The organism is Algibacter pectinivorans, assembly GCF_900112595.1.
Taxonomy (GTDB): Bacteria; Bacteroidota; Bacteroidia; order Flavobacteriales; family Flavobacteriaceae; genus Algibacter_B; species Algibacter_B pectinivorans.
This window is the reverse complement of sequence record NZ_FOMI01000001.1, coordinates 57,672-115,342: the sequence shown is the minus strand read 5'-3', so window position 1 is coordinate 115,342 and position 57,671 is coordinate 57,672. Positions and strand designations below refer to the sequence as shown.

The following is a 57,671-nucleotide window of genomic DNA, read 5'->3' as shown; positions in this document are numbered from 1 at the left end:
AATGCAACTTCCACTGCTTATATGATTAGCTACAGTAACGGTATCCCCAGTCCTAGAAAACTTAATGGCGTTAGCTAGCAGATTTTGGATAACGATTTCGAACATGCTCCTGTCGGCATAGACAAAGTCTCTCAATGAGTTGTTAATAAGCTCTATTCCTTTACCTTCAACACGTTGTTCTACTAAATTTATTTTAGCGTCAAACACTTCTTGTATATCAAATAAACTCGGTTTTGGTTCTAAAGACTGCATTTGAGATTTAGACCAATTAAGTAAATTAAAAAGTAATAAAGAAGCGTTATTAGCATTTTCGCTTAATTCAGGAATTAAAGCATCAAATTCTTTTTTTGATAATGTACCTTCCTGCAATAAGTTTATAAAACCATTTATTGAGGAAAGTGAGTCTTTTAAATCATGAGATACAATAGAAAAAAGACGGTCTTTTACATTATTAATATTTTCTAGATGTTTAGTTTGTTCCAAAAAATCAGCATTTTTAATATCTAACTTAATATTTCTTTCCTCTAGCTCTTGTGTGTATTTAACTAATCTGTTTTGCTTTAAATATATTAAAATTAATAAAGTAGAAATAACTAAAAGCCCGCCAACTAAAGCGTAAACTATAAGTTTATATCTGCTTAGAGTTTTTTCGAAATTTAATGATAAGGCATTATCTACTTGATTAGAAGGTGTTGATTTTTTTTCTTCCAATTCAAAACTGTTAAGGTTTTTTTCTTCAATCTCTGCCGAGTCTTGCTCTTGGTTAAAATAGTTTACTCTAGCTTCATTTTTTATTAAACTATTGTGTAATTTGTAATATGCACTTTGCCACTTAAAAGCACTGTTAAAATGCTTTTTTGTAGAATCTAAAGCAGTCATTAATCGGTAATAATTTAATAGCCCATTACTATTATTTAAACTTTTAGCAATAGAGCCAGCCTGTGCTAATTGCTTTTCAGCAGTTTTTAAATTTCCTTTCTTTAAATTTATATTTCCTAAATTGTTTAATGTAATTAGTAAACCATTTTTGTTTATTATTTTGCTATTAATTTTCAAACTTTTGGTTAAGTGTATTTCGGCGCTATCTAAATTACTTAATTTTAAATATTCTCTACCAAGTTTAGGAAGAATAGAACCCAAAACAGAATCATTCGCCGAAAATTCATGTTTAAGTATATTTTTATAGCAATTAATGGCTTTATAATGCCTGTTTTCCAAAGCGTATAAATCTGCTAATTCATTTTGAGTATTTAAAACAGATTCATCCTCATTTAATTTTGTCTGTATTTCTAATGCTTTTTCATAATATGTTATAGCATAGTCCGTTAAATTAATACCGTTATAAGCCTGGGCTAAATTTTTATAAGCACTACTTAAATCTTTATCAAGACCTCTTTTTTCAAACTCTCTAATGGCCGATAACGAAAATTGTACACCCTTTTTAAAACGCCCCTTTTTAATTTCTAACAACCCTATACTGTTATTAACTTTAGCAACACTTAATGTATCCTTTAAGGAAGCAAACAAGGTCTTAGATTTATTATACCCGCTAATAGCGTTTAAATAATCATTGTGTTGGGCATAAATCAAAGACTTATAGTATACTATTGCTGCAATTGCCTTTTTGTAATTTATTTTATTGGAAAGTTTTTCGCTTTTTAATATATACTCCTTGGCTCGTTCATAGTCTTTTATGTCGTAAAGCGCTTTTATAAGCTTTAGAGAAGTTTCAATTTTTAAGGAATCTTTGTTTTGAAAAGCTAAATCCAAGGTCAGCTTATCTATATCATTAGTTTGAGCAAAACTAGCGCATATAGATAGCATAATAATAAATGTAATTAGTCTCCTCATTTTAGCATTGACTACAACGCACATAAAGCAGTAAAATAATCTTATTTTGAGGGAGATAAGAGAGCTTTAATTAGTTGTAATTAGTTGTTTTATTAAACACTTAATCCAAATAAATTGGAAATAATAGCATTACTTAACAAAAATTGAAAAAAGGAGTTTCAAAATCTAATTTCTGCGTTTTACTACCAAAAAATTAGACGAAATGAGACTCGAAAAACAGTGTAAAAATCGACGAATAGATAAACGGTATATATTACAGATAATATTACAATTTGTCAACCAATTACTATAAAAAACGATCATATTCCAATTTATTTTCACATTGTAAAATTGGCGCTAAATTTCGCAGATTAATAAAATAAAGTAACCTGTTTACTCGTTGCATGTAAATTGAGTTTTGATAAACAAATTTCTACAATAAATAAATCATTTAACTTTAGTAAAAAATTCTATCTTTGCAGCCTTAAAAACGTGCAGTATGAGTCTTCAGGATACCTTATTAAATTATGTAAAACAAGCTGTTAAAGCAGAATTTAATATCAATTTAGAAACCGTAGAGTTTCAAGCCACTAGAAAAGAGTTTGCAGGAGATATTACGGTGGTTATATTCCCAATGCTTCGTTTTATTAAGGGGAATCCGGTTCAAATAGGAGAAACTATAGGTAGTTACTTGGTTAATAATGTTACCGAGGTAAAGGCGTTTAACGTGGTAAAAGGCTTTTTAAATGTCGAAATTAGCGATGCCTATTACCTTAACTTTTTCAATGGCATTAAAAACGATAGTGCATTTGGTTTTGTATCACCAAAGGCCGATGAAAAAGCGGTTATGGTCGAGTATTCGTCACCAAACACCAATAAACCATTGCATTTAGGTCATGTTCGTAATAACCTGTTAGGCTATAGCGTTGCCGAAATTTTAAAAGCTTCAGGTAAAAAAGTATATAAAACACAAATTATAAACGATAGAGGTATTCATATTTGTAAAAGTATGTTGGCCTGGGAAAAATTCGGAAACGGAGAAACACCAGAGTCTACCGGATTAAAAGGCGATAAATTAGTAGGTAACTATTACGTAAAGTTCGACCAAGAATATAAAAAGGAAATTCAAAATTTAATAGCGGCTGGAAGTACCGAGGAAGACGCCAAAAAAAATGCACCTTTACTAATAGAAGCACAAAACATGCTTTTAAAATGGGAAGCCGGCGATAAAGATACCGTGGCACTTTGGACCAAAATGAACGGTTGGGTATACGATGGTTTTGCAGAAAGCTACAAAAATTTAGGTGTAGATTTCGATACGCTGTATTACGAAAGTAACACATACCTATTAGGAAAAGAGTTTGTTGCCGAAGGCTTAAAATCTGGCGTTTTCGTAAAAGAAGAAGACGGGTCTGTGTGGTGTGATTTAACCGAAGACGGATTAGACAAAAAAATAGTACTACGTGCCGATGGTACTGCCGTTTACATGACTCAAGATATTGGTACAGCCATACAACGTATAAAAGATTTTCCAGATGTAGGCGGTATGGTTTACACGGTTGGTAACGAGCAAGATTACCACTTTCAAGTCTTATTTTTAATCCTAAAAAAATTAGGTTTCGATTGGGCTAAAAACCTGTACCACTTAAGTTATGGTATGGTCGATTTACCAAGCGGAAAAATGAAAAGTAGAGAAGGTACTGTTGTAGATGCTGACGATTTAATAGACGATATGGCATCAACAGCCGAGGAAATCTCCGAAGAACTTGGTAAACTAGATGGCTATTCAACTCAAGAAAAAAAGGAACTTTATAAAACCATTGGTTTAGGCGCCTTAAAATACTACATCTTAAAAGTAGATCCTAAAAAACGAATCCTGTTCGATCCAAAAGAATCTATCGATTTTCAAGGCAACACAGGACCATTCATCCAATACACCTACGCGCGTATTCAATCCATTTTGCGCAAGGGGAATCTTAATCCAGATGTAACAATTAACGCTACTCAAACAGCACTTCATCCAAAGGAAAAAGAGCTAATCAAGCAAATACAGCTGTTCCCAGAGGTAATTCAAAATGCTGCAAACAACCACAGTCCAGCGCTAATAGCAAATTACACCTACGATTTGGTTAAAGAATTCAACTCCTTTTACCAAAACGTTTCCATTTTAGGCGCAGATAACGACACCGAAAAAACACTAAGAGTGCAACTATCTCAAGTCGTTGCCAACACCATTAAAAACAGTTTTAGCCTATTAGGTGTGCACGTTCCAGAGCGCATGTAAAAGCTTTAAAAGCGGTTTATAGTCTTAAAAATCTATTTAGGCGTTCCCTTTCAGGTCGGGCTTTCCGTTCCCAATCTTTTTGCTCGTGCCTCACAAAAAGGATTTCCACTACAATCCCTAACGCGGGTTGGTCCGCCAACTACGTTTTTTTTGCTAATTACCCTTCAACTTGTTTAAGTAAAAGCTAAATACAAGCCTGTAAAAACAAAATATTTAGTTATTTTTGCAACTTAAATTTTAATTATAGCGCAGTCTACATACTTGTGGCTGCCTACAGAAGACTTAAAATACTATGTTTAATAATTTAAGCGATAAATTAGATAAAGCCTTACACGTATTAAAAGGGCACGGAAGCATTACCGAAGTTAATGTAGCCGAAACTTTAAAGGAAGTAAGACGCGCCTTATTAGATGCCGATGTTAACTTTAAAATAGCTAAACAGTTTACACAAACTGTTAAAGAAAAGGCATTAGGGCAAAACGTATTAACAACGTTACAGCCAGGGCAATTAATGGTTAAAATTGTTAAGGACGAGCTAACCCAACTTATGGGTGGCGATGCCGAAGGTATAAACCTATCCGGTAAACCAAGTATTATTTTAATGTCTGGTTTACAAGGTTCTGGTAAAACAACCTTTTCTGGTAAATTAGCCAATTACTTAAAAACTAAAAAAACCAAAAAACCGTTATTGGTGGCCTGCGATGTTTATCGTCCAGCGGCAATCGATCAATTACATGTAGTAGGAGAGCAAATAGGTGTAGAGGTTTTTAGCGATAAAGGAAATAACGATCCTGTTGCTATTTCGCAAGCGGCAATAGCCCATGCAAAAGCAAACGGACATAATGTGGTTATTATCGATACCGCAGGTCGTTTAGCTGTCGATGAGGCAATGATGACCGAAATATCTAACATCCATAAAGCCATAGAGCCTCAAGAAACTTTGTTTGTTGTAGATTCTATGACAGGGCAAGATGCCGTTAACACAGCAAAAGCTTTTAACGATGTTTTAAACTTCGATGGTGTAATTCTTACCAAATTAGATGGTGATACGCGAGGTGGTGCAGCCATTTCAATTAAATCTGTAGTTAATAAACCAATTAAGTTTATTGGTACAGGCGAGAAAATGGAAGCTATCGATGTATTCTACCCATCGCGTATGGCAGACCGTATCTTGGGTATGGGAGATGTGGTGTCTTTAGTAGAAAGAGCACAAGAGCAATTTGACGAAGACGAAGCTAGAAAACTTCAAAAGAAAATAGCCAAAAACCAATTCGGGTTCGATGATTTCTTAAAACAGATTCAGCAAATCAAGAAAATGGGAAACATGAAAGACCTTATGGGTATGATTCCTGGTGCTGGTAAAATGTTAAAAGATGTTGATATTGATGATGATGCTTTTAAAGGTATCGAGGCTATTATCCATTCCATGACACCAAAAGAAAGAACTAACCCTTCAGTACTTAACGCCAGCAGAAAAAAGCGTGTAGCAAAAGGATCTGGAACTTCAGTACAAGAAGTAAATCAACTTTTAAAGCAGTTTAACCAAATGAGCAAAATGATGAAGATGATGCAAGGTGGTGGCGGTAAAAAGATGATGCAGATGATGAAGAACATGAGGTAATATTTTAGTTTATAGTCTCATTCACAGTAAAATAGAAAAGAAATAAACTTTGAGCCTTATCGTCTTTGCGAAAAAAAATATTCGTGAATTCGTGGCAAAAACGAATTAAGCATGACAATTTTAGACGGTAAAAAAGTAAGTAACGATATTAAAGACGAAATCGCAGACCATGTTCAGGCTATGGTTGCTAAAGGAGAAAAAGTACCGCATCTTGCGGCAATTCTTGTAGGATCAGACGGTGCTAGTATGACCTATGTAAATGCAAAGGTAAAAGCGTGCCAACGTATAGGTTTTAACTCTACACTTATTGAGTTGCCAGATTACACTTCAGAAGAAGAGTTACTAGAAAAAATTAATGAACTAAATACTAGTAAAGATATTGATGGGTTTATTGTGCAATTGCCTTTACCAGATCAAATCGATGAGCAAAAAGTATTAATGGCTATCGATCCAGATAAGGATGTCGATGGGTTTCACCCAACAAATGTTGGTAGAATGGCTTTAGATTTGCCAACCTTTTTACCGGCAACACCGTATGGTATTATGGAGTTGCTAGAGCGTTATCAAATAGAAACCTCTGGTAAAAATGTAGTGGTATTAGGAAGAAGCCATATTGTTGGTCGCCCAATGAGTATTTTAATGAGCCAAAAACGTAAGGCAGGAGATGCTACTGTAACAGTAGTTCATAGCCGTTCAAAAAACTTAGAGGAAATTACTAAAGCAGCAGATATTATTGTTGCTGCCATTGGTATATCGGAGTTTTTAACAGGCGATATGGTTAAGGAAGATGTTGTAATTATCGATGTTGGAATTACACGTGTGCCAGATGCAACTAAAAAGAATGGTTACCGATTAGCGGGCGATGTGCATTTTGAAAGCGTAAGTCAAAAAGCAAGTTACATTACACCTGTTCCTGGTGGTGTAGGTCCAATGACGATTGCTATGCTATTAAAGAATACCTTATTGGCTAGAGAACGACATATTAAGTAGCATAAAATATTATTTAATTAAATTGTATTATGAGTTTTATAATTTATAATGCAATTTTTTTGTTTAATAGAGTTACCATTGGAAGTCTTTAAATTATCTTACCAATAGTTTTAACTGTTTTATTTGCTATTGTTTTTATGCCATTTGCAAAGCCTCGACTTTGCAAATGGCAATAAAATAAAGCGCTATATATTTTAGCCTGTTTTATAAGCCTTGTAGGTGTCATGTTTCATGTGCATAAAATAAGTCTAGGAGATTATGATACTATTAGCTTGTCAACCGATTTGCCTTGTATTTATGTACTTTAATTGGGCTTTTAATACCTGTGTTTTCTTATTATAGCAGCTATTTAGTATTCAGAATTCTCTTGTTTTGGGTTATTGGTGGCACATTACAAAGTGTGTTAACTCCAGATATCGCTTTTGGTTATCTTAGTTTTGAATACTTCTAGTACTGGATTGACCATTTAGGGCTTTTAATGGTTTTTAGGCCTCTTTTGTGTTTAATATGCGCCTGTTAATAATGCTTTTAAATAGGTTGTAGGCCTATTGGTTTATGTACTACTAATGCGTGCTGTAAACAAACTGCTAAATGCTAACTATTTTACCTGAATGCAAAACTAGAATTAGCTTCAGTGTTTGAGTATTTTGGCGAATGACCATAGTATATTCCAGTAGTACAATTCTTTTTTTAAATTTACTTATTTTTAAGAATAGTATTTAGTGGTCATATAAGAAAATTAATAAAAGAACGTTAACTTTGTACCGTGATAAGCGAAATAAGAAATAACGCATTTACAAAAATCCTATGGGGTTTAATGGGTCTTTATTTGTTAAACATAAGTGTTGACACTAAAGACCCCAAACCTAGCCATATTCCTGAAGATTTATCATTTAACGACCAAGAAAGTATTATAGAAATAATTCTTGAGAAAGTTCTGGGTTTCGAAGATGCTATCGAAGAATATGACGATCCTGATACAGAAGAGCATAATAAAAAAAGAAATGTTAAAATTGATTTAACAACGCCTTCTATACTTGTTAGTAATTTAAATTCTTTAGAATTTAAAAATGCACCTGGAAAGTTTCCAGACTATAAAACCTATTTAACAAGCGGGTTTGATAAACTCGACCTTCCTCCCCCCAAGATATAATTTGTTTTACAACTTAATAAGTTCCTATCGCAAAATTTGTGATGGGGTAATTTTTAATGCTTAAAAACAAATTAAAATGAAAATAAAAACAATATGGATGTCTTTAATTTTATTGGCATCTTCAACATTTTTAGTAGCACAAACTACAAATACTCAAAAAGATAGCATCTATATTCAGCAAGTAGAAAATCATAAAGAACCAGACAAAGTTTTACACGCAGAACCTCTGTATATAGACTTAATACGTGATTTAGGAGCTAAAAAAGGAGAAAAAGAATGGAACTTAGGTTTAGGATTAACAGATAATTTAGAATTTGATGCATACGAAGCCTTAATTGAATATGAGTGGGCACCTATTGATAGATTGGGTCTAGAAGTAGAATTACCTTTTACATTGTATTCACCTCAAAGTGGAATAAATAGAGGTTCAATTCCTTCCAATAGGCTAAATAGCATAAAAATAGCAACGCAATGGTCGTTTTTTGTAAGTGTACCCATGGCAACATCTATGGCGCTAGGTTACATTAATGAGTTTGAACTTTCAGACTTTAGGAGTTTTGGAAGCCCCTTAATAAAAGGAAATGTTTATAATCCGTTTTTTGTAATTGCAAAACGTTGGGGTAATAACTTTCATTCATTGATTTATACAGGACCAATGATTGAGCAGAGTTTTATTTCCAATAAGTTCCATACCACTTACGATATTAATACTAGTTTTCATTATATGATATCGGGTACACGAAATTTTATAGGTGTTGAATTTAATAAGACTATTGATCGAGGTAACTTTGATATGACAATGCGACCTCAAATGAGAGTGGTAGTTGCAGATAACCTATTAGTAGGTATTGTAGCAGGAATTCCCGTAAGCAGAGAAAATGAAAGATTTAGTTCTTTTTTAAGGCTAATATGGGAGCCTAATCATAAACATAAATAAAAAAGTGTAATTATCTAAAATTGATATTTAATGCGGTTTAGATGAAAGTCTAAGCCGCTTATTTTGTTCGTTTAACGCTATTGTTTTGTGTAAAGTTTATTCATTTAATTTTCATATCGTTGCTTAAAAATTGTAAGAATAAAAGTTTGAGCAACTATATTTTTACTTAAAAAGAAATAGCTAGCGCTTACGGCTTCTCATTGCTTTAGCACTATTGTTTTGTTTAAATGTTTTGGTGCTTTCTTCTAAAAGTAAATTTAAGTTTTTAAACTCTTCTTTAGTTAATTCGCGATATTCTCCAACGGGCATGTCTAGTTTTATATTCATAATTCTAACACGTTTTAAAGTTTGTACGTCATAATTTAAATAATCGCACATGCGTCTAATTTGTCTATTTAACCCTTGTGTTAAAATAATCTTGAATTTATAAGTGCTCAGTTTTTCAACTTTACATGTGTTGGTTGTTTTATTTAATTCTGCCAATGGAATACCTCCAGACATACGTTCAATAAATGTTTGCGAAATGGGTTTATCAACCGTAACAATATATTCTTTTTCGTGGTTATTACTAGCTCTTAGAATTTTGTTTACTATATCGCCATCATCGGTTAATAGAATTAAACCTTCACTAGGTTTATCTAATCGTCCAATGGGGAAAATACGTTTTGGGTAGTTTAAATAATCAATGATGTTATCTTTTTCTACGCTGGTATCTGTTGTACAAACAATGCCCACGGGTTTATTAAAAGCTAAATAAACAAAAGACTCTTTGGTGTTAATTATTTCTTTACCATCAACCGCAACAACATCTTCGGGTGCAATTTTGGTTCCCATTTCTGGCACAACACCATTAATGGTAACACGACCTGCTTCAATGAGTTTGTCTGCTTCTCTTCTAGAACAGTAACCAACTTCACTTAAATATTTATTTATACGTTTTAATACAACTTCTGCCATGGCTCAAAAATACAACAAAGTTAGTCGTTTAAAAAGTCTAAAATGTTTTGATATACGGGTTTAGATTTTAAACCATGCCCAAAGCCTGTAGTGGCTATAAAATTAGCGTTGGCATAGTTTTCTTTAAATTTTATACCATCGTTAAACGGAATAATTCTATCCTTCTCATCATGAATAATAAGGCCTTTAGCGGAAATTTCTTTTATAAAAACCGAAGGCGTAAAATATTCAGGGAGATTATTGTAATGTTTTAGTATGTGTTGATCTATAGCTTTTATAACGCGTTTGCTATATCCCATCATGTCTGCATAACGACTTAATACACCAGTAAAGTTTGCAGGCGCGCCCAAAAGAACAAGTTTTTCTATGGATTTTAATTGGTACTTATGCTGAAAAAACACGGTAGCCATACCACCAACGGAATGCCCTATAATGGTTTGTATATTAAATTTTTTTACAACTACATTTATGCAATCGGCATACAAAATAGCGTTAAAGGTTTTTCCGCTTGAAGCGCCATGTCCTGGAGCATCTAATGCTATAATGTTGTAGTTTAAAACTCTTAATTCCTCAATTAAATCTTTCCATCTAAAGGTGTTGCTTTCCCAACCGTGAGCAAGCAAGATGGTGTCTTTTTCGCCTTTCCAATGGTAGGTAGTAATTGTAATGTTTTCGAAACTAATTTCTTCTTGGCTAGCATCTTTTAGGTATTCTAATTCCTTAGGTTTTATTTTTCCTTTTTTTGGTGTAGAAAATAGTAATATGGCCAATTTAGCGGCATATTTAGGAGCGATAATGCCAATAACATTAATAAAAAAACCAATACATTTCGGGATGAGGTTTTTCATTTAGCTATCTTCTCTGTTTACTAAATCTATAGAAAAAGCCGGTGTACATATGGCAATGTATTCGCAAACCTCGGTAAAAGGGTTGGAGTATTGCACTCTAGTGTTTCTTTCAATTTTAATAGATTGTCCTGCTTCTAATACAATTTGCTCATCTTCTATGATAAATTGCTTTTTGCCGCGAATTATAATTGTAAATTCATCAAATTCGGGCGTTTGAAAAGGTTCACTCCAACCTGCGGGAGCTTTCATGTGTGCAATACTTATTTCGGAATTACCATCGGTAGTTTTTCCAAAATGTTCTTTTATAATTTTGCCATCTGTAGTGGGTACAACAAAAGGACTTGTTTGAATGGTATAGCGCTTTTTAGACATATTTTATGTTGATATTTAAAATCGAAAAATGGTAATTAGAAAGTTTTAATACATTAAGATTTAATGTTGGTCTTGTAAAGGCTTTTTCTTTATCATTCCGCCTTTTAAATCTTTTACAACACCCATAATTACAAAGGCGTTTTCGTCAATTTTATCAATTTCTGTTTGAAGTTTTGCAAGTTCCAAACGGGTAACAATAGTATAAATAATATCCTTGTCGTAACTTTCTCCTTTTGTACCATAACCACCTTTTCCTGCGTAAATAGTACAAGCTCTTCTCAGGTTTTGGGTTAGCATGATTCTTAATTTTTCGTGCTGCTCTGATATTATAGTAACACCCACATATTCTTCAACACCATCAACCACAAAATCTACGGTTTTCGCAGCCGATAAATAGGTTAAAATAGCGTAAAGTGCTATTTCCATAGATAATACATAAGCACCTACAGAGAAAATTACAATATTAATAAGCAGTAATACATCGCCTATAGTAAGCGAAAGTTTTCGTCCTAAATAAATCGCTAGAACTTCGGTGCCATCTATTACACTGCCACCTCTCATAGATAGTCCTATTCCTAAGCCTAAAAAGAAACCACCAAATACTGCAATAAGCAGCTTGTCTTCAGTTATAGTTGGGTAGTTTACAAAGTGTACCACAATAGCTAATAAAGCAATGGCAACAATGCTTTTTAAGGCGAATTTGTTACCTATGGTTTTCGAAGCCAAAAAGATAAATGGTGAGTTTACAATAATTAGCAATATGCCTAATTGGATAGAGGTTACGTTTCTAAGCAATAACGAAATACCGGTAGCACCACCATCAATAAAGTTATTAGGTAGTAAGAAGCCTTTTAAACCAAAACCAGCCGAAAAAACACCTATAATAATAAAAACGAATTCTTTTACGGCATGAGAAATTTCTACCTCAAACGATTTTACTAAAGGGTCAATTTGTTTTTTAGTTACCGTTGCCCCAACGTGCTTTTTTTCAAGTCGTTTACGTGCAACATCAACTAGAATTTTGGATATAAGTGGATTCATTTATATTAATGGTTCCAGTTTATAAAAAAGTATTTTACTTTGGCATTATCTGGAATATGAGTAGGTTCAAATTTTAAATTCATATCAAACCTAAGGTTAGAAGGTAGCTCGTTTTTGTCAATAGTAAAACTAGCGTTAATTTGATCGACTCCTACAACAATAGAATTAATTAAATTACTAATTCTAGAAATTTTATGATTCTCCTTTATGTCTTTAAAAGTACTTAAACTAGTAATGTTGTTTTCAGTTTTAAAACGCTCATCTAAAATACGAATACTACCAATTGTTGAGGTAGAATCTAAAGCTTGTTTAGGCGTAAGCGTTAAAAGTTTTTTTCCTCCTTTTTCAAAAATTTCAATATTGTTTATGTTTCCTGTAAACTCATCACCACTTATAAATTTAACGATAGAATCGTTGGCATAAATAGTTTTTAAGTCTTTAACTTGAGTAGAATCGGTTAGTAAGCCAACATGTTGCTTACTAATTTCGAAAGGGTTTGGTGTGTTGTTACAACTTGTTATAATGAAAGAGATACATAATACCGTTAAAAAAGACTTGTACATAAATAAATTAGGGTTTGGTTTTAAGGAAAAGGTTTTGATTTTAATACTTAATATAATGGGCTATTGCAATGTTATTTTTTCATCACTTTTGTTAAAATACCAAATACACTTCTAATAAAAGTGGCGCTTGTTAATACTTTAACTATAGGGTTCATGGCAGTGCTTTTTCGTCTAGAAGTTGTTGTTTTCTTTTTTGATGCTGCTTTTTTAAGCGCTTCTTTTTCTTCTCTAGCTTTTTCTTTAATTTCTTCGGCCTCTGCTTTTTCAATTTTCTTATTTAGCATTTCATAGGCACTTTCTCTATCTACGGTTTCGTTGTATTTTTTTACCAACTTAGATTTTGATAGTAAGCTGCTTAACTCAACATCGGTTAATACATCCATTCTACTCATAGGAGCTCGCATCATGGTAGCTGCAAGAGGCGTAGGACGTCCTTTTTCGTCTAGCGCAGAAACCAAGGCTTCACCTATTCCTAAAGATGTTAAAACCTCGGTAGTGTCATAATACTCAGAATCCGGATAGTTTTGCGCAGTGAGTTTAATAGCTTTTCTATCCTTGGCGGTAAATGCTCTTAATGCATGTTGAATTTTTAAACCCAATTGCCCTAAAACAGCTTCTGGAACATCGGTTGGGTTTTGCGTTACAAAATACAAACCAACACCCTTACTACGTATTAATTTTACAATACTTTCAATTTGATTTAAAAGGGCTTTTGATGCTTCATTAAAAATTAAATGAGCTTCATCTATAAATAAAATAAGTTCTGGTCTGTCGCTATCTCCCTGTTCTGGAAAGGTCGAATAAATTTCGGCCAGTAAACTTAACATAAAGGTTGAGAATAATTTAGGTCTATCTTGTATATCTGTAAGTCTTAAAATATTTATATAGCCACGGCCATTTTCATCAACACGCAACAGATCTTCAACTTCAAAAGAGGTTTCGCCAAAAAAACGATCGGCACCTTGTTGTTCTAATTCTATAATTTTTCGCAGAATGGCGCCAGTGGATGCTGTCGAAATCCTACCATAAGATTCAGTAAATTCTTCTTTGCCTTCTTGTGTAGCGTATTGTAATATTTTTTTAAAATCTTTTAAATCTAAAAGCGGCAATTTATTATTATCGCAATATTGAAAAATTACGGCTACAATTCCAGATTGTGTTTCAGTAAGATCTAAAATTCTAGATAACAAAACCGGTCCAAATTCACTAACAGTAGCTCTTAAGCGTACGCCGTCTTGTTCAGAAAGGGTTAAAATTTCAACAGGAAAGGCTTTCGATTCAAAAGGTAATCCTATTTTTTCATGGCGTTCATCAATCTTAGCATGACCAGGACTAGGTTGTGCTATACCGCTTAAATCACCTTTAATATCCATGAGTAGTACAGGAACGCCTTTATCACTTAAATTTTCGGCTAATACTTGTAACGATTTTGTTTTTCCGGTACCTGTAGCTCCGGCAATTAAACCATGACGATTCATAGTCTTTAAAGGGATTTTTACATGTGCTCCAGTTATGGTTTCGCCATCTAACATGGCGGCTCCAACGGGTATAAAATCGCCTTTTGTGGTATTGCCTTCTGTAATGTATTTATAAAAAGTGTCCTTGTTGCTCATACTGTATAATTTTGCATAAAAATACAGCAATTTAAAATAAAAAAAAGTTTAGGACTTAATTCTTTTAAAATCAAATTGTATTATTAAATAAAACTATCTGTGAGCCTCAAAAATTACAACAATATCTTCGGTATGGTCTGTTACGTTTATTGTAAAACCATTTGTGTTAAAGCTTGTAACCTCAGCGGCTGTTAAACCTAAACTGTCTCCATTTTGGTTTGAGTATCTAATACCTATGGCTCTTGAACTTGAAGCGTATCTAGAAATGTCGTTAATAGATGTTCCGCTACCACCTACATAAATGGCTTGCTGCTCTATACTACCATTGTAGTTTGTAGCGTAGCCTGTTGTAGTTCCAAATGCATTTTGAAATGTATTCGAATTGTTTCCTACACCATTATCCGAATTTAAATTGTAAGTTTCTACATTGGCATGAGCAGAAAATTTTATAGACGATGGCTCAAAAGGTAAACCCGTTACTGTTTGCGTGCCTGTGCCTGTTATTATAAACTTACCAATATGCACCGATGAGTCTGGATTTAGCTTACTCCACGCAGGTGTTCCAGGTGTACCAGAATTAAATTCAAACGTATTGGTTGAGGTGTTAAATATCATTAGGCCAGGTGCTGGCGTAGTAATATTATTTCTTTGAGTTGTTGTAAGTCTAGGGATTAATAGGCCTTTATCTGTAGATTCTATATCTAAAATAGCGGAATCATTAGGAGTTGTAGTGCCAATACCTACTTGAGAGAAGCTGTAAAAATTGCTAAATAGCAATATTAAAGCAAATACTATAAACTTCATGCTTTAGAGAGAGGTTGAGGGTGAATTAATTGTTTTTAGGGATTACGAAAATACGTAAACATTTTGAAGAATAAAAGGGAACTAAACAAACTTCTTTGTTACTAAGTCATTTCTGTAAATATATGTACATTTGCACACTAAATTTTTTTTGGGATGAATGAAGTTGTAAAGCAAATGGTGGAGAAAGGGGAAATGTTACCCCTAATGGAAGAGTTTTATACTATTCAAGGCGAAGGGTTTCATAAAGGAACCGCAGCCTATTTTGTTCGAATAGGTGGTTGCGATGTAGGATGCCATTGGTGCGATGTTAAGGAAAGCTGGAATGCTAATTTACATCCACCTACCGAAACAACTAAAATAGTAGCAGCCGCTAAATCGTATAGTAGTACTATTGTGGTTACTGGTGGTGAGCCCTTAACTTGGGATATGACGCCTTTAACAACCCAATTAAAAGCAGAAGGCTTACAAACACATATCGAAACCTCTGGAGCATATAAACTAACAGGTATATGGGATTGGATTTGTTTATCGCCTAAAAAAATGAAACTTCCTACCAAAGAAGTTTACGATCATGCCCACGAGTTAAAAATGATTATTTATAATAAAGACGATTTTCGTTTTGCTGAAGAACAAGCAGCTAAAGTAAACGATAATTGTATTTTATACTTGCAGCCGGAGTGGAGTAAACGCGATAAAGTGGTGCCAGAAATTGTTGATTATGTAATGAAACATCCAAAATGGAAAGTGTCTTTACAAACTCATAAATATTTAAATATTCCCTAAAGTACCATAACTGTATTTGTGTTAAACTTTTTACGATTTAAGACAAGTAAAGTATGAATTGTAATGTATTTTTGAGCTATAAAAACATTCGATTATGGAAAAATTATTGAGAATTATTGGAGCGGCTTGGGGAGCAAAAAAAATAGGAGGCGGCAAATGTGGATGTATAGGAACCTTTTTTGTTTTCCTTATACTATATTGGCTTTTAGGTTACGTTTTTAAAGTATTTTAATAAAAAAAAGTTCCGATAACTAACTTGTAGCTATCGGAACTTTTTTTATGGATACATATATTTAATTCATAAACGGCACAGCTACTCTTGTAGTGCCCCAACCTAAGTACATGTCTGCACCGGCATCATTACTTTCAAAGGTAATAGAAAAGTTTTCTAACGACGAATCATCTTTGCTAACGGGTGCTGTTATTCTTAAAACATCATTGGCCTCTTTGTATGTGTAAGCACCCCATGTATTTACATCATTGCTTAAAATAATAGTCCATTCTTTTTCTCCAGGAATAGTAAATAACGAGTACGTACCAGCAGCAATACTTTTACCACCAATTTTCATGTCTTTATAAATGGTAATATCTGCAGCTTCGTTAGCGCCAGTTCTCCAAACCTCTCCGTTAGGAGCCAGTTTACTTAATTCGCGGCCCTTTAAAAACGGACGACTATAAACAACTTTTACAAAAGCAGGTTTGCTTCTATCTGTCCTGTAAAATGTTACGTCTAAAGGACTTTTATCTAATTTCGAAAATTTTTGAGCGCTTACCGTTGTTGTTAATAACATTACAAACGCAAAAGCAAGGGTTGATAATAAGGTTGTTTTTTTCATAATCTATTTTTTTGTTTTTATTAAAGTTTAAAATTAAACCAAAAAAGTCTTAATGTTTTTATAAAACTGGTTAGCTAATGTTAAAGTTTGCAATTAGCTAGTATTCAAATTAAAATCCTTAAGCATGACTATACAGGTTGCTTTAAAAAATGTATTTTTATAAAGAATTAAAATTGAAAATAATGAAACTTTTAAAATTTGGACGCGATTTTAAACCAGACGAAAAAGTAATTTTAAGAGATTATTTGGCCATAGAACGCACCCGATTAGCAAACGAGCGTACCCTGTTATCTTACATAAGGTCGTCGCTATATTTACTATTAGGAAGTATTGGCTTTTTTCAATTAAAAGGGTATCCTAATTTTAAATACCTAGCCTTTGTATCCTTAGCCTTTAGTGCCATCTTTTTTATAATAGGTGTGTTTAGGTTTAGGTTGCTTAAAAAGAGTTTAAAACAGTTGTACTACATGTCCGAAACCAATGAAGATAAATAGCTAGGTTTCTATACTTTTAATTAGGGCGTTACCACGCCCTTCGTCTGCACTCAGGGCAAGCGGTCGGGCTATTCACTGCAAGTCCTCGCACTTCCTACGTCAGGCTGTGGGCTATTCGTTACTATCCCTAACGCGCTTACTGTTGCGGCTTACTCATGCTTTAAAAGACTATTTGTCTGCCTTAAATAAAAAAGGTGAATTTTATTAGGGCTGAGGTTGTTTTTGTATGAATTTACAACTTTTTATATGTTTTATACGCATGTTGTACATAGTTATTCTTCTACCAACAATTTATCAATTTTAAATCTCCAAAACTCCACTAAATGGCTAAATTCCATATTAGTATTAAAAATTGAATCTTCTGTCGCAAATAAATCAGCGAAAATAGGTTTTCCGATTTCCTTTAATTCAGGAAAAGTTAAATCAGTTTTATTTTCATTTCTGAACTGTTTAATTTCCTTATTATATTTTTTTGCGTAAGCTTCATAAAGGTCAAATACAACTTTTTGAAGTTTGTATTCTTTCTTGAAGTCAGCTGAGTTTTTTATCCATGATTTATTTTTGTAAAACACGGCTTTCACATTTGCTTTTTGGATGTATGTTTTTTTTATCATCAGACCATGGAAATAAGAAATATCAGATTTTGAAGTCAAATTAATGTCGTCTGTGAAATCCGATTCTGATATTTCAACATCATCAGACCAATAAATTACTTGAGAATTTAAAAAAAGGTATTTTATATCCATTCGAAGAAACCACAATAAAAAAACTATTAATATTATCGGTAAAACAATTTTAAGCAGGATTTTCTTCATAATTATGTACAACGTTGTTGTATATGGTTTGTTGCGTGGTTTAAGTACTAAATTTAGCAAATAAAAACTGAATAGAAAATCCGCGAGGATTTTCGTAAGTAGGCTAGAACTAGCAATAAATTATATACGGTGTTGCCAGTAGTTATTTATATCTGTGAATTGTTTTTGGATTAATTTTTCCTTTTATGTTATCTGTTTTATTTTTAAAATCTTTGTCAAAAATAGAATATAGCTTTTCGTAATTACCATTTATTGAATTAGTGTAAATGAAGCCTTGTTCATCGCAGAATAGATATCCATCAACTCTGTCTTTAAATTTAAAAAGCTCAACATTTAAATTTGGTTTATTAATATTTAAATGCTGTGTAAGTAAGTCAAAGTCATATTCACTAATTTCATATTTGTCTTTTTCTTTTCTCGCTACAGAAAGTGGAAAAAATTGATATAAACTCCATCGTTTAATATTCTTAAATTTCATTATGTAATCTCCAATTTCAGAGATATTATGGGAATTTAATTTCGTTACTATTGTATTTATTTTTATTGGAATATTTATTTTTTCTTCAAGTTTTTTGATTATTAAATCGACTTTTTGGAATAGATTTTTAGACTCTCTAAATTTGTCATAATCTTCACCAATTGCATCTAAAGAAATCCCTAATAAATCAACATATTGATTAATATAATCTATGTCAGAATCATTTATTGCTTTGGCATTTGTATCTACGTGAGTTATAATATTATTCTCTTTAGCTAATTTGCACGCAGTACGAAATGTTTTCTTACTAAAGGAATCTCCACCTCCAAAAGTTATTATATCGAAGCCATATTCGATTGCTTTTGCAACTATTTCATTGGTTTTGTCTTCTATTTTTTGATAATGAAAGTCAATGTAACAAAACTTGCATTTCAAATTGCAATTTTGATTATAGGTAATTATTAGTCTTTTCATTATTCAACAATATCTTCAAAATCTTTTGAAAGGCTCCACGAGTTATTAAAATGACTTTTTAGAATATTATAATTTTGATTATCACTTTCAAACTCAATAGCAATAAAATTATTTTCAATTCTATCTCCTACTTTACCTAAATGATATGGGTCATAAATCATATATTTATCTGTAAAGAACAATGAGCAATATATTTGATTAGTGAATCTAATTTCTAAATTATCATATTTATCATTTAGTCGCTTAAGGTTAGTTAAATCCAATTTTCTATCGGTTTCTCCTTCGATATTATTAAGCCTATTTCTTACCTTTTTATTTTTGCAAGTAGGGTTAACTAGTAAAACGCGAAAATGTATTCCATTGTCTAATTTTGCTTTTATATTTTTCCAATGTCTATCCGTAGCAATATCCAAATATGATTTTCCCGTTTCCGCTATTAAATGAAGTTCATTAGAACAATCGATTGAGTTTGAGATTTCAATATTTCGATTATTTTTAGAAGATGAGTTTCTCATAAAGTAATGGTTCGTGATTCCATTATCTTCTTGTTCTTTAATTTTTTTTCTCTTCTATGCGCTCTCTTTAAAATGAAATTATACTCACTATTTTTCAAAACTATTTCTAAGAATATAATTATCGCAGACGCTAATGCTAACCACCAATAAAATTTTTCATTTGATAAATATGTAACTAAAAAGACAGAAATTCCAAATAATATAATTTCTAAAATTTTATTCAGTTTATAGAGACTTTTCATTCAGGTCTTGTTTTTTTAATTACTGGCAACTCGTTATATAATTACATCTATGTTTCATATCCCGGAAATAAAACATGATATAGTTAGTTTTTTGTCGTTGTTATCCGGTAAATATAATTAAATTTTCTTACAAAAATAAAACGAGCCTAGTCGTTTAAAACTAGGCTCTTTTTATTGGGAGTTATACCACCCGTAATTATAAATAACTAATTACAATTTAATAAACTTTTTAGCGGTACGACCTGTATTACTATGGAAATCTAATATATAATATCCAGAAGCTAAATCGTTTACGCTAAACGAGTAGGTTTTACTGCTTTTATTCTTTACCGAGTCTCTTGTTAACTGCTTTATAAAGGCGCCTGTACTGCTATATAGTTCAATAAGTATATTATCGCCAACATTATAATTTATGGTAAATTCCAACTGCTTATCCACAGGGTTTTTAGATAAGGTAATATCAAGATCTTTTCTGTAAATTTCCGAATTGTTAGTGCGTAGTGTTTGTGTGGTGTATTTGTAAACCGATGCTCCTGCAGCATAAGCCAAGGTGCTATTTATTACAAAAATACGGTTTAAGTTACCGCCAATGTTTAAGTCGGTCCAAGTGAGTCCGCCATCGTTGGTTTCATGAAAACCTGTTGTGTGGCCTCCCATCCAGCCTTTAGTTTCCGAAATAAACCCAACAGCTTCAACGCCGCTTTCTGGAGCATCATGGCTTGTCCATGTAACACCACCATCCAATGATTTTATAAGTTTCCCTGGGTTTGCTTGCGAGGTATAAATGGCTCCAAACATTACATTAGGATTACCATATAGAATTTGGAGTTTCCATACGTATTCGCCAGAAATAGTGGCTTGGTAAATGTTAGACCATGTAACGCCACCATCGGTTGTTTTTAATACAATAGCGCCTGTATTGTTTCTACCGGCCGCAAAACCGTTTAATTCGTCTAAAAATTTAACTTCTACTAAGGCATTGGCATAGGCAGACATATCGGTATAAGTCCAGGTTTCGCCACTATCGGTCGATTTTATAAGGTGTGCCGGTTGAAAATAAGCACCACAACCATAAATTGTAGAGCTTCCCACAGCATTTATACCGCAAATAGCATTTGGGTTAGGGCTTATGCTAACCTCTGTCCAGTTATCGCCACCATCAACCGTTTTGTAAAAGGCACCGTTTAAAGTCCCTACAAAGCCAATGTTTTCGTTTAAAAATTCAACATTTCTAAAATACTTATTATTGCCTGGTAACTCCGAATGGTTTAATTGTTCGGTCCAGTTTAAACCACCATCGGTAGTTTTAAAAATAGCACCATGTTGCCCATTTGCTGCCCAACCTAAATTGTCGTTTAAAAAAAACACATCGTCAAAACGGGTACCATCGGTATTCGTAACAATATTAGGAGCCGCTTGCCATGTTTGTGCAAACGCACTTAAACTTATTAGCAGTAAAAGGTATGTCAATTTCATAGGAGCAAATTACAGTTTATTTTTTTAGAATTCTTACGTTCATTTCTTCAACCTTTTTATCAGATAGAGGAGAAGGAGCTCCAAAGAGTAAATCTTCACTAGTTCCTGTTTTTGGGAACGCCATAACTTCTCTAATAGATGCTTTTTTCTCTAAAATCATCATTAATCTATCTACACCCCAAGCAATGCCGCCGTGTGGTGGTGCCCCATAATGGAACGCTTTATACATGGTGCCAACACTTTTCATCATTTCTTCTTTGTTGTAGCCCATGTTTTTATATGTAGCCTCTAAAATTTCAGGTTTGTGCGCACGCACAGAACCACCACCAATTTCGTAACCATTTAAAATTAAATCGTATTGCTGGGCAATAATGCTTCCAATTTCTTCTTCCTTACCATTCATGTGTTTTTCAATATCATAAATAGCTGGCATAGAGAACGGGTTGTGTGTAAACGTCCAACGGCCTTCGTCTGTTTTTTCAAACATAGGGAAATCAATAACCCAAGCAGGTCTTAATTCCTTAGGGTTAATCAAACGTAACATTTTACCTAATTCTTGGCGTACAGCATCTAAAGCTTTGTTGGCTGTTGCATAATCTGCTGCCGAAAAGAATACAATATCACCAACTTGTGCGTTGGTTGTTTTAATGATTGCTGCGGCAATATCTTCGCCTAAAAACTTAATAATTGGCGATTGTAAATCGTTTTCGTTTACAATAATGTACGCTAAACCACCAAGACCATGACTTTGTGCTAAAGTGGTTAGTTTTTCAATTTGCCCTTTCGATAAGCGTTTGTTTCCTTGCTCTTCAGCCGAAACTTTAATACATTTTACAATACCGCCTTCTTCAATAGGTTTGCTAAACACTTGGAAGGTGGTATCTTTTACAAACTCTGTAATGTCTTGTAGTTTTAAACCAAAACGTAAATCTGGCCTATCGCAGCCATAACTGTCCATGGCTTCCTTATAGGTAATCACTTCAAATGGACGTAATATCCATTTTTTACCATATATTTTTTCAACAATAGCATTAAACATATTTGTGTTTAAATCGATAATTTGTTGCATGCTAGCGTACGCCATTTCAATATCTAATTGTGTAAATTCTGGTTGGCGATCGCCTCTAGAATCTTCATCTCTAAAACAACGTGCTATCTGGAAATACTTTTCGTAACCACTTACCATCAACATTTGTTTAAACTGTTGTGGTGCCTGCGGAAGCGTGTAAAACGAACCGGCTTGCTTACGTGTTGGTACAATAAATTCGCGCGCACCCTCATCGGTTCCTGCACTTAAAATAGGCGTTTCAATTTCAAGGAACTCTTGGTCGTCCAAAATATCACGCATCATTTTAATTACCTTATGGCGATTTACAATAGCTCTACGAACATCATCATTTCTATGATCTAGATATTTATATTGAAAACGAACCGTTTCGTTGGTTTTGGTAGCTCTTTTTATTTCAAAAGGTAAGGTTTTAGAAAGGTTTAAAATTTCTAAATCTTTGGCTTCTAATTCAATTTTACCGGTTCTTAAAGCCGCGTTATAATCATCCTCCTTACGTTGCATGATGGTTCCAGAAACTGTAATAACCGATTCTGGTTTCAGTTTTACTAACTCATCTAGATTAGCAAACGATTCTCTACTTAATCGAACTTGAAATACCTGTGTGCTAGAATCGCGTAAATCGATAAACATTAATTCGCCATGGTCGCGCACACTAGACACCCAACCGGAAAGTGTTACGTTTTCAGAAATACTATCGTCCGAAATATCAGAGATAACGTGTGTTCTGTATTCGTCCTTTACAACAATCGGAATTTCTGGTAGAACTTCTTCTGTTTTGGTTACTGGTTGTTGGTTGTTTGTTATTGGTTGTTGTGTGCTTGCGTTTTCGGTTGTCGTGCTTGCGCCTTCATTTCCTGCAAGTGCACTTAAAATGCCCTCGCGAATTACTTTTCCTGAGGCACCTTTACCAATAATACCAATAACTTTTCCAACAAGAATACCTGCTTTCCCTTGGTTTCCTGCTTTAATATCGTTTGCTACGGCTTCGTTTTCTGAAATGACCTTGGCTATAGCATCTTCAATTTTAGATTCTGAAATGGTATTCGCTTCAAAATATGTTTTGTAATCGAAACTAGGGTTTTCTAATACCGATTTAATAGCGTTTTGTGCTAAAACAGACGTAACTTTATCATCTTTAAACAGGCTGAATATGGCAGTAAAATCTGAAACATTTTCTATTTTTGTATAGTCTTCTGCTTTTATATTATTCGTTAAGGTTTTTGCAACAAAAGATGGTTCTTTTAACACATTGTTTATCGCTACAAAGGTTTCAGAACGCAATGAATCGGCTGTAAAAAACTTAGCATCTTGTGGTAATACGCCACCTTTTATTAAAATAGATTCTACTGCAAAGGGTAAAGTGCTTAAATCGACATCGATAGATTCAACCACATCTTTTATGCTTACAAAAGGTAAATCGGGCTCCGAAATAAAACGGTAATCGGCCTCGAATTCCTTTTTACGCATGGTTTTGGTTTGCTTAAGTTCTGCATCCCATAACACGGTGGTTTGGTCTGGTCTAAATTCTTTATGCTCTAAGAAATAGTTAAGTTGTTTTTCAACTTCTTCTTTTAACGCATCGACCATAAACTTAAACGAGTTTAAGTTTTTTATTTCGGTACGTGGGTTTAAATTATAATCGTGTTTTTTACGAAGCGATACAGAAACATCCGATTTAAATTCTCCTTTTTCAAGGTTAGCTTCAGAAATGCCTAAGTTTTGAACAATACGCTGAATGTACTGTGCGTAGGTTGAAGCATCTTCGATATGACGCACACATGGCTCGGTTACAATTTCAATTAACGGTACACCGGCTTTATTAAAATCGACTAACGAGATTTTTTTCTCGTGCATCAATTTCGCAGCATCTTCCTCGATATGCACTTGCGTTAAGTTAACGGTAAATTGCGAACCATCATTACGGAAACAAGACACTTGTCCGTCTGGAATTACCGGATTATGAAACTGTGTAATTTGTATGTTTTTCGGGTTGTCTGGATACTCGTAATGCTTTCTATCCCAAGAAATAACCTCGTTACTAAAAGTCGATTTTACAGCCTTTCCAAAATAAATAGCCTTAGTAATAGCCTCTTTATTTATGGCAGGTAAAACACCCATTTGCCCTGTACAAACCGAACAAATATTTTGATTTGGTTGTTCTATTTCTTGGTTAGTACAAGAACAAAATAATTTGGTTTTAGTGTTTAATCGAACGTGGGTTTCCAGACCGATAACTAACTCTAATTCGTGTTTTTTAAGTGCGTCGTTTAATTGCTCTAAATCCATTATATCGTATCTTTTAAGAAGTTAGCAAACTTCAAAACAAGTTCGTCGTTATTTTTTGCTGCCGTAATTTGCAGGCCTGTTGCAGTGCCTTGAGGTACCGTTAAGGTTGGTAATTGCCCCAAACTAAAACCAACGGTGTAGGCATCGCTTAAATACATGGCGTGTGGGTCTTTTAAACTATCGCCAATTTTAGGCGGCGTGTTAGGTGTAACCGGAGAAATGATAATATCTACTGCCGAAAAATCTTTTTCGAAATTTTCTGCAATAGCATCTCTTAGGGCTAAGCCTTTTAAATAAATAGCATCTGAAAATCCTTGAGATAACACCTGGTTGCCACCAACAATTCTACGTTTTGTTTCTTCCGAAAAATTCTCTGAACGCGTAACGGCGTAGGTTTCTTTTAAATTATCAGATTCAATACGGTTACCGTAATTTGTACCGTCTAATCTTGATAGGTTAGATGCGGTTTCGGCCATAGCCAAAGTATAGTAGGTTGATACCAAGGTTTCAGATTCAAAGAAATCTAAAGCTTTAACGGCAATGCCTTTAGCTTTTATTTTTTCGATGGTTGCTAAAAAATCTGCTTTAATAGTAGCATCAATAGAATCGTTTTCAATAAAATTCTTGAAATATCCAACGGTTTTAATGGTGTTGGAATTTGCAATGCTATCTGGCGTAATTTCCGCGGAAGCGTAAGTGGTTTGATCTTTAGCATCTTTACCACTCATTACGTTAAGTACAATACGAATATCCTCTATAGATTTAGCAATAGGACCAACACAGTCTGTTGACGATGCGTAGGCCATTAAACCGTAGCGAGAAATACGCCCGTAAGTTGGTTTTAAACCATACACATTATTGTAACCAGCTGGCTGACGTACAGAACCACCAGTATCGCCACCAATAGAAAATACCGTGTAATCTTTAGCTACGTTTACTGCAGAACCACCACTAGAACCACCACCAACTAAGTCTGGGTTAATAGCGTTTTTTACGGCGCCAAAAATGGTGTTTTCGCTAGAAGAACCATGACCAAAACTATCGCAGTTTTCTTTTACCAACGGAATGGCTCCGGCATCTAATAATTTTTGGATGGCCGTTGCTGTGTATGCCGATTTGTAATTTTTAAGTAAATCTGAACTTGCTGTTGTGTACGTGCCTTGAACCATATACACATCTTTAATTCCAAAAGGGATACCTTCTAACAGGCCAATGGTTTCGCCATTTGCAATTTTAGCGTCTACTTTTGCGGCTAAATCTAGAGCTAAAGTATCTAGCAATGCATTTACCGTATTGTTTGTGTTTTGTTTTAAAAGATCTAATTTTTCTTGAACCAGAGCGGTACAAGTTATGTCTTTGTTCACCAATTGCTGATGAATACTGTGTATTTGAGAACTCATAATTATTCTTCTATAACTTTAGAAACTACTAAATAGCCGTTTTTTTCTTTTGGAAAGTTTTCGATGATGATTTGTTTTTCGGTAGCCGAACTATCTACAACTACATCGTCTCTTAAATCGTTTAAAGACACGGCGTTATTATGATTATTGGAAGCATTATTATTTGATGTATTAGCGTTTTTAATAACTTCAAATAGTTTGTTAACCGCTTCTGATGGCTGCGCTCCTTTAATACTCGACAATACGTCGACTGTCATAATTTTACTCATGTCTTTTAATTTTAAATTGAGATACTAATTGGTATCTATAAAAAAAGCCTTCCAAAATAAGGAAGGCTTTATATATTTTTAAACAATAACCTTCCGGACCCTATAAATTAGGATTATTGAAATTATTATTATTGTTATTATTTGTCATTGTTATATTAATGCGCCCAAATATAGGCAGAATAAATAGACTATACACTATTTTAATAAATATCCTAAGCTTAATTATGAGATTATTAAGAAACTTAAAGTTACGTAAATAGTCTTTCAGTAATCTGCACTAATTTTTAGTTTTAGGTTAAAACGATCTTTTAGTTTTTAACAAACTTTTTATTAAAAACCTTCCCGGAATTGGTTTGAATATTCAGGAAATATAGACCAGTATTTAGGTTGCTTATATCAATGTTGTTATGGTGTTCACTTCTGGTAGATACAATTCGCCCTTGGTTGTCGTATATTAAAAATGATTTTACTGTCTCGTTATTTGGTATGTTAACGCGTATTGCATTTTGTGCGGGATTTGGGTATAATTTTGTAAGGGCAGCTAAATTAAAATCCTTGCTAGATAGCGTGTTATCTGTGGTGTTAAACTCGAAAGATTCGGAGGTTTGGTTTATATTTAAAATGGTAGATACAACATTGGTATTGCTAAATCTAAAATCCATATTGTTTGTTGTATTATTAAAGTAGTAATAGACGGTTTGTGTTAGAGTTCCAATATCATTAAATGTTGGAGGAATGCTAAAACTTAAATTTTGGTCTATACGCATGCGTGTAACTGTTTCGCTATATGTTGTTCCTATGGTTAGCGTACCATAGGCCTCAATGGAAGCAGAAAATGTACCTGTAAATGTGCCGTTGTTACCTTGGTAAGTGAAACTACCAGATACGGGGCCAGAGTTATTTGTTTCAAAGCTCATGGGGAACAAGCCAATAAATGCATTTTCTGTGTCGTAATTTAATTGGATATCGCCTTGAGAAATTCCTGTAATGGCTGTTCCTGTGTCGCTTTCTGCTATAAAAAACTGATTAGGGTTAGAGGTAACTGCTTCATTAATTATTGTAAGCACATTGGTTGTGCCTGGGTAGGTTGTTAATTGAGTTGCCGTTGGTGTTGTATAGGTATCTACATAGGTGTTTCCTGGGGTTAAATTGTTAAAAGTCCAATTAGCATTGGCGCCGGTAGCCGATTGGTCTATACCTGTTGTAGGTGTTAAAATAGTGAAATTGGTGTTGGGTGTACTTTGGTACGTCGATACCGTTTGCCCAAAGCTAAAAATGGTGCAAAGGCAAGCTAAAATGAGTAGTTTTGTTTTCATAAAATTAAGTGTTAATAGTTAGCGGTAATAAATGTAGTACGAAAATACTAAAACATGGGCGTATTTGCTATGTGTTTTGTGTTTAAATAAATGTGATTTTAGCTTGTTATAGGCGGTTTTGCTTTTTTTGTGAAATTAAGTTGGTTAAAAAGTGTTAGAATCTATTTTAAGGCTGTTTTTAGTCGATTTAAGCAACTTTTAGATAATTAACAATTGTTGATAACTATTGTTTAGGTGCGCTAAAAAGCTTTTTAAAAGCCTAATAAATTCGTATATTTGTTTGTATTCAGAAGGATGCTATAAGGCGTCTTTTTTTGTGTTAATGAAACTCTGTTTTAAAGAGGTTGAAAAACCGAAATTAAAACAGTAAGTTGAATTAATCCCGATGAAAATCGGGATCATTTAAAGTTAAATATTAGCTCTGGCAAATAGAAATTAGGATTGGTTTTGAGCTTGAATTTAGCAAATGAATGCGTTAGGGATTGCAGTGAAAAGCCCACAGCCCGACGAAGGAGGTGCGAGGACTTGAAACGTAAAGCCCGACCCTTTAGGGTAACGCCCAAAATAATTTGTGGTGTTTTTAAAAATTAAATAATTATAGAAATAAATAATATGAGCGAAGAGAAAGAGGCTTTTAACGAGCATAATTATTCGGCTGATAGTATTCAGGCATTAGAGGGTATGGAGCACGTACGTATGCGTCCGTCCATGTATATTGGAGACGTAGGAGTTCGTGGTTTACACCATTTAGTTTACGAGGTAGTTGATAACTCGATTGATGAGGCTTTAGCTGGACATTGTAATAATATTACAGTAATTATTAATGAAGATAACTCGATTACTACCGAAGATGATGGTCGTGGTATTCCTGTAGATTTACACAAAAAAGAAGGCGTGTCTGCACTTGAGGTTGTAATGACTAAAATTGGAGCCGGTGGTAAGTTTGATAAGGATTCTTATAAAGTTTCTGGTGGACTGCACGGTGTTGGTGTAAGTTGTGTGAATGCTTTATCGGTTAGTTTAAAAGCTACGGTTTACAGAAAAGGTGAAATTTGGGAGCAAGAATATGAGCGCGGTAAAGCCTTATATCCTGTTAAACAAATTGGTGAAACGGAAAAAAGAGGAACTACAGTAACTTTTAAGCCAGACCCTACCATTTTTACACAAACTTTAGAGTATAGTTATGATACGCTTGCTAGTCGTTTACGTGAATTAGCGTTTTTAAATAAAGGGATTACGGTTCATTTAATTGATAGAAGATCTAAAAAGGAAGATGGCGAGTTTGAGGGTGAAACATTTCATTCTGATGAAGGTTTAAAAGAGTTTATCAAGTATTTAGATGCAACTCGCGAACCTTTAATGAAAGATGTTATTGCTTTTGAAGGTGAAAAGAATGGTGTGCCGGTTGAGGTTGCCATGATTTACAACACCTCTTACGCCGAAAACTTACACTCTTATGTGAATAATATTAATACGCATGAAGGTGGAACGCATTTATCTGGTTTCCGTCGTGGTTTAACACATACCTTAAAAAAGTATGCTGATGAGTCTGGAATGCTTGATAAGCTAAAATTTGATATTGCAGGTGATGATTTTAGAGAAGGTTTAACGGCTATTGTTTCGGTAAAAGTGCAGGAGCCTCAGTTTGAAGGTCAAACAAAAACTAAACTTGGTAATAGAGAAGTATCGGCATCGGTAAGTCAAGCCGTTTCTGAAATGCTAACCGATTACTTAGAAGAAAATCCGGACGATGCTAAAACGATTGTGCAAAAAGTGATTTTGGCAGCACAAGCACGTCATGCCGCGCAAAAAGCGCGTGATATGGTACAGCGTAAAACGGTAATGAGTATTGGTGGTTTACCAGGAAAATTAAGTGACTGTTCTGAACAAGATCCAGAAAAATGTGAAGTATTCCTTGTTGAGGGAGATTCGGCAGGTGGAACTGCAAAACAAGGTCGTGATAGAGCGTTTCAAGCTATTTTGCCATTACGTGGTAAGATTTTGAATGTTGAAAAAGCCATGACGCATAAGGTTTTTGAAAACGAAGAGATTAAAAATATCTTTACTGCACTTGGTGTTACCATTGGTACCGAAGAAGATAGTAAAGCGTTAAACCTGTCTAAATTAAGATATCATAAAGTAGTGATAATGTGTGATGCCGATATTGATGGTAGCCACATTGCAACGCTAATTTTAACGTTCTTCTTTAGATATATGAAGGAGTTAATTGAAAACGGACATATTTATATTGCAACGCCGCCTTTATACTTAGTGAAACGTGGTGCTAAAAAACAATATGCTTGGTCTGATGCCGAACGAGATGAAATCGTTTCGGAATTTGGAGATGGATCTAAAATACAACGTTATAAAGGTCTTGGAGAAATGAACGCAGAGCAACTTTGGGACACAACCATGAATCCAGAGTTTAGAACCATGCGTTTAGTGCAAATAGATAACGGTACAGAAGCCGATAGAATTTTCTCTATGTTAATGGGTGATGAAGTACCACCGCGTAGAGATTTTATTGAAAAGAATGCTATTTATGCAAATATTGATGCATAACAGATTGCTACATACATAATGAAAAAATGCCGCTTAATTTAAGCGGCATTTTTATTGGTAGATATTGGGGCAAATTTTGACTAATCCAAATACAATTTTATATTCCTAAACCTACGCGTACTCTTGGGGCTCCTAAACTTACTCGAGTGTTTATTGTGCTTCTTCTTTGTGGCTGTCTGTTATAATAGTAGCCATCGTATCTGTAATAGTAAAACGAGGCATGCGAGTAGTAATGTGTGTTATGGTGACAATGGTTATCGCAATGCTCATAATGTTCTGCATAGGCATCTCTTTTGCCTTTCATATAAGCCTTATAAGCTTGTCGGTCTTTTTTCTTTAACTCCTTTTCGTAAGCTTTTTGCTCTTGCCAAAACTCTTCGCTTTCTTCTTCATTTTCTGCTTTAAACTGTTGCTCAAATTTGGCATCTTCTGCAGCGCGCTTTTGGTAGTATGATTCCTTATCAATTTTAGTGTTGCTTGTTGCGGTGGTGTCTTGAGCGTTAATCGTGTACGTTAGACTTAATGTTAAAATACAAAGGGCTGTTTTAAATATGTTCATGATTATAATTTTAAAGTTTATAAAGGGCTCTTTTATGAGCTTTCATTAATAAGACACCTAACAAATAGTTTACCCTACGCTTTTTTAAATAAAAATTTTTTTTATAAAAAAAGAGCGCCATAGGACGCCCTTTTCAAGTTATAACAAAGCGCCTTAATGCTTAGTTTTTAGAAATAAATACTGAAGATGCTGCAGCTAAACTGTTATTAACTACAGGTGCAATGTTTCCGCCAGAACCAATGTTGTTAAAGGCTAAAATTCTACCACCGCCATTACCAGCTTCGGCAATAAATACAGTTTGCGTATCGGCATCGTAAGCAACATCTACAGGGTTACCTAAAAGTGTAGCCGATCCAGATACTCTTGTTTGTTGCGATGCAGCTAAGGTTGCCCCGTTGGCCGTATCGTTAAATTTACTTGTAAAGTTTTCTATAATGTGAAAAGCACCATCGTCTTGTCCGTTAGTAGCGGCAGCAATATCCGTCATTACCATAACATCTGACGCGCTATCGTAGGTTAAACCATGAGTTCTAACAATACCTTCTATTGCAATTCTTTTTGTTGCGCTTACAGTAGCATCGCTTGTGTTAGCTAAAAAACTTGTGTAAACAGCAAGCTCGTTTGTAGCATCTACCACGGCGTATAAGTCGTTACCTTTAAATGTAATACCCCAAAGTTTAAAATCGGTTGTAATGGTGTTTCTTAGTGTAAAAGAATTTCCGCTACGTGTGTATATAAATAATTTACCATCTGGTGTGTTTGCGTCGCCATCCACATCGGCATTATCTGCAACCACATAGGTGTTTCCGTTAACGGCAAGCTCTCTAGGGCTAGACATATCGGTAGATCCATTAAGGTCTGCATTTACAGTAGCATTATTTAAAAGCATTGAGATGTTTGTAAACCCTTCAAGACCTAAACCAGATCGAGAGGCTTGAATTACAGCATCGGTGTCGCTATCAAAGTATATACCATCGGCAGCTGTAGATGATGTAATTAATGTTTTTGTTGTAATATTTGCCGAATCGGTTACATCGTATATCGTAACGTTACCATCAGAATTGTTTGATGCGTAAATCATGGTTGAGCTAGAAGACCCCATATCCATGTTGTTATCATCGTCGTCATTACTACAAGAGAATGCTAAAATTGATGTTAGGGCTATGGTTGCTAAAAATGGTTTGGATTTTAATGGTTTCATAATTTTTTTAAGTTTTTTGTTATTCAGCCATACGTACGAAGTAAAGAAATGAGTGGTTTTACTTTTTTACACTTTTAACATTTCATTAAGATGTTAAAGGGAGACTTAAGAAACTTAAACAGTACGAAAACAAAAAAAGCTAGTTTAAATATTTAAACTAGCTTTTGTAAGTTATAGCAATAGGTTTTTAAAAATCAAAGCCTAGAGAGATTTGCCAAACTCTATTTTGTGGGTTGCCTTCATCGTAAATATCGCCCATTCCTAAATGGTACCTAACGCTAAGGCTTACTCCAGAATCGGATTTAAAACCACCACCAAAGTTTACGCCCCAATCGAAATTATTAGGTTCAAACTCTTGACTAGTTTCAAAGAAAGTACCCTCAAATTCTTCTTTATGAGAAATAGCATAACCTACTTGTGGTCCTGCTTCTAGAAAAAAACTTTTAGTAGGGTATAATTTTAAAGATAACGGTAAATTAATATAATCTAATTTTTGGGTGAATGTGCCACTGCTATCTTGTAACTCGTAGCCTTGTTGCGAATAAAGAAATTCAATTTGTAAGGCAATAGCTTGTGCTAAAAAAGACTCGCCGTAAAAACCAGCATGGAAACTATGTCTTTGTCCGGTTTCTGTGTCGCCATCAAAACTAACAGCTGCTAAATTATATCCAAATTTAAGTCCAGCTTTCGAGCTTGGAGTTGTGTTATGGTCTTGAGCATTTAAAATAAATGAAAGACTAATTGTTAAAATAAATAGTGATTTTTTTAAAAATTTCATATTTTAAAGTTTTTGGTTTTTAATGTGCTTTTTTAAGCGTTATATAAGTAAGACAACTAAAAAGTTGTTTACCCTACCAATTTTTTTAAAAAAAATAATTATTTACCGCCGTTGGCTTGTAAATCGGCAATACATTGCGCATCTAGTTGCGGTGCGGCACTCATATTTACCATGTTTGAAATGTTTGCGCCAGCTTCTGCCGCCCAATACATTAAACAGCTTTCTACATTGCAATGTTTTTCGTGTTCTTCATCTTCATGATCTTCTTGCATGCTACTTCCTAAATTTGTAAGTCCTAAAATATGCCCGAATTCATGATTAATAACTGTGGTTTCTAGTAAAGTTCTATCTGGTTCAAAAGGGCTATTGCTAAAACCATGAAGGGTTTCTTCAAATATCACAAACGAGGTGTTCCAGTATGCTGTTCCTAAAACTACGTTAGATCCAGAATCATTACTAGATTTACCATCAATAAAAAGGGCCCAAACTGCAATTCTATCGGCAGTATTATATAGGGTACGTTCTGCTTTTTCTATATCTGCAATGTCGTTAATAGTATAAGTGTCTTTACCAGGAGATGCAATTTCTCGTTTTTCAACGGTTATCCCATTTGGTTTAAATGTTCTGTTATTTAAAAATGAAACAAAAGCATTAATAGAGTTTTGGTTGGGCTCAAAACCTTCAACATAAACCAATTCTATAACCATGCTTTTAAAAGTGGCGTCCGATAACAAATCGTTTGCCGAACTTCCTGTTGTTTGGCGGTTTAAGTTTTTATCAATATTAAAAATTTGATCTTCTTCTGTTGTGTTCGTTTCATCTTTAGAACATCCAAAAAGGAGGTTTAAAACTGCTGTTGCTATTAATATTTTATATTTCATTTTTTAATTTATTTTTTTATAAAAGCAGCTACCCTTTTAGGGCAGGATAGCTGCTTTAAAATAACATACGTAACAAATACTAATCTAGTTTTAAATCTTGCTTAATACTAGAGTTATTGCGGCATTTGTAGAACTTTGTAGGCTAATTGTATTGTTTGAATAGCTGGTAACTTGCCACGAATTATTTAATAATTCAAATGTTGCATTTCCAGAAAAAGTTAAGGATAAGAATACTTCAAGTTCTGAAGTAACTTTGTAAGTGCCTTCAATATCTTGGATAGTTGCGTTTACTGTATTTTCCGCAGTACAGGTTAAATCGTTTGCAAAATCTATGGTGTAATCGGCAAATTCGTTAGCAGAATCTACACCAGCAGAGACAAGAGATTCTACTTTAAACTTACTTTCTAATAAAATAGCTTCTAATTCAAGAGCATTTTCTTCGGCTTCAGCCATAGTTTCATCTGTACCTAAACATTCTGTAATGCTAGCTTGTAAATCCATATCGCTAGTAATTTCAATAACGGTGTCGTTGTTTAAAGTAGCTGTAATTGGATAGTTTACAGAAAACAATGTATTGTCATCAAGGTTGTTCATGTAGGCATATAATTGTTGTTCAGATTCTATAACAACACTTCCTGTTTGCTGCACGTTTAAATCGAAAGTTAAAATAGTAATAGGGAAATTAATGTCTATACAGTTGATAGCGTTTTTAAGCTCATTTTCGGCAGTTTCACAAGCGTTTATTACGGCGTCATAATCCGTTTGGTTTGTTATTTCAACCTCGGTATAATTACTAAGTTTTACCGAGAAAGGAAACTGTAGTTCAATACTATCATCGTCATTAGTAAACTGTCCTAAAATGTTTAGTACTAACTCATAATCAGATGCGCTAATAATCGTAATTTGGGTATCGTTAACGGTTGCGGTAACTGGTAGAATTATTGATGAACAAGAAACACCATCTAAAAAATCGTCAAAGCTTCCATCATGCATGGCACTGCGTTCTAAATTATTTGCAGTTGGCGATGCTGCGCTATTTGTGTTTTCTCGGTTTCCGTTTTCACTATCAATTTCATCTTGACACGAGGTAAGACTTAAAATAGTTACTAATAATGTTGCGGTTAAGAATTTTAAATGTTTCATAATTTTAATTTTTAGGGTATTTATAAATTTCTTTTTCATAGCGATTTTTTTACGCTTTCTGTATGTAAGACTCTTAGTTTGTAATTTACCCTACCGTTTTTTTAAAAATATTTTCAAAATAATATATAATGCTTTGTTTATGTGAGTGTTATGTGTTAGATTATTTTGTTATATTTTTGTTTAAAATAAATGATCTTAGATGTATGAGTGGTCCCAAACCTAATTTATGTGAAGAGTCTAGCTTCAATACTTTTTATTTAAAACATATTCAGTCTGTTAATAATTTTGCATTTTATAAATGTGGCGATTCTTCGGCTTCATTAGATTTAGTGCAAGATGCTTTTGCAAAAATATGGGAAAACTGTTCTAAAATAGATTTTACAAAAGCAAAAACATATTTATTTACTACAGTCAATAATTTATTTTTAAATACGATACGGCATAATAAAGTGGTAATGAATTATGCTAAAGAAGCGCCTTATATGGATAGAACGGACTTAAGCCCAGAATATTTGTTAGAGGAAGATGAATTTAAAATGAAGTTACAAAGCGTAATTGCCGATTTAAGTAACGAGCAGCGGGAAGTTTTTTTATTAAATAGAATAGAAGATAAAAAATATAGAGAAATAGCCGAAATACTTGGAGTTTCTCAAAAAACGGTAGAAAAACGGATGTCTGGCGCTCTAAAAATACTGCGTAATAAGATTGAAGAAGTAAAATTTTAAACTTAAACGTTAGGGTAAACTAATATATAGGTGTCTTAATATTGAAAAGCATCACAAAAATGAATAAAGAACAAGACATATTAAGGTGGTTTAATGGCGAGCTGTCTGCCGAAGAGATTAAGAGCTTGTATCCAGACGAGGATTTTTCGGTTTTAGAAAGAACAGGGTTTTATGCCAAACAATTAGAAGCACCAAAAGTAAATGCAGAACAAGCGCTAGCCGACTTTAAGAAAAGGACCTTTAAAAAGGATGAACCTAAAGTAATTTCTTTAAACTTTAAAACGTTTATGAAAATTGCTGCTGTTTTGGTGGTGCTATTAACCTCGTCTTATTTTCTATTCTTTAATAATGTGAACTCCTTTGAAACGCAAATAGCCCAAACCGAAACTTTTAATTTACCTGATGACTCCGAGGTTATATTAAATGCACAGTCTAAATTATCGTATAACAAAAAGGAATGGGCATCTAGCAGATCTCTAGAGTTAAAAGGAGAAGCTTTTTTTAAGGTAACCAAGGGCGAGAAATTTACAGTGCAAACCAGCGCCGGATCTATACAAGTGTTAGGTACGCGGTTTAATGTAAAGCAACGCGATAAGTATTTTGAAGTGGCCTGCTATGAAGGTTCTGTAAGTGTAACAAGTAATCAAGGTGTAGTTATTTTAAAACCTGGTAAAACCTTTAGAGTAGTTGATGGTGAGGTTGTAGGCATTAAAGATTTTAACGCCAAAAGCCCGTCGTGGTTAGCCCAAGAATCTAGTTTTGATAATGTACCACTATGGCAAGTTATTGCTGAGTTGGAAGCGCAATACGATATTCAAATTAATGCAGAAGGTGTTAATACATCGGAGTTGTTTTCAGGTAGTTTTACGCATTCCGATAAAAATATAGCGTTACAATCTGTAACCATTCCTTTAAAATTAAGCTATAAAATAAACGGTAAAAAAGTGGCGTTTTATAACTATGAATCTAAATAAACCAATATCCGCTTTACTTTTAATGGTGTTTAGTTTTTCTTTTGCTATACAGGCTCAAGAAAAAATAGAACTGTCTAGTCTAATTTTAAATTTAGAGGACAAGTTTGATGTTAAGTTTTCGTATTCGCTAAATGAAATTAGCTCGATTTTGGTTAATAAACCTAAAGAAATAGATGCTCTGGAAACTATTATTGAGCATCTTAATAAAGAAACCATTCTTAATTTTAAGTTTTTAAACGAGCGTTACATAACGATTTCTACAATAGAAAAAAAAGTAACTGTTTGTGGGGTTTTAATTTCTGAAACTGATAAAGAACCACTTTTTGGGGCTTCAGTTTTAATACAAAATACCACCAAAGGTGTTATAGCAAATGATGATGGCGCATTTCAGCTTGAAAATGTAGGCATTAATGAGCAATTAATAATCTCCTTTTTGGGTTTTAAAACACAAGTGTTAGCTGTAAAAGAGTTGCTTCTTTTAAATGAAGACTGTAAAACTATAGCTATGGTTGAGCAGAATGAAGCTTTAAATCAAATATTAATTGAAAAGTATTTAACTACAGGTTTGCAAAAGTATATTGATGGAAGCACGGTTTTAAATACTGAGAAATTCGGAATTCTTCCAGGGCTTATAGAACCGGATATTCTGCAATCCATTCAAGCTTTACCTGGTGTTGAAAGTGTAGACGAAAGTATTGCTAATATTAATGTTCGTGGCGGTACTAACGATCAAAATTTAATACTTTGGGATCATATTAAAATGTATCACTCGGGGCATTTTTTCGGACTCATTTCTGCCTATAATCCTTATTTAACCGATAAGGTTGTGGTTACAAAAAACGGAACATCTAGCGAGTTTAGCGATGGGGTTTCAAGCACCATAGCTATGTCTACTAAAAATAAAATAGACGATGAGGTTTCGGGCGGATTTGGCGCAAATTTAATTCATGCCGATGCGTTTCTTAAAATACCATTGAGTAAAAAATTAGCACTTCATATTTCTGGCAGGCGTTCGTTTACAGATATGTTAAATACACCTGCGTATGATAATTATTTTGAGCGAAGTTTTCAAGATAGCGAACTTACAACCAATAGCGATAATATAACCGAGAGTAATCGGTCGTCAGATTTTGTGTTTTACGATTATACAGCAAAACTGCTTTTCGATTTAAATGAAAATCATAAAGTTAGAGCTAACGTTATTGGCATATATAATAATTTAGATTATACAGAAAGTTTCACCAATAGTGAGAATCAGTCTGAAGCTAAAACAAGTAATTTAAAACAAGAAAATTTAGGTTTTGGGGCGAGTTGGAACGGGAAATGGACTTCGCGATTTTCAACAGATTTTACAGCTTTCTATTCTAAATATAATGTTGATGCGGTGGATTACAGAATAGAAACAGATCAAAAATTAACCCAAGCAAACGAGGTTTTAGAAACGGGTATAAAACTAAAAACTAATTTTAAAATTAATGACACTTTTAATGTGTTAAGTGGTTATCAATTTAGTGAAATAGGTATTTTAAATAGTACGGAGGTAAGTGCGCCTGCTTACAATAAAACTAAAAAAGATGTGCTATTAAATCATGCCCTTTTTGGCGAAATAGAATATAATAAAGCCAGTACATATTTAAGAATAGGAGTAAGGGGTAATTATTTTCAAAAGTTTAATAAGTTTCTTATTGAGCCGCGTTTATATGTGAGGCAAAAGTTATCAAACCAATTTGCTTTAAAACTGCAAGGAGAATTTAAAAACCAATCGGCTACTCAAATAATTGATTTTCAAGATGATTTTTTAGGAGTGGAAAACCGAAGATGGATTTTGGCTAATAATGAATCTATTCCTATTTCAGAAAGTAAACAAGCCGCTTTTGGTTTTGAGTATAGCCATAATAATTTGATTGTAGATGTTGAAGGTTTTTACAAAACGGTTGATGGTATTACGGTTTCTAATCAAGGGTTTTACAATAATTTTCAATATTTAAATGCTACAGGAAGCTATGATGTTAGAGGTGTTGAGTTTCTAATTAATAAAACAGCAGCAAAATATAGTACCTGGTTAAGTTATACCTACAGCATAAATGATTATGAATTTAATACGCTTACACCATCTATATTTCCTAATAATGTAGATATACGGCATTCTGTTTCGTTAGCTTTAAATTATGATGTAATTAAAAGTTTAAAAGTATCTACAGGAGGTATTTGGCGTTCTGGACAGCCCTTTACAAAACCAGTAGAGGCTAATGAAACCGTTCAGGACGGTAATAATATTTATGTGAATTATAATAGCCCTAACGCCGAAAACCAAGATGATTTTATCCGTTTAGATGCTTCGCTTAGTTATTCTTTTAACACCTTTAAAACTGCAAAATCGTCGGTGAGAATAGGTGTTATTAATTTATTAAATAGAAAGAATATTATAAATACGTACTACGAGGTAGATCCAAACGATTCTAATACTGCTTTAAAAATAGAGAATAAATCGCTAGGGCTTACTCCAAATATTAGCTTTAGATGTAGTTTTTAAGTTTAAAAATCCGTTTAAATACATTTTTTTTCGATAAAAAGTATTATTGTGTAATTTTTTTTCTATGTTTGTAAAACCAAATTAAAATTAAGAAATGAAAAAGTTATCCTTACTTATGTTACTCTGTTTTGTAACAATTACTTCAAAAGCACAAGATATTGATGCTTTATTAGCTGCAGGCGTAGATAATGCAGAGCGTTTTGCTGATGATTATTTAGCCCCAGGAACAAATGGTTTAATGCATAGTATGAATGCCAACTGGTTTAATACTGCTGATGCTAAACCTTTAGGCGGTTTCGAGATTTCTGTAATTGTTAATGCAGCTTCGGTAAAAGATGATAATAAATCATTTTTAATGAATATAGCAGATTACAATATGCCTGGTCAAGATTTTGATATCGAATTTGCCGACGGTGCTGATACAAAGATGGTTGCAACTGCTTTAGGAGAAAATGACTCAGATATAGATATTATTGTGCGTTACGACGATCCGCTTAGTCCGGGTGAGGATAGAAATAGAGAGGAGCGAATAACGTTACCTAGTGGTATTGGTGATGCTAGTGCTAACTTATTACCAACAGCATTTCTTCAAGGTGCACTAGGATTGAGCAAAGGAATTGAACTTAAAGCTCGTTTTGTTCCTAAAATTGAGACAGATGATGTTGAATTAAATATGTATGGTGCTGGTTTACAACTAGAGTTTACCAAGTGGTTGCCAGCAGATAAAGTGTTGCCAGTTGCTGTTTCTGGTTTAGTGGCTTATACACATCTAGATGGTGTTTATAATTTAACAGAATCATCTGGAATTGATGGTGAAAATCAGCGTTTAGTGAACGATACTAGTACGTGGTTATTTCAGCTCATAGCGTCAACAAAATTACCAGTGATAAATTTTTATGGTGGTTTAGGCTATATTAAAGGAACCTCAGAATCTGATTTACTTGGAACTTATGAAATTAATAATGGACCTTTATCATTCTTAAGTGAAGAGGATAGAACAGTTAAAGATCCGTTTTCAATATCAAGCGATGTTGCAGCTGTTAGAGGTACTATAGGAACAAAATTGAAGTTAGGTTTTTTCAGACTTAATGCAGAATACCATGTGTCGGAATTCGACTCGTTTTCTGTAGGTATTAATTTTGGTTTCCGTTAGGAAGTCGCATAAAAAGAAAGTTAATTTTTAGTTAGTTATATTTAATTTTTGTTTTAAAAAAAGCACAAGATTTTATCTTGTGCTTTTTTCGTTTACAGCGTTTTAATTTGTAATTTAGCGCTAGTTAATTTTCGGGCCAAATCAGTTTTATTTTTGGTAAGCTTTTATTTGCTTTAATATTGAAAATTAATAAGGTTTATGACGATAGTCATGTTATTCATGCTATTATATCCCGAATTTTGAACAACGATTTAAACAAATAAAACACTAATTAAAATAAATATTATGAAAGTTACCGTAGTTGGAGCAGGAGCAGTAGGAGCAAGTTGTGCTGAGTATATTGCTATTAAAGATTTTGCATCAGAAGTTGTATTGTTAGACATTAAAGAAGGTTATGCTGAAGGTAAAGCCATGGATTTAATGCAATGTGCATCTTTAAATGGTTTTGATACAAAAATAACAGGTGTAACAAACGATTACAGCAAAACGGCAAATAGTGATATTTGTGTAATTACTTCTGGAATTCCTCGTAAACCAGGAATGACTCGCGAAGAATTAATTGGTATTAATGCTGGTATTGTAAAAGCGGTATCAAATAGCTTACTTGAGCATTCTCCAAACATGGTGCTTATTGTGGTAAGTAACCCAATGGATACTATGACGTATTTAGCGCATAAATCTTTAAACATCCCTAAAAACAGAATTATTGGAATGGGTGGTGCTTTAGATTCTGCACGTTTTAAGTACAGATTAGCAGAAGCTATGGAAGCGCCAATTAGCGATATCGATGGTATGGTTATAGGTGGTCATAGCGATAAAGGTATGGTGCCATTAACAAGTCATGCAACAAGAAACAGTATTAGAGTTTCTGAGTTTTTAAGCGAAGAACGTTTAGAGCAAGTAGCTGCAGATACTAAAGTAGGTGGAGCAACATTAACAGGTTTATTAGGAACTTCTGCTTGGTATGCGCCAGGAGCTGCCGTAAGTGGTTTAGTTCAAGCTATTGCTTGCGACCAAAAGAAAATGTTCCCTTGTTCTACATTTTTAGAAGGTGAATATGGTTTAAACGATATCTGTATTGGAGTTCCTGTAATTTTAGGAAGAAACGGTATTGAAAGCATTGTTGATATTCCTTTAAGCGATGCTGAAAAAGCACATATGCAAGCTAGTGCAGAAGGTGTTAAAAAGACTAATGGATTATTAGAGTTGTAGAATCCATTTTAATAAATAATAAAAAGGCTGTCTTTATAAAGACAGCCTTTTTTGTTTTTGGAATTTACTTTTTTCTGGAATTTAATATTATGCCCTAAGGGAAATATATTTTCTTTATATTTGGCGCATGATTGCAAGATGGTGCATTAGTATATTAATTTTTAGTCTTACCTTATTTGGTGCTGTTTCCCAGCAACAAATGGTTGTGGCTAATCAAGAAATTGTACTTCAATTTCAGGATACCGATTTAACATCTTATCAAACCGAAAATACTGTTGCTGCTTTAACGCTTCAATTGCAAGATTTAGGCGCTCAAAAAATACAAGTACTTTCTAAAGCTAATGGTACATTAAAAATCACCTATTATAGTGATGCCGATATTACCCGCATTAAGCAAACGCTAGCTAAAGAAAGCCAATTATCGCTTAAGCTTAGCGCTCAAGATAGGGACGCTTCTCAATTTCCCTTTAACGATTCAGATGTTAGTTATAATCTTGATGTTTACGAAATACATAAAGGACAGGATTCTGGTTGGGATTTTGATGGAGCCATCAGCTTAGAAGTTAAAGTTAAAAGCGACCGTTTTTTAGATCCTAATGTTTTAATAGCTGGACATTTAGTACATTCATATCACGAAAACCTTTTACAGGTTGCTTATAAAAACCGTAGAGAGGTTGCTACTCAAATAAGCAGTCCGTTACACACTATTCCCGAGGTAAGGGCAGGACCCAAATGCTAAAACGTTAATACCTTGTTTTTTATAGAGTTTCTATGATGTCTTTAAATAAGAAATATAGTCTATCTAATACGTTTTTCACCGCTCAGAATTCAAGTTATAACTAGCGTTAATACCAACGAATTCGTAAACATCATATTCAAAAAAATAAAATTGTCAAATCCTACAGTAAATTCTATATTTGCTCGCCCTGAAATATTCAGGTTTAAAAATTTGACGTAAAAAGTATAACAATGCAAAACAAAGGATTAGTAAAACTATTTGCTATTTTGTTTGGTTTGGTAAGTCTTTACCAATTATCATTCACATTCACAGCAAATTCAGTTGAAAAAGAAGCGCAAGAAGTTGCCATTAACAAAATATCTGAGTCAGAGCCAGATTACCGTGCACTTCGTAGTCAAGAAGAGGCTAACTATCTTCAAGAAAAAGGAACAGATACCGTTTACAATATTGGTGTTGCAAAATTCACTTATAATGAAGTGAAGCAAAAAGCCATGAATCTTGGTTTAGATTTAAAAGGTGGTATTAACGTTATTCTTCAAGTATCTGTAAAAGATATCTTAAAAGGATTAGCAAACAACACTACAGATCCTGTTTTTAATAAAGCTTTAGAAGATGCTTCAGAGCTTCAAAAAAATAGTCAAAACACGTATTTAGAAGATTTCTTTACGGCGTTTGATGCTATTAAAGGTGATACTAAATTAGCCTCTCCAGATATTTTTTATACCAGAGAATTAGATGGCGAGATTGATGGTAGTATGTCTGATGCCGATGTAAAAAGCATTATCGAAACTAAAATAGACGAGTCTATTGTTTCTGCTTTCGAGGTATTACGTAAGCGTATTGATGAGTTTGGTGTAACATCTCCAAACATTCAACGTTTAGGAAACTCTGGTCGTATTTTAGTAGAGTTACCAGGAGTTAAAGATGTAGAGCGTGCTACAGGATTATTACAAAGTACAGCGCAATTAGAATTTTGGGATGCTTATAAAGGCGACCAATTTTACCAATTTATAGACCAAGCAAACGAAGTTTTAAAAGACCTTGTTGAAGATGCAGATAATGTTGCTGAGATTGAGCCACAAGATGAAGAGAATGCACAAAACGATCAAATTGATGATTTATTAGGAGATGCAGAAACAGATTCTACAGCAGTAGATAATAACAACCCATTAGGTAAATTAATTAGAGGTATTGGTTACCAAGGCGGACCAATTATCGCTAAGTTCGAAATTAAAGATAAAGAAACCGTATTAGATTACTTAAACAAGCCACAAGTAAGAGCATTACTTCCTGCAGAGCAACGTTACACCAAGTTTGTTTTTGGTAAGCCAGAGAAAGGTAGCGAACTTGTAGATTTATATGCATTAAAAGGAAACAGAGAAAACGTACCACAATTAAGTGGAGCCGTTGTTACCGATGCAAGAAACCAATTTGGTGCAACAGGAAAATCTGAAGTATCCATGCAAATGAATGCTAAAGGTGCTAAAATCTGGGAAGAAATGACTGGAAAAGCATACGCGCAAGGTAGCCAAATCGCTATTGTTTTAGATGATGTTGTGTATTCTGCACCAGGAGTAACTACAGGACCAATTGCTGGTGGTAGTTCTTCTATTTCTGGAGATTTTACATTAAATGAAGCTATCGATTTAGCAAACGTATTACGTGCTGGTAAATTACCAGCTTCTGCAGATATTATTCAAAGTGAGGTTGTAGGACCATCTTTAGGTAAAGAAGCTATAGATAGTGGTACAATGTCATTCTTAATTGCATTGGCTTTAGTATTAATATGGATGATTTTCTATTACGGAAAATCAGGAGCATTTGCAGATATCGCCATGTTATTAAACCTTTTATTAATCTTCGGTATTTTATCAGGATTAGGAGCCGTATTAACATTACCTGGTATTGCGGGTATTGTATTAACCATTGGTATGTCGGTGGATGCAAACGTACTTATCTTCGAGCGTATTCGTGAGGAGTTATCGAAAGGTAAAGGACAAGCAGAAGCTATTAGCGACGGATTTAGTAATGCATTATCATCTATTTTAGATGCCAACATTACAACCGGTTTAACCGCATTAATCTTATTTGTTTTTGGTACAGGACCAATTAAAGGTTTCGCAACAACTTTATTAATAGGTATTGCAACATCTTTATTTACGGCAATTTTCATAACAAGATTATTAATCGATTGGTATTCTGGTCGTGGAGGTAAATTAGAGTTCTCAACAGGACTTACTAAAAACCTTTTCAGAAACATCAACATCGAGTTTTTATCAAAACGTAAAGTAGCCTATATCATTTCTGGTGCTTTAATCGTTGTAAGTTTAGCATCTTTAGCTATAAACGGGTTAAATCAAGGTGTCGATTTTGTTGGAGGTAGAACGTATCAAGTACGTTTTGCGCAAGATATTAGCGCTTCAGAAATTACAGATTTATTATCGCAACCAGATGTGTTTGGTAGTGCAGATGCAAAAACTTTTGGAGATGCTAACCAGTTAAAAATAACAACTAAATACAAAGTAAACGAGTCTGGTTCTCAAGTCGACGAGGAAATTAGAAAAGCGCTTTACACAGCTTTAGTACCGCATTTAGAAGGTATAAGCTACGAGCAATTTATCGATTTAAACGACGAAAATAAACAAGTAGGTTTACTAGAGTCCTACAAAGTAACACCAACCATTGCCGATGATATTAAACAAGCATCTTTCTGGGCAATTTTAGGATCGTTAATTGTAGTATTCCTATACATCTTGTTCCGTTTTAAGAAATGGCAATATTCATTAGGAGCCGTAGCAGCAGTATTTCACGATGTTATACTTGTGTTAGGTGTATTCTCATTAACGTATAAGTTTATGCCATTTAACATGGAAATAAACCAAGCGTTCATTGCAGCAATACTAACCGTAATTGGTTACTCATTAAATGATACCGTGGTTGTATTCGATAGAATTCGTGAATTCTTTAACGAGCATACCAACTGGAAATTCGATAAAGTGGTAAACGCATCATTAAGCAGTACATTAAGTAGAACATTAAATACCTCATTAACAACATTAGTAGTGTTGTTAGCCATCTTTATATTTGGAGGCGATTCAATAAGAGGATTTATGTATGCATTAATAGTAGGTGTTGTTGTGGGTACGTACTCATCATTATTTATAGCTACGCCAATAATGTATGATTCTGTAAATAAACTAAAAGACAAGGAAAAGAACGACTAACTCAAATTTTTCCTTTTAAAAAGCCTATTAACTTTAAGTTAATAGGCTTTTTTTGTGGAATATCCGAACATTAAGTTATTAGAGTAGTAACTAAAATTAGATCGACATATTGAGCGACTGGCGGCCTACAGCTAGGTTATCGCACCCTTGTCTTGACTAAGAACAGGTTCAATATACTTGCCTATAGGAAGGTGTATGTAAAGTATTGCTTATTAAATTTACTACACCAAGTATAAGTTTAAAGCTTTAAAAGGATGCCGTTTTAATCCCTAACGCAACTATCTGCTACACTTCGTGTAGGTTATGGAATAAATAATATGAATAAGAATTATAATTTTAAAGGCGCCATGTTTTTATATCAGTACCTTTTTAGAACTGTTTCTCTTTAGCTGATTGTTTAGATCTAGAAAAACTAAAATTGTTAAGTTAGCTGTTAATTGAACAATAAACGATCTCCAACAGCAATACCCCAAACATCAACTAAACCAGCATTAACTTCTAATACATATTTAGCAGGTGCATTTGATGGGAGTGAAGATTCATCAAAAGGTTTCGCCTTTTTTTGAAAACTAACAATAGCTTTGTTAGCATTAATATAAATAAGATCTAAAGGGATTTTAGTGTTTTTCATGTAGAAGAAACGCTCTTTTTCATCATCAAAAACAAAAAGCATGCCTTGGTTGTTGGCCATTGAATTTCTGTACATTAATCCCGTTTGAATGTCAAAATCGGTATCAGCAATTTCAATATCAAGCTTTATTGCTGTAGTGTCGGAAGCTTTTAGAATACTTAATTCACCTTCTTTAGTAAAGCTAACTTCAGTTTGTTTAATAACTTTTTTGTCTTCCTTACAACTCAATAAAGAAACACCTAAAAATAAGAGAAGTGCTATAATGTTAGGTTTCAAAGTCATCACAAATTTCCTTTTCTTGAATTTAGTTTTTATTATTTGAAATTTTAATTACCTGCTGTTTTGGGCTTGTAGACAAACATAAAATAAAGCCCTATTAATACAAAAGGTATACTTAACCATTGTCCAGTATTTAAACCAAACCAATTAATGTATTCTTCGCCTTGAGGTTCTTTTGTAAATTCTATAAAGAAACGAATGCTCCACAGTAAAACTAAAAACAAACCAAATAAAAATCCTGGTTGGTCTTTTTTGCTAGTCTTGGTATAGAAGTACAATAAAATTAAAAACACAAAAATGTAGCAAAACGATTCGTAAAGCTGCGATGGGTGTCTATAAGGGACAGCCTCTAATAAATTTTGAAACTGTGCATTATCGGTTACAGCGTTATAGGCTTTTTGAACATCGTTTATACCTGTACGCTGTACAATTTCCCTTTTATAATATTGGTCTTGTATAAAACGTACCCCAAAATTAGAATCGGTTACCTTTCCTATAATTTCAGAATTTATAAAGTTTCCAATTCTAATAAAAACAGCTCCGGAAGCTACGGTAATTACAATACGGTCTAAAATCCAAAGTAAAGATTTATAGTAGTATTTTTTTCTATACAAATACATACCAACAATAATACCAATAGCAGCACCATGACTTGCTAGCCCTTGAAAACCTGTAAACTCAAAACCACCTTTAAATTTAAAAGGAAGAAAAATGCTGAAAAAATCTTCAGAAATTAATTCCGATTGATAAAATAAAACATGCCCTAGTCGCGCTCCCAACATAGTTGCTAAAACGGTATAAATAAAAAGAGGGTCTAAATAATCTAAAGACACTTTTTCTTTTGTGAAAATACGTTTCATGATATACCAACCTATAACAAATGCAATAACCCACATAAGGCTATAAAAGTGGAGTTTGAAATTTCCAATAATATCAATCCCAGTTATAGGGTTCCAATCAAATTTTAATACTTGCATAGGTTTTGTTTTACGCTGTAAATATAAAGGTTTATAGAGGTATTAATGTTAAAATTTAATTAAGAAGTTCTAAGATTTCAACTTCAAAAATAATATTAGATTTTGGAGGAATACCTCTAGATCCTGCTTCGCCGTAGGCTAAATGGTAAGGTATAAACAGTGTAGCCTTATCGCCAACGTTTAATTGTTGTAAGCCTTCTTTAAAACCAGCTATCATTTGTGCATCTGGACCAATATCGGCCGTAATAGGTTTGTATCTATTTGCGGCTTTACGTTTTTCGTTAACGGCATCTAGCTTTTCGGCAATTTCCAATTTGCTAGTTTCTAGTAGTTTTCCATTTTCAAAGTACACCGCATAATGGGTTAATACGGGCGTGTTTTCGGTTAAGCCTTCGCCGGTTCCTTTTTCGGAAACATAATATTTTAAGCCAGATTCTAAAGTTATAGCCTTAGCTTTTTGCATTTCGAATTTTTCTAGCGTGGCTTTTAGTATCGCTTCGGCTTTCGCCTTTTTTTCTTTTTCAATGCGTTCTACTTCTGCAAAATGATTTTCAAATACCGAAGGGGCATCAAATTGTTTTGCGGCTTTACCTTTTCTTATAATGTTTAATTCTTCTATGGTTACATCCTCTAATGGCTTGTCTCTACTATCTGTTTTTACATTCGATATAGAATCTTGAACATCTAAACCAATAACCAATTTACCAAACACATTGTATTTGTTGTCAAGATGTGGTTTTGCAACTTCGGTTATAAAAAACTGACTACCATTTGTGTTAGGTCCAGAGTTAGCCATAGAAAGTATTCCGGGTTGGTCGTGTTTTAAGGCGGCGTTAAACTCGCCATTAAACTTATAACCTGGTCCACCTTGTCCTGTACCGTTTGGGTCGCCACTTTGAATCATGAATTTGTCGATAACACGATGGAAAATAACACCGTTATAAAACTTTTTCTTTTTGTATTTTTCGTTAACCATGGTGTTATTACCTTCGGCTAAGGATACAAAATTTGCAACCGAAATAGGCGCTAGCTCTTGCTCTAGTTTAGCAACCATGACGCCTTTGCTTGTTACAAACTCGGCGTACATACCGTCTTCTAGGTCTGGGTATTGTGCTTTACATGAGGTTAAATACATTGCAAAAACAAGCAATAAAACTTTAATAAAACGTATTGATAACATGTTAATGGTTTTGATTTAGGGTAATAGAATTTACGGTTACCTCGCAAATTAGAGGTGTATTTCTTCCAATTTTATTTTCATCGCCATAATAACCATAAGCTTTTTGCGAAGGGAAAAGGAAAGTAACTGTTTCGCCTGTTTTCATGAGTTTTAAACCCTCCCGAAGGCCGGTAAATAACTCTTCTTTATCCATGGCGTAGGTTTGCGTTTTTATGTCTTCCGTCGAGTAAATAACGCTACCATTAAGAGCCTTTATATTATAGTTGTAGTTAATAACATCTCCAAAATCAGGTGTTTTTAAAGAATCTATTTCAACTTTAGTGTTATAATAATACCAAAAGCCACTTTCTGAGGCTATATAATCCTTTTTTTCAAGGGTCATAAGTTTTTCAATAGAAGTTTTCTCTTTAGCGTTTAGCTTTTTATTGCGCTCTACAGAGGCATCAATAAATGAGCCCGATGTAACCGAAATTGGGCGTCTTGCTTCCGGAGTTTTGCAGCTAAATACTAGTAAAACTATGGCTATGTTAAGTAATTTATTCATTATTTAGTGCTTTGTTATAACTAGGCAATATACTAATAAATTTTTCAACCGTTTCGGTTAAGGTTAAATCACTTTTACCACCTGCAGCGTTAGTATGACCGCCGCCCTCAAAATGTGCTCTAGACATTTCGTTTACAGAAAAATTGCCTTTACTGCGTAAAGAAATCTTTATTATGCCTTCGTTCTTATCTTCAATAAAAATAGCAGCAAGCACTATACCATCTAGTGATAAACCGTAATTAACCACCCCTTCGGTATCTCCTTTTTTATAATTATATTTTTGTAACTCGTCTTGCGAAAGCGTAATATAAGCGGCTCTAGACTCCGGTATTACCTTTAAATTAGTTAAGGCGCAACCTAATAACTGTAAACGCTCATAACTGTTAGTGTCGTAAACGTTATTGTGTATTTCATTATTATTGGCACCTTTATCTATGAGTTTAGAAATTATAGCGTGTGTTTTACTAGTGGTAGATCTAAACCTAAAGGAACCTGTATCGGTCATAATACCAACATAAAGACAAGTTGCAATGGTGTTGTCTACTAGATGTTCGTCGCCTAAAAAGTCAATAAAATTGTAAACCATTTCGCAGGTAGAACTCATACTAACATCGCTGTAGGTATACGTAGCATAGTCGTCTGGTGCTTGATGATGGTCTATCATTATTTTTAACGCTTTACTGTGGGCTAAAACGGTTTCCATTTGTCCGGTTCTATGAAAAGCATTAAAATCTAATGTAAAAATAATGTCGACATTATTAATTAAATCTTCACAAGTGTCTCTTTGGGTGTCATGTTTTAAAATGCTTTCGTTACCTGGAATCCATTTTAAAAAATGCGGATAATCATTAGGCGCTATAACGGTAACATCATGATTGCCTTTTTTTAAATAATGATAAAGACCTAAAGTAGATCCAATAGCATCGCCATCGGGATTTTTATGGGGTACAATTACTATTTTTTTAGCCGATGATAATAACTGTTTTAGGCTTGTAATATCTTGTGTTTTCATAGGCCACGAATATACAATTTAATAATATATACTTTAAATGGATTAACGTACATTTATAGCATCTAAACCTATAAATTTATTTAAAATGAAGTTTGTATTTAAATGTATTGTTTTGAGTTTGTTTGTTTTTTCGTGTAAATCTGTAAAACATAAAACAGCTGCTCAAGTTGATACAAGTAGTGATTTTGTAATTGCTTTTGGCTCATGTAATAAGCAAGGAATTGAGAATATACTTTGGGATGATATATTAAGTAATAAACCAAACTTATGGATTTGGGGAGGCGATAATATATATTCTGATACCGATGATAGACAGGAAATGCAAGATGATTACAACCAATTATTAAAACAACCCGAGTATAAAAAACTAACCCAAAGTACTAAAATTTTGGCCACTTGGGACGATCATGATTATGGTTTAAACGATGGTGGCGCAGAGTTTAAAGCAAAACAGCAAAGTCAAGAATTATTTTTAGATTTCTTAAGTGTGCCAGAACATGATTTAAGAAGGCATAGAGAAGGTATTTATCATTCTGAAGTTATTGAAACAGAAAAAGGCGCAATAAAAATTATAGTTTTAGATACACGTTATTTTAGAACAGCCTTGACTGATGATGATGTCGTTGCAAAAAGGTATAAACCAAATAATTATGGAGAAGGTACTGTTTTAGGAAACCAACAATGGCAATGGCTAGAAAAAGAACTAGAAGCAACAAACGCAGATTTTAATATAATTGTTAGCAGTATTCAGTTTTTATCTGCAGAACATGGGTTTGAAACTTGGGGTAATTTTCCTCACGAAGTCGATAAATTAAAGCAGCTCATAAAAAAAACTCAAGCAAAAGGCGTTTTATTGCTTTCTGGAGACCGACATATTTCAGAGTTTTCTAAAACGAATGTTGATGGTGTAAACTATCCATTAATAGATTTTACATCAAGTGGATTAACACATTCGTATTCTAAATTTAGTTCGGAGCCTAATCCATACAGAATTGGTAAAGTGGTAAGTCAAATTAGTTTTGGTTTGCTTAAATTAAATTTTGATACAAAAGCAATAAAAATGGAAATGCGTGGAAATGATAATATTATACTACAAGAACTTTTACAAAAGTATTAGGATAAAAATAATATTTAAATGTATTTTTGCACAAAATTAAAACAATATAATGGCAACAAATAGAACATTTACAATGCTTAAGCCAGATGCTGTTGAGAAAGGACACATCGGTGCAATATTAGAAAAAATTTCAGCTTCAGGGTTTAGAATTGTAGCAATGAAATTAACACAAATGACAACTGCAGATGCAGAGGAGTTTTACGCAATACATAGTGAGCGTCCATTTTTTCCAGAATTAGTAACGTACATGACTCGTGGACCAATTGTTGCCGCTATTTTAGAAAAAGAAAATGCTGTAGACGATTTTAGAGCCTTAATAGGAGCTACAAATCCAGCTGATGCTGCCGAAGGTACTATTAGAAAAATGTTTGCAGATTCTATAAGTGAAAATGCAGTACATGGTAGTGATAGTGATGATAACGCGGCTATCGAAGGCGCTTTTCATTTTTCAGGAAGAGACCAATTCTAGGTATTACACCATAATAAAACATAAAAAAATCTCGCAACTTAGTTGCGAGATTTTTTGTTTTAAAAAAGTGCTGTATGTGGTACTAAACTACTTTTACGTTTACGGCGTTTAAACCTTTTCTGCCTTCCTGTAAATCAAACTCCACTAAATCGCCTTCGCGAATTTCGTCAATTAATCCAGAAATGTGAACAAAATGTTCTTTGTTTGAACCTTCTTCAGTTATAAACCCGAATCCTTTAGAATCGTTGAAGAATTTTACTGTTCCTTTACTCATTGTATAAATTTTAATTATTAATACTATATACAAGGCAAAGGTCGTGCCACAAAAAAAAGCCTATCAAATAAATGATAAGCTTTAAGTTGTAATTGTTATATAGTATATCCTTAGATTACTTTTACGTTTACTGCGTTTAATCCTTTTTTACCTTCTTGTAAATCGAATTCCACTGCATCGCCTTCACGAATTTCATCAACTAATCCAGAAATGTGTACAAAATGCTCTTTGTTGTTGTCATCTTCAGTTATGAAACCAAATCCTTTAGAATCATTGAAAAATTTTACGGTACCTTTATTCATTATTAAAATATTAAATTAATATTTGGTGAAGGTACACCCAATAAAGTTATAAAACACTATAAACAAAAAAAGCCTATCAAAATAAATGATAGGCTCTACTTGTAATTGTTAAATAGTATATCGTTAGACTACTTTTACGTTTACGGCGTTTAATCCTTTTCTACCTTCTTGTAGATCGAATTCTACAACATCACCTTCACGAATTTCATCGATAAGTCCTGAAATGTGTACGAAATGTTCTTTGTTGTTGTCTTCTTCAACTATGAAACCAAATCCTTTAGAATCGTTGAAAAATTTTACTGTACCTTTACTCATTGTATTTGTATTATAATAAATTAAGTCTCAAAGGTAATATAAATTATAACACCGCGTTAGTTTTTATTAAAATATTTTATCTAAGCCGTGTTGCATAATTATCTTAAAACCAGTTTTTTAATAATCTCTTTGCCTAGTTCCTCGTTAAGCATGGTTATTATTTTCGCCTTACCGTAGCTTAACTCCTCTCTTAACACACTAGAACTCAATTGCACATAAAGTGTTTCGCGCTCTAGATTTATTGATGTGGTGTAATTATTAACCCCGTTACCCATAAGGTTAGCCCATGCATCAGCAACATTTACTTTGTTTAATCCTTTTTCGAGCCTGTTAGTTTCAACAAACTCTTTTAAAGCGTCACTAATACTTAGGTTTTCGTTGTTTCGTTTTGCCATGCTACAGTTAACTTATATATGTAATTTAAATTTTGTTTAAAAGTATAAAATTAAGTCTAATTAAAGCTGGATTTTTTTTGGCGCTACCTATATGTAGCGGGTTACCGAGAATGGATTGGGCTTTTTAATACTATCCCAAATTAGGTTTTAATATTTAATACTAAATTCCGATAGCTTCTTTACAAATTTAACTCTTTGGTACCAATCATTATATACCAATTCTATATTTTTTACTTTAAAAGATCCAAAATTATGTGTCCTGTATTTCTCAATAATTTTTAAAAAATCTGTTTTATTATTTAATTTTTCTTTAAAACGAACCACCGTAGTATGTGCTGTTTGTATCGTGTAACGCTTATCTAAACTTTGTTGTAAATGAGAACTTTTAAAATGCGTTCTTAAATTGTTTCTTAAGTTGTTTAATGATTCATTTTTCATAAACCCTTGAATCATAAAGCAAGACGGGGATGCTGTAACGCCTTTAAATTCAATTTCAATCTCAGAAATATTTGATAAACTCTTTTTAATTAGGTTATTGTATTTAGCCACATCAATATCTTCAAGTTTAAAACCTGCATAGCAAGATATTAAAGACATTATGGTAATGTGAATATCTGTATTTTCATAATAATATTGGTTGGAATCTAAAATTCTTAGTTCGTTTAGAAATTTTTGAATTTCATTTTTGATTTCTAAAGGAGGCCTGATTAAAAGTGTTATACCAAACCTATTATCTTTAGACGAATCAATAAGTTTGTCAATAGTATAGTTGTCACTTATTATTTTTTCAAGAGACTTTTCGTAAAGCAAATTGTAATGGGCTTTCAGGTTCACAACTTAAAAATCTCAAACGATTGATGCACCTGTTTTACAGCATTTTCAGTACGTTCTGCATGTGTGTCGCTAATAAAAAGTTGTCCAAAATTTTCATCATCAACCAATTTAATAATTTGTGCTACACGTTGTTCATCTAACTTATCAAAAATATCATCCAGTAATAAAATAGGATTCACACCACTTTGGTTTTTTATAAAATCGAATTGTGCTAGTTTTAAGGCTATTAAAAACGATTTTTGTTGCCCTTGGCTGCCAAATTTTTTAATAGGATGTTCTGCTATATTAAAATGTAAATCGTCTTTATGAATGCCAACACTGGTGTATTGTAAGGCTCTATCCTTATTAATAGCAGCCATTAAAAGTGTGTTTAAGTTATCTTCAAATAAATGGCTATCATAAATTAAATCTACAGTTTCGTTGCCATTGCTAATGGCTTGGTATCGCGATTTAAAAATGGGAATAAAAGCTTTTAAAAAGGCATTTCTTTTTTCGAATATTACCGTTCCGTATTCGGTTAACTGCGAGTTGTAAACTTCTAAAGTGTCTTTGTTAAAGGTGTGGTTTAGTGCAAAATATTTTAATAAAGCATTACGTTGTGCCAGTATTTTGTTGTAGTTAATTAAATGATTTAAATAGCTATTATCGCTTTGTGAAATTACCGAGTCAATAAACTTTCGTCTGGTAGTGCTTCCTTCAATAATTAAATCTCTATCGGCAGGCGATATTATAACTAAAGGCAAAAAGCCAATATGCTCGCTAAATTTATCGTAAGCCTTTCCGTTGCGCTTAATTACCTTTTTTTGCCCGCGTTTTAAACTTATTGCTACTTTTTCGGTTTTTTCATCCTTATTGTAGTCGCCATTTATTACAAAAAACTCTTCATCATGCTTAATATTTTGCGTAGCAACAGGATTAAAATAACTTTTCCCGAAAGATAAATGGTAAATAGCATCTAGTACATTGGTTTTACCAATGCCATTGTTACCAACTATACAGTTTATTTTATCGTTGAAAGTGAACGATTTACTATCGAAGTTTTTATAATTTAGTAAAGAAAGCGATTTTAAAATCATAGAAAAAGCAACTTTGAGGGCCTTTAGAGGTTAAACTCTCGAAAAGAAGTGCAAATTATTGAAAAATATCAAATAAATAGGCTTTTAGTTATGAAGAAAAATTATATTTTTGCGCCACATTAATAATAATGCGTCCTGCATATAGTTTTGTTAGGACCATATCCAATAGACTAAATACATGGCAACTTATAAGAAAAGAGGTTACAAACCAAAAACAGAAGTAGAAAAGCAAGTTAATATTGAAGAAGAGTCTACAACTGCCGAGGTTTTTAACACACTTGATGAAACAGCTTCTAAAACAGAAGATTTTGTAGCAAAAAACCAAAAGTATATTTTTATTATTATTGGTCTTGTTGCTGTTATTGTTTTAGGGTCTTTAGCATATAAAGAATATGTTGCAAAGCCAAAACAACAAGCAGCTATGAACGATATGTTTCAAGCTCAAAAGTACTTTGATCAAGCTGTAAACGGAGCTTCTAAAGATTCACTATACAACTTAGCCTTAAATGGAGGTGAAGGTAAATTTGGTATGTTAGATATTATTGAGGAGTACAGCGGTACGCCTTCTGCTAACTTAGCAAACTACTATGCTGGTACAGCGTATTTAAGATTAAAAGATTACAAAAATGCGGTTAAGTATTTAGGTGAATTTAAAAGTAACGACGAGATTTTAGCACCTTTAGCTAAAGGAAATATTGGTGATGCTTTTGTGCAACTTAACCAAAACGATGATGCTTTAGGATACTACGAGCAAGCTGCCGAAATGCGTGATAACGAATTTACTACACCTATGTATTTATTTAAAGCGGGTACAATTGCTTTAGAGTTAGGAAAAGCAGATAAGGCATTAGCTTACTTTGAAAGAATTAAAAATGATTATGCAAACTCTACCGAAGCGGCACAAGTAGATGTGTTTATTGGTAAAGCTACGGTATTAGCAAATAAATAATATAGCTAGAACATAATATGGCTACGGCAAATAAAAATTTATCGGATTACGATAAAGCATCAATCCCAAACGCGAGTAATTATCGGTTTGGGATTGTTGTTTCAGAATGGAACGACACCATTACAGAAGGATTATACGAAGGCGCTTATAATGCCTTAATTGATAATGGCGCATTACCTGCTAATATTATCCGTTGGAACGTACCAGGAAGTTTTGAGTTGATTTACGGTTGTAAAAAAATGCAAGAACAAATGGTAAATGCGGTTATTGCAATTGGTAGTGTAATACAAGGTGAAACCAAGCATTTCGATTTTGTTTGCGAAGGGGTAACTCAAGGTATTAAAGATCTTAATGTTATGCGCGAAACACCAGTAATTTTCTGTGTGCTTACCGATAATAATATACAGCAAAGTATAGATCGCTCTGGTGGTAAACACGGTAATAAAGGTACAGAAGCTGCTATTGCTGCTATTAAAATGGCCGAACTTAGAGAAAACAACTAAGGCGGTTTTAAAAAAAATCAATTAAAAAAAACTAAATTCTAATATATGCTCAGAAGCGTCTTCTAAGTATTTAGAATTTAGTTTTTCTTTTTTTAGAAATATCTCAATTAGCGGTTTGTTAACATTTTTTGGCTTTTAAAGCTTCTGTTTCTGCCTACTTTTAAGTATTTTTGAAAAGAGGAGCAATGCCAATGTATTTTACATTTTTATTGGCAAAAAACTAGATTTTGTTTAAGCAACGTAAGCATAAAACTTTTAATTATCAACCTAGGTTTTCTAAGGAAAATCAAGCAGATTCTAGTTTAGAAAACAATTCTAATACCAAAGAATTTGTTTCCAAATGGAAACGCGAAAAAAGTACCAAAGTAAAAACAGGAGGTGCTATGTCCATGAAGGTGTTAATCTTAGTTTTGGTATTATTATTGATTTGTATGTATTTACTAGAAAAAAAATACATGTAAAACGCTACCAAATAAACTTGACCCTTATTTGGTACTAAAAAAACTTAGAAATCATGGGAATTTTAAAACTGCGTAAAAACAAAAAATTTAGTTATACACCTCGTACTTATGATGATAAAGGCGAAGGAAATCCTTTTGAGATTAAACATAAGTTTGACCAATACAGAAAAACCGTAGGTCCTAATAAAGGTATAAAAGGTAAGTTTATTGATGCTTTTGATGACTACAAAAACAACCCAGACCACCAAGCTAGTAAGCGTGTTTTAATTATTATTGGAATTCTTGTTTTAGTATTTTTATTCATCATCGATTTCGATTTATCTATATTTTTACCCAAATAATTTATGGCAGACATTATACAGCTTTTACCCGATCATGTGGCAAATCAAATTGCGGCAGGAGAAGTTGTACAGCGCCCAGCGTCAGTAGTTAAAGAGCTTTTAGAAAATGCTATTGATGCCGGAGCAGATACGATAAAACTTATTATTAAAGACGCCGGAAAAACCCTTGTGCAAGTTATTGACAATGGTAAAGGCATGAGTACTACCGATGCTAGATTGAGTTTTGAGCGTCATGCTACCTCAAAAATTAGAAGTGCCGAAGATTTATTTCAGTTGCACACTAAAGGCTTTCGTGGTGAGGCTTTGGCTAGTATTGCCGCTATTGCGCATGTGGAGTTAAAAACCAAACAAGAAACCGACGATGTTGGTAATGTTTTGGTAATCGAGGGTAGTAATATTACATCTCAAGATGTTGTAGTTACACCTACAGGAACCTCCGTTTCTGTAAAAAATCTGTTTTTTAATATTCCTGCGCGACGCAATTTTTTAAAATCCGATACGGTAGAGTTACGCCATATTATCGATGAGTTTCATCGTGTGGCCTTAGCACACCCAGGTATTAGTTTTGCATTGTATAATAACGGAAGCGAAAGTTTTAATTTACCAATAAGTAATTACAGGCAACGTATTGTTAATATTTTTGGAGCAAAAACTAACGAAAAATTGGTTCCCGTAGAGGAAGATACCGAGGTTTTAAATATTTCTGGCTTTGTAGGTAAACCAGAATTTGCTAAAAAGACCAGAGGCGAACAGTACTTTTTTGTTAATAATCGCTTTATTAAAAGTGCCTATTTAAATCATGCTATTGCCTCGGCGTTCGAAGGGTTGTTAAAAACCGGTACACATGCCAGTTACTTTTTAA

At 33.5% G+C, this 57,671-nt stretch carries 57 protein-coding genes (2 of these 57 cut by a window edge); 24 read left to right on the top strand and 33 right to left on the bottom strand.

What is annotated here, in order from left to right; all coding sequences use genetic code 11:
• A protein-coding gene (locus tag BMY96_RS00470) for a tetratricopeptide repeat-containing sensor histidine kinase (RefSeq protein ID WP_092848740.1) crosses the window boundary here: on the bottom strand, window positions 1-1,824 show its 5' portion. Its footprint begins 225 nt before the window's first position; 1,824 of the gene's 2,049 nt are visible here — the first part of the coding sequence; the start codon lies at window positions 1,822-1,824; its stop codon lies off the left edge, out of view.
• A 505-nt stretch (window positions 1,825-2,329) separates the two neighbouring features.
• Here BMY96_RS00470 and argS point away from each other — a divergent pair.
• The 6 genes from argS to BMY96_RS00445 all read left to right on the top strand — a co-directional run bounded on the left by argS (window position 2,330) and on the right by BMY96_RS00445 (window position 8,815).
• The gene (argS, locus tag BMY96_RS00465) at window positions 2,330-4,114 is read left to right on the top strand and encodes an arginine--tRNA ligase (protein ID WP_092847696.1); all 1,785 of its coding nucleotides are present in this window, start codon (window positions 2,330-2,332) and stop codon (window positions 4,112-4,114) included.
• A gap of 292 nt (window positions 4,115-4,406) precedes the next feature.
• Window positions 4,407-5,735, top strand: coding sequence for a signal recognition particle protein (gene ffh / locus BMY96_RS00460; protein ID WP_092847692.1), 1,329 nt, complete (start codon window positions 4,407-4,409; stop codon window positions 5,733-5,735).
• Window positions 5,736-5,846: 111 nt separating this feature from the next.
• Window positions 5,847-6,725, top strand: coding sequence for a bifunctional methylenetetrahydrofolate dehydrogenase/methenyltetrahydrofolate cyclohydrolase FolD (gene folD, locus BMY96_RS00455; RefSeq protein ID WP_092847689.1), 879 nt, complete (start codon window positions 5,847-5,849; stop codon window positions 6,723-6,725).
• A gap of 289 nt (window positions 6,726-7,014) precedes the next feature.
• Complete coding sequence (locus BMY96_RS16240; RefSeq protein WP_489884283.1) at window positions 7,015-7,176, top strand: TMEM164 family acyltransferase; 162 nt, start codon at window positions 7,015-7,017, stop codon at window positions 7,174-7,176.
• 315 nt (window positions 7,177-7,491) lie between these two features.
• Window positions 7,492-7,878: a hypothetical protein gene (locus BMY96_RS00450; RefSeq protein ID WP_217639585.1), complete on the top strand. Its 387-nt coding sequence runs from the start codon at window positions 7,492-7,494 to the stop codon at window positions 7,876-7,878.
• A gap of 76 nt (window positions 7,879-7,954) precedes the next feature.
• Entirely contained in the window at window positions 7,955-8,815 is an 861-nt protein-coding gene (locus BMY96_RS00445; protein ID WP_092847685.1) for an HAEPLYID family protein, read from the top strand.
• Window positions 8,816-8,995: 180 nt separating this feature from the next.
• Here BMY96_RS00445 and BMY96_RS00440 read toward each other — a convergent pair whose 3' ends face one another.
• The 7 genes from BMY96_RS00440 to BMY96_RS00410 form a co-directional block, all read right to left on the bottom strand.
• Window positions 8,996-9,772: a pseudouridine synthase gene (locus BMY96_RS00440; RefSeq protein WP_092847683.1), complete on the bottom strand. Its 777-nt coding sequence runs from the start codon at window positions 9,770-9,772 to the stop codon at window positions 8,996-8,998.
• A 20-nt stretch (window positions 9,773-9,792) separates the two neighbouring features.
• Window positions 9,793-10,620 (bottom strand): alpha/beta hydrolase, encoded by an 828-nt coding sequence (locus tag BMY96_RS00435; protein ID WP_092847680.1) that lies wholly within the window; start codon window positions 10,618-10,620, stop codon window positions 9,793-9,795.
• A complete protein-coding gene (locus tag BMY96_RS00430; RefSeq protein ID WP_092847676.1) occupies window positions 10,621-10,992 on the bottom strand; it encodes a cupin domain-containing protein in 372 nt (123 codons plus the stop codon).
• 60 nt (window positions 10,993-11,052) lie between these two features.
• Complete coding sequence (locus BMY96_RS00425; protein WP_092847673.1) at window positions 11,053-12,033, bottom strand: YitT family protein; 981 nt, start codon at window positions 12,031-12,033, stop codon at window positions 11,053-11,055.
• Between the two features lie 5 nt (window positions 12,034-12,038).
• Window positions 12,039-12,596, bottom strand: coding sequence for a hypothetical protein (locus BMY96_RS00420; protein WP_092847670.1), 558 nt, complete (start codon window positions 12,594-12,596; stop codon window positions 12,039-12,041).
• A gap of 71 nt (window positions 12,597-12,667) precedes the next feature.
• Window positions 12,668-14,209, bottom strand: a complete 1,542-nt coding sequence (locus tag BMY96_RS00415) for a helicase HerA-like domain-containing protein (protein ID WP_092847667.1) — start codon at window positions 14,207-14,209, stop codon at window positions 12,668-12,670.
• A 93-nt stretch (window positions 14,210-14,302) separates the two neighbouring features.
• Complete coding sequence (locus BMY96_RS00410) at window positions 14,303-15,013, bottom strand: phage tail-like protein (protein ID WP_092847665.1); 711 nt, start codon at window positions 15,011-15,013, stop codon at window positions 14,303-14,305.
• Window positions 15,014-15,166: 153 nt separating this feature from the next.
• Here BMY96_RS00410 and BMY96_RS00405 point away from each other — a divergent pair, with 153 nt between their 5' ends.
• A complete protein-coding gene (locus BMY96_RS00405) occupies window positions 15,167-15,796 on the top strand; it encodes a 7-carboxy-7-deazaguanine synthase QueE (RefSeq protein ID WP_092847662.1) in 630 nt (209 codons plus the stop codon).
• 94 nt (window positions 15,797-15,890) lie between these two features.
• On the top strand, window positions 15,891-16,028 hold the full coding sequence (locus BMY96_RS15895) for a hypothetical protein (protein ID WP_172625824.1): 138 nt from the start codon (window positions 15,891-15,893) through the stop codon (window positions 16,026-16,028).
• A 61-nt stretch (window positions 16,029-16,089) separates the two neighbouring features.
• Here BMY96_RS15895 and BMY96_RS00400 read toward each other — a convergent pair whose 3' ends face one another.
• The gene (locus BMY96_RS00400; protein WP_092847659.1) at window positions 16,090-16,632 is read right to left on the bottom strand and encodes a DUF2911 domain-containing protein; all 543 of its coding nucleotides are present in this window, start codon (window positions 16,630-16,632) and stop codon (window positions 16,090-16,092) included.
• 182 nt (window positions 16,633-16,814) lie between these two features.
• Between BMY96_RS00400 and BMY96_RS00395 the strand changes: the two genes are divergently transcribed.
• Window positions 16,815-17,126 (top strand): DUF202 domain-containing protein, encoded by a 312-nt coding sequence (locus BMY96_RS00395; protein WP_092848737.1) that lies wholly within the window; start codon window positions 16,815-16,817, stop codon window positions 17,124-17,126.
• A 272-nt stretch (window positions 17,127-17,398) separates the two neighbouring features.
• Here the strand turns inward: BMY96_RS00395 and BMY96_RS00390 are convergent, their stop codons facing one another.
• The 8 genes from BMY96_RS00390 to BMY96_RS00350 form a co-directional block, all read right to left on the bottom strand.
• Window positions 17,399-17,941 carry a hypothetical protein gene (locus BMY96_RS00390; RefSeq protein ID WP_092847657.1) on the bottom strand — a complete coding sequence of 181 codons (543 nt, stop codon included), beginning with the start codon at window positions 17,939-17,941 and terminating at the stop codon, window positions 17,399-17,401.
• A 142-nt stretch (window positions 17,942-18,083) separates the two neighbouring features.
• A complete protein-coding gene (locus BMY96_RS00385; protein ID WP_092847654.1) occupies window positions 18,084-18,893 on the bottom strand; it encodes a radical SAM protein in 810 nt (269 codons plus the stop codon).
• A complete protein-coding gene (locus tag BMY96_RS00380) occupies window positions 18,893-19,408 on the bottom strand; it encodes a hypothetical protein (protein WP_092847652.1) in 516 nt (171 codons plus the stop codon). The genes BMY96_RS00385 and BMY96_RS00380 overlap by 1 nt, the downstream gene beginning before the upstream one ends.
• A 452-nt stretch (window positions 19,409-19,860) precedes the next feature.
• Window positions 19,861-21,126, bottom strand: coding sequence for a YCF48-related protein (locus BMY96_RS00370; RefSeq protein WP_092847648.1), 1,266 nt, complete (start codon window positions 21,124-21,126; stop codon window positions 19,861-19,863).
• A 16-nt stretch (window positions 21,127-21,142) separates the two neighbouring features.
• Window positions 21,143-24,481, bottom strand: a complete 3,339-nt coding sequence (gene gatB/aspS / locus BMY96_RS00365; RefSeq protein ID WP_092847645.1) for a bifunctional amidotransferase subunit GatB/aspartate--tRNA ligase AspS — start codon at window positions 24,479-24,481, stop codon at window positions 21,143-21,145.
• Entirely contained in the window at window positions 24,481-25,881 is a 1,401-nt protein-coding gene (locus BMY96_RS00360) for an amidase family protein (RefSeq protein ID WP_092847643.1), read from the bottom strand. The genes gatB/aspS and BMY96_RS00360 overlap by 1 nt, the downstream gene beginning before the upstream one ends.
• Window positions 25,882-25,883: 2 nt before the next feature.
• Window positions 25,884-26,150, bottom strand: a complete 267-nt coding sequence (locus tag BMY96_RS00355; protein WP_175473483.1) for an Asp-tRNA(Asn)/Glu-tRNA(Gln) amidotransferase subunit GatC — start codon at window positions 26,148-26,150, stop codon at window positions 25,884-25,886.
• A 308-nt stretch (window positions 26,151-26,458) separates the two neighbouring features.
• Window positions 26,459-27,466, bottom strand: a complete 1,008-nt coding sequence (locus tag BMY96_RS00350; protein WP_092847640.1) for a T9SS type A sorting domain-containing protein — start codon at window positions 27,464-27,466, stop codon at window positions 26,459-26,461.
• 612 nt (window positions 27,467-28,078) lie between these two features.
• Here BMY96_RS00350 and gyrB point away from each other — a divergent pair.
• Window positions 28,079-30,028, top strand: coding sequence for a DNA topoisomerase (ATP-hydrolyzing) subunit B (gene gyrB, locus BMY96_RS00345; RefSeq protein WP_092847636.1), 1,950 nt, complete (start codon window positions 28,079-28,081; stop codon window positions 30,026-30,028).
• Window positions 30,029-30,125: 97 nt separating this feature from the next.
• On the opposite strand, the gene BMY96_RS00340 is transcribed toward gyrB, so the two are convergent.
• The 5 genes from BMY96_RS00340 to BMY96_RS00320 all read right to left on the bottom strand — a co-directional run bounded on the left by BMY96_RS00340 (window position 30,126) and on the right by BMY96_RS00320 (window position 34,590).
• Window positions 30,126-30,587: a hypothetical protein gene (locus BMY96_RS00340; protein ID WP_092847634.1), complete on the bottom strand. Its 462-nt coding sequence runs from the start codon at window positions 30,585-30,587 to the stop codon at window positions 30,126-30,128.
• 160 nt (window positions 30,588-30,747) lie between these two features.
• The gene (locus BMY96_RS00335) at window positions 30,748-31,788 is read right to left on the bottom strand and encodes a hypothetical protein (protein WP_175473482.1); all 1,041 of its coding nucleotides are present in this window, start codon (window positions 31,786-31,788) and stop codon (window positions 30,748-30,750) included.
• A gap of 187 nt (window positions 31,789-31,975) precedes the next feature.
• Window positions 31,976-32,566, bottom strand: a complete 591-nt coding sequence (locus BMY96_RS00330) for a porin family protein (protein WP_092847629.1) — start codon at window positions 32,564-32,566, stop codon at window positions 31,976-31,978.
• Window positions 32,567-32,664: 98 nt separating this feature from the next.
• A complete protein-coding gene (locus BMY96_RS00325) occupies window positions 32,665-33,447 on the bottom strand; it encodes a zinc metalloprotease (RefSeq protein ID WP_092847627.1) in 783 nt (260 codons plus the stop codon).
• 90 nt (window positions 33,448-33,537) lie between these two features.
• On the bottom strand, window positions 33,538-34,590 hold the full coding sequence (locus tag BMY96_RS00320; RefSeq protein ID WP_092847624.1) for a hypothetical protein: 1,053 nt from the start codon (window positions 34,588-34,590) through the stop codon (window positions 33,538-33,540).
• Between the two features lie 203 nt (window positions 34,591-34,793).
• On the opposite strand from BMY96_RS00320, the gene BMY96_RS00315 reads away from it, so the two are divergent.
• The 7 genes from BMY96_RS00315 (at window position 34,794) to secDF (ending at window position 45,150) form a co-directional block, all read left to right on the top strand.
• Complete coding sequence (locus BMY96_RS00315; protein WP_092847622.1) at window positions 34,794-35,315, top strand: RNA polymerase sigma factor; 522 nt, start codon at window positions 34,794-34,796, stop codon at window positions 35,313-35,315.
• A gap of 59 nt (window positions 35,316-35,374) precedes the next feature.
• A complete protein-coding gene (locus tag BMY96_RS00310; RefSeq protein WP_092847619.1) occupies window positions 35,375-36,289 on the top strand; it encodes a FecR family protein in 915 nt (304 codons plus the stop codon).
• A complete protein-coding gene (locus BMY96_RS00305) occupies window positions 36,276-38,822 on the top strand; it encodes a TonB-dependent receptor plug domain-containing protein (RefSeq protein ID WP_092847616.1) in 2,547 nt (848 codons plus the stop codon). Before BMY96_RS00310 ends, BMY96_RS00305 begins: the two co-directional genes overlap by 14 nt.
• Window positions 38,823-38,916: 94 nt before the next feature.
• Window positions 38,917-39,975, top strand: coding sequence for a DUF6588 family protein (locus BMY96_RS00300; RefSeq protein WP_092847614.1), 1,059 nt, complete (start codon window positions 38,917-38,919; stop codon window positions 39,973-39,975).
• A 285-nt stretch (window positions 39,976-40,260) separates the two neighbouring features.
• Window positions 40,261-41,187 (top strand): malate dehydrogenase, encoded by a 927-nt coding sequence (locus BMY96_RS00295; RefSeq protein WP_092847612.1) that lies wholly within the window; start codon window positions 40,261-40,263, stop codon window positions 41,185-41,187.
• A 127-nt stretch (window positions 41,188-41,314) separates the two neighbouring features.
• Window positions 41,315-41,926 carry a hypothetical protein gene (locus BMY96_RS00290; RefSeq protein WP_092847609.1) on the top strand — a complete coding sequence of 204 codons (612 nt, stop codon included), beginning with the start codon at window positions 41,315-41,317 and terminating at the stop codon, window positions 41,924-41,926.
• Between the two features lie 230 nt (window positions 41,927-42,156).
• Entirely contained in the window at window positions 42,157-45,150 is a 2,994-nt protein-coding gene (gene secDF, locus BMY96_RS00285) for a protein translocase subunit SecDF (protein WP_092847607.1), read from the top strand.
• A gap of 433 nt (window positions 45,151-45,583) precedes the next feature.
• Here the strand turns inward: secDF and BMY96_RS00280 are convergent, their stop codons facing one another.
• The 5 genes from BMY96_RS00280 to BMY96_RS00260 are packed head-to-tail and all read right to left on the bottom strand — an operon-like array spanning window position 45,584 to window position 49,773.
• Entirely contained in the window at window positions 45,584-46,063 is a 480-nt protein-coding gene (locus tag BMY96_RS00280) for a DUF192 domain-containing protein (RefSeq protein ID WP_092847605.1), read from the bottom strand.
• A 44-nt stretch (window positions 46,064-46,107) separates the two neighbouring features.
• Window positions 46,108-47,037, bottom strand: coding sequence for a prolipoprotein diacylglyceryl transferase (gene lgt, locus BMY96_RS00275; protein WP_092847602.1), 930 nt, complete (start codon window positions 47,035-47,037; stop codon window positions 46,108-46,110).
• Window positions 47,038-47,092: 55 nt separating this feature from the next.
• Window positions 47,093-48,217, bottom strand: a complete 1,125-nt coding sequence (locus BMY96_RS00270) for a peptidylprolyl isomerase (protein ID WP_092847600.1) — start codon at window positions 48,215-48,217, stop codon at window positions 47,093-47,095.
• Window position 48,218: 1 nt separating this feature from the next.
• Window positions 48,219-48,761: a gliding motility-associated peptidyl-prolyl isomerase GldI gene (gene gldI, locus BMY96_RS00265; protein WP_092847597.1), complete on the bottom strand. Its 543-nt coding sequence runs from the start codon at window positions 48,759-48,761 to the stop codon at window positions 48,219-48,221.
• Complete coding sequence (locus tag BMY96_RS00260; protein WP_092847594.1) at window positions 48,754-49,773, bottom strand: DHH family phosphoesterase; 1,020 nt, start codon at window positions 49,771-49,773, stop codon at window positions 48,754-48,756. The genes gldI and BMY96_RS00260 overlap by 8 nt, the downstream gene beginning before the upstream one ends.
• Before the next feature lie 85 nt (window positions 49,774-49,858).
• On the opposite strand from BMY96_RS00260, the gene BMY96_RS00255 reads away from it, so the two are divergent.
• Both BMY96_RS00255 and BMY96_RS00250 read left to right on the top strand, forming a co-directional pair.
• The gene (locus BMY96_RS00255) at window positions 49,859-50,890 is read left to right on the top strand and encodes an alkaline phosphatase D family protein (protein WP_092847592.1); all 1,032 of its coding nucleotides are present in this window, start codon (window positions 49,859-49,861) and stop codon (window positions 50,888-50,890) included.
• 49 nt (window positions 50,891-50,939) lie between these two features.
• The gene (locus BMY96_RS00250) at window positions 50,940-51,359 is read left to right on the top strand and encodes a nucleoside-diphosphate kinase (protein WP_092847589.1); all 420 of its coding nucleotides are present in this window, start codon (window positions 50,940-50,942) and stop codon (window positions 51,357-51,359) included.
• A gap of 82 nt (window positions 51,360-51,441) precedes the next feature.
• On the opposite strand, the gene BMY96_RS00245 is transcribed toward BMY96_RS00250, so the two are convergent.
• From BMY96_RS00245 to recF, 6 genes are all read right to left on the bottom strand, one after another.
• Complete coding sequence (locus BMY96_RS00245) at window positions 51,442-51,633, bottom strand: cold-shock protein (protein ID WP_092847586.1); 192 nt, start codon at window positions 51,631-51,633, stop codon at window positions 51,442-51,444.
• A gap of 110 nt (window positions 51,634-51,743) precedes the next feature.
• Window positions 51,744-51,935: a cold-shock protein gene (locus tag BMY96_RS00240; protein ID WP_092847583.1), complete on the bottom strand. Its 192-nt coding sequence runs from the start codon at window positions 51,933-51,935 to the stop codon at window positions 51,744-51,746.
• Window positions 51,936-52,058: 123 nt separating this feature from the next.
• Entirely contained in the window at window positions 52,059-52,250 is a 192-nt protein-coding gene (locus BMY96_RS00235; protein WP_067150460.1) for a cold-shock protein, read from the bottom strand.
• Between the two features lie 98 nt (window positions 52,251-52,348).
• On the bottom strand, window positions 52,349-52,645 hold the full coding sequence (locus tag BMY96_RS00230; protein WP_092847581.1) for a DciA family protein: 297 nt from the start codon (window positions 52,643-52,645) through the stop codon (window positions 52,349-52,351).
• A gap of 147 nt (window positions 52,646-52,792) precedes the next feature.
• Window positions 52,793-53,479, bottom strand: a complete 687-nt coding sequence (locus BMY96_RS00225; RefSeq protein WP_092847579.1) for a 2'-5' RNA ligase family protein — start codon at window positions 53,477-53,479, stop codon at window positions 52,793-52,795.
• Window positions 53,476-54,555: a DNA replication/repair protein RecF gene (recF, locus tag BMY96_RS00220; protein WP_092847576.1), complete on the bottom strand. Its 1,080-nt coding sequence runs from the start codon at window positions 54,553-54,555 to the stop codon at window positions 53,476-53,478. Before recF ends, BMY96_RS00225 begins: the two co-directional genes overlap by 4 nt.
• 178 nt (window positions 54,556-54,733) lie before the next feature.
• Here recF and BMY96_RS00215 point away from each other — a divergent pair, with 178 nt between their 5' ends.
• The 5 genes from BMY96_RS00215 to mutL all read left to right on the top strand — a co-directional run.
• Window positions 54,734-55,504 carry a tetratricopeptide repeat protein gene (locus BMY96_RS00215; RefSeq protein ID WP_092847574.1) on the top strand — a complete coding sequence of 257 codons (771 nt, stop codon included), beginning with the start codon at window positions 54,734-54,736 and terminating at the stop codon, window positions 55,502-55,504.
• Window positions 55,505-55,521: 17 nt separating this feature from the next.
• Window positions 55,522-56,007 (top strand): 6,7-dimethyl-8-ribityllumazine synthase, encoded by a 486-nt coding sequence (gene ribH, locus BMY96_RS00210; protein WP_092847572.1) that lies wholly within the window; start codon window positions 55,522-55,524, stop codon window positions 56,005-56,007.
• A 227-nt stretch (window positions 56,008-56,234) separates the two neighbouring features.
• On the top strand, window positions 56,235-56,468 hold the full coding sequence (locus BMY96_RS00205; RefSeq protein WP_092847570.1) for a hypothetical protein: 234 nt from the start codon (window positions 56,235-56,237) through the stop codon (window positions 56,466-56,468).
• Window positions 56,469-56,521: 53 nt separating this feature from the next.
• The gene (locus BMY96_RS00200; RefSeq protein ID WP_092847567.1) at window positions 56,522-56,809 is read left to right on the top strand and encodes a riboflavin synthase subunit beta; all 288 of its coding nucleotides are present in this window, start codon (window positions 56,522-56,524) and stop codon (window positions 56,807-56,809) included.
• 3 nt (window positions 56,810-56,812) lie between these two features.
• Window positions 56,813-57,671 carry the beginning of a DNA mismatch repair endonuclease MutL gene (gene mutL / locus BMY96_RS00195; RefSeq protein WP_092847565.1) on the top strand. The gene runs 992 nt beyond the window's last position, so only the first 859 of its 1,851 coding nucleotides appear in the window; its start codon is at window positions 56,813-56,815; its stop codon lies beyond the right edge, outside the window.

Coding starts and splice junctions, on each gene's coding strand:
- argS (WP_092847696.1), top strand. CDS start 2,330: ATGAGTCTTCAGGATACCTTATTAAATTATGTAAAACAAGCTGTTAAA.
- ffh (WP_092847692.1), top strand. CDS start 4,407: ATGTTTAATAATTTAAGCGATAAATTAGATAAAGCCTTACACGTATTA.
- folD (WP_092847689.1), top strand. CDS start 5,847: ATGACAATTTTAGACGGTAAAAAAGTAAGTAACGATATTAAAGACGAA.
- BMY96_RS00445 (WP_092847685.1), top strand. CDS start 7,955: ATGAAAATAAAAACAATATGGATGTCTTTAATTTTATTGGCATCTTCA.
- BMY96_RS00440 (WP_092847683.1), bottom strand. CDS start 9,772: ATGGCAGAAGTTGTATTAAAACGTATAAATAAATATTTAAGTGAAGTT.
- BMY96_RS00435 (WP_092847680.1), bottom strand. CDS start 10,620: ATGAAAAACCTCATCCCGAAATGTATTGGTTTTTTTATTAATGTTATT.
- BMY96_RS00430 (WP_092847676.1), bottom strand. CDS start 10,992: ATGTCTAAAAAGCGCTATACCATTCAAACAAGTCCTTTTGTTGTACCC.
- BMY96_RS00425 (WP_092847673.1), bottom strand. CDS start 12,033: ATGAATCCACTTATATCCAAAATTCTAGTTGATGTTGCACGTAAACGA.
- BMY96_RS00420 (WP_092847670.1), bottom strand. CDS start 12,596: ATGTACAAGTCTTTTTTAACGGTATTATGTATCTCTTTCATTATAACA.
- BMY96_RS00415 (WP_092847667.1), bottom strand. CDS start 14,209: ATGAGCAACAAGGACACTTTTTATAAATACATTACAGAAGGCAATACC.
- BMY96_RS00410 (WP_092847665.1), bottom strand. CDS start 15,013: ATGAAGTTTATAGTATTTGCTTTAATATTGCTATTTAGCAATTTTTAC.
- BMY96_RS00405 (WP_092847662.1), top strand. CDS start 15,167: ATGAATGAAGTTGTAAAGCAAATGGTGGAGAAAGGGGAAATGTTACCC.
- BMY96_RS15895 (WP_172625824.1), top strand. CDS start 15,891: ATGGAAAAATTATTGAGAATTATTGGAGCGGCTTGGGGAGCAAAAAAA.
- BMY96_RS00400 (WP_092847659.1), bottom strand. CDS start 16,632: ATGAAAAAAACAACCTTATTATCAACCCTTGCTTTTGCGTTTGTAATG.
- BMY96_RS00395 (WP_092848737.1), top strand. CDS start 16,815: ATGAAACTTTTAAAATTTGGACGCGATTTTAAACCAGACGAAAAAGTA.
- BMY96_RS00390 (WP_092847657.1), bottom strand. CDS start 17,941: ATGAAGAAAATCCTGCTTAAAATTGTTTTACCGATAATATTAATAGTT.
- BMY96_RS00385 (WP_092847654.1), bottom strand. CDS start 18,893: ATGAAAAGACTAATAATTACCTATAATCAAAATTGCAATTTGAAATGC.
- BMY96_RS00380 (WP_092847652.1), bottom strand. CDS start 19,408: ATGAGAAACTCATCTTCTAAAAATAATCGAAATATTGAAATCTCAAAC.
- BMY96_RS00370 (WP_092847648.1), bottom strand. CDS start 21,126: ATGAAATTGACATACCTTTTACTGCTAATAAGTTTAAGTGCGTTTGCA.
- gatB/aspS (WP_092847645.1), bottom strand. CDS start 24,481: ATGGATTTAGAGCAATTAAACGACGCACTTAAAAAACACGAATTAGAG.
- BMY96_RS00360 (WP_092847643.1), bottom strand. CDS start 25,881: ATGAGTTCTCAAATACACAGTATTCATCAGCAATTGGTGAACAAAGAC.
- BMY96_RS00355 (WP_175473483.1), bottom strand. CDS start 26,150: ATGAGTAAAATTATGACAGTCGACGTATTGTCGAGTATTAAAGGAGCG.
- BMY96_RS00350 (WP_092847640.1), bottom strand. CDS start 27,466: ATGAAAACAAAACTACTCATTTTAGCTTGCCTTTGCACCATTTTTAGC.
- gyrB (WP_092847636.1), top strand. CDS start 28,079: ATGAGCGAAGAGAAAGAGGCTTTTAACGAGCATAATTATTCGGCTGAT.
- BMY96_RS00340 (WP_092847634.1), bottom strand. CDS start 30,587: ATGAACATATTTAAAACAGCCCTTTGTATTTTAACATTAAGTCTAACG.
- BMY96_RS00335 (WP_175473482.1), bottom strand. CDS start 31,788: ATGAAACCATTAAAATCCAAACCATTTTTAGCAACCATAGCCCTAACA.
- BMY96_RS00330 (WP_092847629.1), bottom strand. CDS start 32,566: ATGAAATTTTTAAAAAAATCACTATTTATTTTAACAATTAGTCTTTCA.
- BMY96_RS00325 (WP_092847627.1), bottom strand. CDS start 33,447: ATGAAATATAAAATATTAATAGCAACAGCAGTTTTAAACCTCCTTTTT.
- BMY96_RS00320 (WP_092847624.1), bottom strand. CDS start 34,590: ATGAAACATTTAAAATTCTTAACCGCAACATTATTAGTAACTATTTTA.
- BMY96_RS00315 (WP_092847622.1), top strand. CDS start 34,794: ATGAGTGGTCCCAAACCTAATTTATGTGAAGAGTCTAGCTTCAATACT.
- BMY96_RS00310 (WP_092847619.1), top strand. CDS start 35,375: ATGAATAAAGAACAAGACATATTAAGGTGGTTTAATGGCGAGCTGTCT.
- BMY96_RS00305 (WP_092847616.1), top strand. CDS start 36,276: ATGAATCTAAATAAACCAATATCCGCTTTACTTTTAATGGTGTTTAGT.
- BMY96_RS00300 (WP_092847614.1), top strand. CDS start 38,917: ATGAAAAAGTTATCCTTACTTATGTTACTCTGTTTTGTAACAATTACT.
- BMY96_RS00295 (WP_092847612.1), top strand. CDS start 40,261: ATGAAAGTTACCGTAGTTGGAGCAGGAGCAGTAGGAGCAAGTTGTGCT.
- BMY96_RS00290 (WP_092847609.1), top strand. CDS start 41,315: ATGATTGCAAGATGGTGCATTAGTATATTAATTTTTAGTCTTACCTTA.
- secDF (WP_092847607.1), top strand. CDS start 42,157: ATGCAAAACAAAGGATTAGTAAAACTATTTGCTATTTTGTTTGGTTTG.
- BMY96_RS00280 (WP_092847605.1), bottom strand. CDS start 46,063: ATGACTTTGAAACCTAACATTATAGCACTTCTCTTATTTTTAGGTGTT.
- lgt (WP_092847602.1), bottom strand. CDS start 47,037: ATGCAAGTATTAAAATTTGATTGGAACCCTATAACTGGGATTGATATT.
- BMY96_RS00270 (WP_092847600.1), bottom strand. CDS start 48,217: ATGTTATCAATACGTTTTATTAAAGTTTTATTGCTTGTTTTTGCAATG.
- gldI (WP_092847597.1), bottom strand. CDS start 48,761: ATGAATAAATTACTTAACATAGCCATAGTTTTACTAGTATTTAGCTGC.
- BMY96_RS00260 (WP_092847594.1), bottom strand. CDS start 49,773: ATGAAAACACAAGATATTACAAGCCTAAAACAGTTATTATCATCGGCT.
- BMY96_RS00255 (WP_092847592.1), top strand. CDS start 49,859: ATGAAGTTTGTATTTAAATGTATTGTTTTGAGTTTGTTTGTTTTTTCG.
- BMY96_RS00250 (WP_092847589.1), top strand. CDS start 50,940: ATGGCAACAAATAGAACATTTACAATGCTTAAGCCAGATGCTGTTGAG.
- BMY96_RS00245 (WP_092847586.1), bottom strand. CDS start 51,633: ATGAGTAAAGGAACAGTAAAATTCTTCAACGATTCTAAAGGATTCGGG.
- BMY96_RS00240 (WP_092847583.1), bottom strand. CDS start 51,935: ATGAATAAAGGTACCGTAAAATTTTTCAATGATTCTAAAGGATTTGGT.
- BMY96_RS00235 (WP_067150460.1), bottom strand. CDS start 52,250: ATGAGTAAAGGTACAGTAAAATTTTTCAACGATTCTAAAGGATTTGGT.
- BMY96_RS00230 (WP_092847581.1), bottom strand. CDS start 52,645: ATGGCAAAACGAAACAACGAAAACCTAAGTATTAGTGACGCTTTAAAA.
- recF (WP_092847576.1), bottom strand. CDS start 54,555: ATGATTTTAAAATCGCTTTCTTTACTAAATTATAAAAACTTCGATAGT.
- BMY96_RS00215 (WP_092847574.1), top strand. CDS start 54,734: ATGGCAACTTATAAGAAAAGAGGTTACAAACCAAAAACAGAAGTAGAA.
- ribH (WP_092847572.1), top strand. CDS start 55,522: ATGGCTACGGCAAATAAAAATTTATCGGATTACGATAAAGCATCAATC.
- BMY96_RS00200 (WP_092847567.1), top strand. CDS start 56,522: ATGGGAATTTTAAAACTGCGTAAAAACAAAAAATTTAGTTATACACCT.